Here is a 55,781-nt window from a genome sequence, read left to right as displayed (position 1 = left end):
TTACAAACATGACCTGATGGCCACTTACACGGACCTGAATCCGGCCCTCGATGCCCGTCCGCCCAGCGGCCATCCGGGCCATCTCGCGCCTATCCTGCCCATTCTTCAGGATGCAGAAAGACGCATCGGTGAAGCCGGCATCGCACAGATCTATATCTTCAATCCGACCGATCAGGCGTCCGTCATCACCATCACATCAGGCAACACGAATACCGTCAGCACGACATCCCACACCCTGAATTTTGATGGCACGAACGGCCATCTTCTCAGTGAGCATGTCGAAAAGCGGCCGCTCATTGGTGCTTACACATTCCTGTATGGTCTTCACGTCGCACGCTTTGCGCCGAGTGTGACACGGTGGCTTTATTTTGTGTGCGGACTGATGCTGACGGCCGTCATTGGAAGCGGAATGCGCCTCTGGACGATCAAACGCCTGAGAAGCAACCCTCATCTCGGACATGTGCTGACAGAACGCCTGAATGTGGGGGTTCTGGCCGGGCTTTCCCTGGCGTTTACATCCTATTTCCTTGCAAACCGCATCCTCCCGGCTGGCCTTCCGGGACGGGAAGATCATGAAATTCAGTGTGTTTTCATCATCTGGGCTCTCGCCCTGATTTTCGCCCTGTTCCGTAAATCAGAAGCAGCCTGGACCGAACTTCTGGCTGCCTGCGCTTTGGCATGTCTGGCCATTGCTGCACTGGGGGCGCCATGGCGTGATAGTGTCAGCGCCGCGACAAGTGTAACGGCCGCACTTTTTGCCGGGTCGTTCGCCTATGCCGCCATCAATACCTATCGCAAGAAAAGACTTTCCCCATGATGGGGGCGACGCTGCTGTGTGGGCAGATTTCCATTCTGTTGATGGCGGCGGGTTCTGCTCGTGGCAGCGGCATTTTCTTCAAAAAACACACGTCGGCGTCCTATCTGCTCGGCCTCAGACTGACAGGCTTTGCACTGCTGGGTTTAAGCCTGATGCTTCAGCTCCATGGATCGCAAACGCCCATCATTGATGTCATCACATGGCTTGGCCTGCTCAGCGTAGAAATGTTGCTGGCAGCCCTGCTCTGCACGACATTGAACGCCAAGAAAACCCCGCCCCGCCGGAAATAGCTTTAACGACTACAGACATCTCGCAGCGACTGTCCCTGCTCTTTCGAGAAAAGAGCCAGTTTGGGCGTCCCGATCCTTTGGGAAAGATAGATGCCGGTGTGGCCGGACACGAGATAGGCGATGAAACAACCAGTCGCGTAATAAATCACATCGGTCGCGCCGAAGAGCTCCACCGCCATGAATGTACAGGCGAGAGGTGTATTGGCTGCCCCGGCAAACACGGCCACAAACCCCACCCCTGCCAGAAGATCAACCGGCACACCCAACAGAGGAGACAATGCGTTGCCCAAGCCCGCCCCGATGAAAAAGAGGGGCGTCACTTCTCCGCCTTTGAAGCCGGTTGCCAAGGCGACAAGAGTAAACACCAATTTCCAGAGCCAGCTCCAGGGATAATATCCAGCCCCAAAGAAGTTCAGAATGCTCGCCCCGCCCTCCACATGTGAGACAGTGCCGAGGCCAAGGTAGTCCCGCGTTCCGAGCATCCAGACCAGCAGCAACGTCAGCACCCCACCAATCGCAGGCCGTATCCAGGCTGATGGGCAAAGTCGCTGGAAAACGCCTGCAAGGCGATGAACACCGTCCGCAAACGCCCGGCTTGCGAGACCGAAACACACGGCAGCAAAGCCGACCTTCACAAGCAAAATGGCGTTGACGTGAAACATCGAACCGTCTGCCGCGGCGATCCCCCGAAAGCCGACATGATAAACGGCATGATGGATACCCCATGCATGACACGTCCAGTCTGCGACAATCGAGGCCACCGCGACCGGGAGCAGAGCCGCATAATCAAGCCGGCCGAGCGTCAGAACTTCCAGTCCAAAAACAGCCCCTGCAACAGGCGTTCCGAAAACGGCACCAAAACCTGCGGCGATACCCGCCATGAGCAACAGGCGCATGTCCTGCACGTGCAGCCGGAACAGGCGCCCAATTGCGGCGGCGAAGCTTCCTCCGATCTGAACGGCCGTTCCTTCCCGACCAACAGATGCGCCGAAAAGATGACTGACAACCGTTCCAAACAACACCAAAGGCGCCATGCGGAAAGGGACGCCCCCACCCGGCTTATGAATTTCATCAATAATCAGGTTATTGCCTGCGGCTGATTTCCCGCCGAACCACTGATACAACAGCGCAACGCCCACTCCGGCCAGCGGAAGGCCAAAGATCAGCCAAGGGGCCTCAAACCGTATGTCCGTGGCCTGGTCCAACAACCAGAGAAACAGGGCACAAACAGATCCGACACTTCCGCCCAGCAGTAGAAGCAGAAAGCCCCATCGCAATGTCGTCACAGCCACGCGGGGGAAATTATGGAAAGCAGGCATCGGACGCAATTCTCCTGTCATGCTTCTAAAGAAGCGAGTTTGACAGGAATCATCAGCATCTCGCAGAGGAGAGCGGTTCGACCAGTACGGTCAGGCAGAATCCATTGCCGTTGTCGAAATGCTAGCGTTCAAAGCCAGCGCTGTCATCCTCGCAATACAAAAAAACGGCCCTCTCTGTTTCCAGGAAGAGCCGTCTTTCTCTCAAATGCGTATCGCCGCCAGATCAGAACCCGACAGAGATGTTCCCCGTCACGCTGAAGCGCGGATAAAGGTAATAGGTCGGCGTTCCGCTAGCACTGATCGTGCTGCCATAAACACCCTTGGCTGCCTTGGCATTGGACACGAGGCTGTAGGCGCCAGTCCGGACGAAATCGCCGCCCAGATTGCTGAAATTCAGCTGAAACTTCGGTGCCTTAAACCGGCCGTAGGAGTTGAAGCGATAACCCAGTGACAGATTATCTGTCAGATACCCTGGGATTTTCTCGTCGTTCATAAACGTCGAATACTGGGACGATACGTAGCTGACGCTGCCATTCGCAAAGAAATGGCCATCATCATATGTCAGGCCCGCACTCGCATGCACATGCGGAGACTGAACGGCCGTTTTACCCTTGGTCGGCAGCAGATCACTGACCGTCTGACCATTCAGGGTGCCCGTCGTGAGGATATTGGAATCCATCGTGGCGTTCAGATATTCGACGGAAACATACGGGCTGAGATGGTGCCACGGATGTGCCGAGATCATGAAGTCAACACCACGCGCGGTCTGGTTACCCGCGTTAATGGTGGAACTGATGGCCTGATTGTTGATGTAAACGCTCGTGGACAACAGACGGTTGGTAATGGAGTAGTTGAACAGCTCCAGATCCGTCATGAAGTAATCGTTATCAAAGCGCCAGCCGAGTTCTTCCTTGATCGAATACTGCGGCTTCGGGTTGTACGGATTACCGACATAGCCACCCGTCTGAGCATCATAAACCTGCCCCAGCGAGCCCGGATCTGGCATGCGGAAGTCGCCTTCGGCATTCACATAGATCAGGTTGTGCTGATCGATCCGGTAGCTGATGCCAACCTGCGGCAGAGGCACAACCTGGTTCTGCTCGGTGCGCGGCGTTGACGATGCGCCATTGACCGTCCAGCGATTGATCATGGCAACCTTGATGCCGCCATTCAGCGTCAGGCGATCATGCAGGAACTTGGCCGTATTCTGGAAGAACAGCGAATGGATCTTCCACCCGGCATCCCCCTGATACGGCATATAGCGCGTTCCATTCACATACAGCCCCTTGGAGGTGTTGTACGGGAAGTACTGGCTGCCATTGGTCTGCAACACGGAATACATGTTGTTGACCTGATTATCCTGATAATCGAACCAGTATCCCAGTTCCATATGATCCCAGCTGACCGGATCATAGTTCAGCTTCGCCACAGTCCCAGCGTGTGGACGATAAACGCTGTAGTAGGAGGCTGAGGGCACACTGCCAGAAATGGGCGTTCCACCCTGACCAATGGTCGCGTTGCGACCCGCTCCGCTGAAGAGGCTTCCGTTATAGGTATAGCCACCGTTGTAAACGTAATATGGCTTGAAATCGAAAGAGAATTTCGCCGGCAGATGAATGTGGACAGGCAGCGTTACAAAGACCTGATCCCACATATTGCCATTCAGCATCCCGTATTTTGACGGGTTCGACGGATCATAGCTGGACGAGTAATTATACGTCCCGATCCCGTCTTTCTTGTCATAGAACTGCTTTGCCGTCGGCTTAAGCGGCTCCATCGTGAACTGGTGGTTCCATGAGACAAATAGGTTAACGGAAGAGCCGTCCTCAAAGTCCTTCGCGGCACCGAAATCGAGATGGCGACGCTCGTTCGTTCCTGGTCCATTCCAGTTCCGGGCATGTGTATGAGAGAAGGACGCAAACGTGCGGATGCCGGAATTGCCGATGTCACCGCTCTCAACACGAAGGAACTCACGGGACATGTTGTTTGTGCCGTACGAGAAATCCATCAGGCCGCCGAACTTATGCGACGGCGTCATGGTCTGGGAGTCCATGATACCCGCGGCGGCGGATGTTACCGGCAGATCAATGGCAGACGATCCCGGCGTAACGGAGATCATGTTGACGTTTTCAGTATCAACGTTCTGATTCAGGTAATACGCGGTCGCGACAGGCACACCATTCAACAGAATGCCCATGTCTGAATCGGTCAGGCTTCGGCTGTTGATCTTGCCACCAAGAATACCAGAGCTATCGACAGTAGAAACCGTGACGCTGGGCAGGTTCTTGATCATGTCCAGCGCCGTACTGGCCGGGCTCTGCATCTCGATATACTGGCGCGTGACGGTCTGAACCGAGTGCGATGCCATTTCGTGGCGCATCATGCCACCGCCACCATTCAGCGCCTGACGAGACACACGGACAGAAATTGCTTCCGCGTCCTTGGCATCAACAGCCGTGCGATGATGAGCAGGTGCCACATGAGGATGAACTGGCGCAGCATGCTTACCCCGAGCCTGCGAGACCGCAGCATAGGCTGCTGCATCACAAAATACTCCGGCCAGCACAGTGGCTGTCAGCAGTGTGAGACGTCTGGCACCAAAATTCATCTTCACGCGATCCTAAGATGTGTCGTTTTGCGGCAGAAAATATTCAGAACGTCGACCAAAGCAAGTCGGGCTAAGAACTTACTGATCCTATATTTTGAATTTTATTATGGTTTTTTATCGTATGTGTCTTTTAAATCACACATATAGACAATATATATTTTGATATAATTTATTTATACAGCAGTAAATTCTCAAATATTCCAATATATACTTTAAAATATTACTGTACCTATAAATGGCATCAATCTGTTGCCTATAATAGAACACCTATCGGAGATGAATATTTCTTTTCGATATCTTTCCTGTATGGTGCCCTCATTATGAGAGCGGAACGACGGTAGAAATACATGAAACTTATCTCTTTTGTGCAACAAATCATGCCACCCGCCTTTTCCATGGGCTGCCTGGCAGCACTCGCACTCACAACAGCGTCGGCCAAAGCCAAAGAACAGCCTTGGGATATCCGCGCCGTCGTACTCACCACATACGAAATTGGTGAAGATACCGGAGACCGGGCAGGAGAATTCCAGCCCTGGATCGAAGGAGAGCATCTCACAGAGAAGGTTCCGTTCCCTCTCGGCATTCATCCGATCTACACGGATGCGCAACATCATCTGTTAGTCGTCGTAACGGGAACACCGATTGCCTCGGCAACGACATCCGTCATGGCCCTCGCAACGGATCCGAGATTCGATCTGCGCCATGCTTACTGGATGGTGGATGGTATTTCCGGCTTTGACCCCACCGTCGCGTCCGTCGGTTCAGTTTCAATCGCGGACTATGTGGTTGGAGACATCACGCGTTACATCGACAAACGGGAAGCTCCGAAAGAATGGCCATACGGCTATTTCATGATCACCGCTCAGAAGCCCAATCAATACGCTCTGTCGGGCGGGGATGCGCCCGATGGCAGCATTCAGCACAATAATGCATTCCAGCTAAATTCTTCTCTGGTGCACTGGGCTTATGACCTGACCCAGACCGTCACACTGTCTGATCCTCCGCAACTCGAAGCCCAGCGCAAGCTCTACAAACCAACCGACATCGCTGCTGGACGCCCAGCTGTCGTGACGGGCGGAGACTTCGGCTCGGATACCTTCTGGCATGGCAAGATTATGACCGGTTTTGCTCGGGACTGGGTACATCTTCTCACACAGGGCAAGAGCCATTTTGTGTCCAGTGACATGGAAGACTCTGGCATTCTCGAAGCCCTGACACGCCTTGGGCAGGCCGGTCGCGTGGACAGCAGCCGTGTTCTGGTTCTTCGCAGCGCCTCAAATTACACTGAGCAGCCTCACGGCATGACAGCCGTCCAATCCATGAACAGCGGCTATGACGGAGAAAAAGTAGCGCTGGATAACGGATACCGTGTGGGCTCCCGCATCATTCATGAACTCCTGCAACACTGGGACAAATTCGGCACCCGAACGCCCTGAGGAAGCCTCACCTTCTGTTGCCGGCATAATATTGCGAAGTCTTGCTGAAGGGTTCATACAGCATGTCAGACTCTCTTTTCCGTGAGAGAGCCTGACATGGAAGCGCCTATCCGCTTCAGCCGCCGACCGGACATGTTTATCGACTGATCGTGCCCCCTTCGACGGCTCCTGCAAGGTGCTTCGCGGCCAGACAGGGGATCACACATGAGCCGAGAAACCAGCGCCACTCTTTTCCTTGAAAAACAGGGCGTGCCTTTCAGTCTGCATGACTACGAATACAATCCGAATGGCGGCCTGATCGGTATGCAGGCGGCTGATGCCATCGGCGCTGATCCAGGCAGTGTGCTCAAAACCCTCGTTGTCGAAATCGACAAGAAACAGCCAGCCTGTGTCGTGGCTCCTGCTCATCAGAAGCTGAATTTGAAGAAGGTCGCAGCCTTATTCGGCGGCCGGAACGCAAGAATGATGAATCCGGAAAAGGCCCACGAACTGACAGGCTATCAATCCGGCGGCACAAGCCCCTTCGGCCAGAGTTCCCCCATTCCCGTTGTCCTGTCTCAGGACGCCATGGGACAGGAAGCAGTCTACATCAACGCTGGCCATCAAGGGTTCGTGGTGCGCATTTCCCCCGCGGACGCTCAGCGTATCACCGATGCCAAGGTGGCCGATGTTGCCGCAGACTGAGAAGCTCTCTTCAGCGCAAACAAACGCCGCCATCACAAAATTTTCCCTGTCGCGTCACTTGTCAGCTGAGCAGAAGGATCTTTTAAACGACGTCCTCTCGTTCTGCTCCGCGCATCTGTCAGATCAGAGCGCGCTCCTCATCATTGAAGGCGCTGTCGGCACAGGGAAGAGCGTTGTCCTCAATGCAATTTTCAACACAATTCAGACACGCGCACGCTCAAAGAACCCAGATGATCCCATGACGGGCACCCGCAACATGCTACTGGTCAATCATCCGGAAATGCTGAAGCTTTACCGTAATGTCGCTGCGGAGACGCCAACTCTTCGCAAGGCCGATTTCGACAGACCTACGACGTTCATCAACCGCCTGCACAAAACCAATCAGACGGCAGACATTGTTCTGGTCGATGAAGCCCATCTGCTTCTCACCCGAGCTGACCGATACAATCACTTTCAGCAACAAAACCATCTCGAAGAAATTCTGGCGTTGGCCCGCGTAGTCGTCGTGGTGTTTGACCCGTTACAGGTGCTGAAATTCAAGAGTCACTGGTCTGCGGATCTGCTCGACCGTTTCAAAACGGGTCGAGCAACCCAAACCCTGCACTTAACCACGCAATTTCGCGTCGAGGCGGGTCCAGAAGTTCGGCATTGGCTGGACCAACTTGCAGCGGGACACGTGGGAAAGCACCCTCAAGACCCAGACTTTGATCTGCGCGTTTATGACGACTGCGCCCAGCTTTACGATGACCTGAAAGAGCGGAATAACGAAGTCGGCCTATGCCGACTGCTCTCAACTTACGACTACTCTTATCGGCTGGATGGAGAAGACCACTTCATCGAGGAAGGACGTTTCCGCCTGCGATGGGATCGCTCCAAACCCGATGAAAAGCTTCCTTGGGCCGAACGCCCTGACACGATTGACGAAGTCGGCTCGGTCTACACAATTCAGGGCTTTGACCTGAACTACGCTGGCGTCATTCTAGGCCCTTCCCTGTTCTATGACGCTCAGACTGACAGTATCCGCGTCGATCCGGCCCGCTACGAAGACAGTGCTGCCTTTCAGGGACAGAGCGGAATTGTTGCTCCCCAGATGGCGAAAGAACGCATCATTCTGAATGCGCTGAATGTCCTGCTCACCCGCGGGATGAAAGGTCTTTACCTATACGCGCATGACCCTGCGCTTCGAGAGCGACTACGCAACAGCTAGGGCCAGCCTGCTGCATGATAACTTTCCAGCCTGAAACTTTAACGCTCAACTTAACTTGAATTGTTACCCGCACAGCGTTCTGATCCAGTGCGGCAAGGAGATTGGTTCATGACACTTCGCTATCCAGCCCTTCTTGCCGCACTCGTTGGCGCCCCATTAATTGCTTCCACTGCCCACGCTGCGGAAACCACAGACAAAGGTTTCACAGCGTCCGGAAACGTCGAAATCATCGGGCGCTTTACCGATGCGCAGCCCTCCGGCATTGCCGCACTGCCAGATGGTCGGCTCGTCCTTGGCTTTCCTCGGAGCGTCAAAGACCATTCCGGGCCACGTCTCGCCACATATGCTGACGGCCACCTGACGCCGTTCCCCAATGCCGAAACACAGCAGGATTTCGTGTCCCCTCTCGGCATGACCGTTGATGCAAAAGGGCACTTCTGGGTGCTCGATGAAGGGATGCTGGCAGGCAAAGGAACGATCACAGGCGCGCAAAAGCTGTTTGAAATCGATCCTACGACCAACAAGGTTTTGAACGTTCTTACCCTGTCGGCGCCAACTCTTTTGCCAGACAGTCACGTCAATGACGTTCGGATTGACCTGACACATGGAAAGTCTGGAACCGCGTTTATTACCGACACTTCAACGGGTACTCATCCGGCGCTGATCGTCGTGGATCTTGCTTCCGGGCACCAGCGCCGCATTCTGGCCAATACGAAACCCGTCATGCCCGAGAACGGTTTTGTCGCCGTCATGGATGGCAGAGCAGCCCGATACAATCCAACCAAAGCTGAAATGCCCCAGGGGGGCGCCAATGGTATTGGCCTCAGCCCAGACCAGCAAACGCTCTATTGGCAGCCCCAAACAAGCCGCCGCCTCTATGCGGCCCCCACGTCAGTTCTGTCGGACTGGAAAGCCACAGAAAAGCGCATCGAAGCCTCCGTCCTTGATAAAGGCGAAAGCGGGATGGGAGACGGCATGGCAACCGGACCTGACGGCTCTCTCTACATTACCGATGACGAACGCCACGCAATCCTGAAGCATGCTCCTGATGGCACATTATCAGTCGCGGCCCATGATCCGCGTATGATTGAACCAGATGGCCTGACCTACGGAAAAGACGGCCTGTACTGCACGATCGGACAATGGGCGCGGTTGCCAGACTTCCACAATGGAAAAGACATGCAGGAATTACCGTATATTGTCGTAAAAATTACTTTGCCTAAGTAACTCTTAATCCCGGGGCCGCATCCAAATGAAACACTGGGCTCTGCAGCACCGGCCTACTCGTTTTTTGGCAGCATGATTGGCTGGGATAGAGTTTATATTTGAGCAGTAGATGGAACAGCTATTCGCCTTTCCATCGCCACTTCCATCCGCCTTCCGTTTTAGCCGAACAAATCCAAAGCAGTCCGACGACCGACACAAGGTCCACGATAAGGGAAATAATAAACAACGGAAACGCTCTTGGCCCACATCATGACCATATTGCTCAGAAGGATTGTGCCAATAGACACGAGAATGGTCACACGTCCTTCCCATGTTATTGCGCGCCCTGCTCCATAACCATATTGCTTCGCCGCAAACCAAGGTCTTTCCATGAGTGGTGCCCCCCCTAAAAGAATATCTGGTAAAAAATTGGGGGGGGGCGCGCAGCGGCACACGTCAAGGCGAATGGCCCGTGTCACACAAATTTCGCAAGATCGCAGGAAATACTCGCAAACAATACCGGCAGAAGAAACCGACCGATGCGGACTTTGAAGTCCGATATGCAGGTTCAAACCAGCGGCGCTCAAAAAAAACTTAATAACGCGCCACTGAATGTTGCCCACAGCGCCTAACCGGACGTCTGGATTTTATCGTCATGATGAAATGTGCAGTTGAGCGATTCAATGTGCGGTCTTTCGCACAGATCAACCCTCGACGAAGCTATACCGCCGTCAGACCCTACGCACAGCGAGAACTGAGTGGTGTCCACGCTGCAAAATAACTGATTTTCTTGGAAGAAAAGACCTGGTGGAGAGAGTTGCCACCGACTTATTGTTTCATACTGTCCACACCTGCCTTATTATCTATATGATTCCAAGGGATTTTATAGAAAAATCATCCCCGTTTGTGTCACGCAGAACCCCATTATCAAGATCTTTAACATGGGTCTTAACGTGGGTTTTCGTGATTGATCAGATATTCTCTGCTATAATTTGAGGTATGCCGAAAATCGTAATGAATCGTCTGACCATCCGTACAATGAATTCCCTTAGAGATGGCGTGTATGGCGATGGCGGAAACCTTTGGCTCACTATTAAAGGGAATACCAGAGCATGGTCTGTTCGCTTTAAAAGCCCACTAACGGGAAAGACCCGTGAAATGGGAATTGGATCAGTGCGGCATGTTAGCTTGGCAGATGCTCGCCGTTTGGCGGCTGAAGCTCGACAGATGATTTTTGATGGGTGCGATCCAATAGAGGAAAGAAAATCTCAGAAAGCTACCTTTAAGCAGGAACGCAGCTTAAAATTCGATGATATCGCTTCCCGCTATATTCAGGAACAAAGCCCTGCCTGGAGAGATCCACGACAAGCACCTATTTGGACTACGTCTCTACAGCGCTATGTCTTCCCAGTTTTCGGCGACAAACCAGTTGCAACAATTACAACAGAAGACGTTTTAAATGTCCTGCGCCCAATCTGGACAACCAAGACCGAGACAGCAGGCCGAGTACGTGGACGAATTGAACGTATTCTGGATTACGCCAAGACCCATGGCTGGAGAGAAGGAGAAAATCCAGCCCAGTGGCGTGGCCATCTTTCCAATATTCTTCCAGCCCCAACAAAAATTACAAAAGTAGAACACCATGCCGCTGTGGACCGAATGGTCATGCCGTGCGTAATGAAGTGCTTAATCACGTCAAATGGGCTGGCTGCAAAAGCCGTACAATTTCTTTGCCTTACAGCAGCCCGTTCCGGTGAAGTACGCTCAGCCACATGGAATGAAATTGATTTGAACGCGAAAATTTGGACCGTACCAGGAGAGCGTATGAAAGCAGGCCGCGAACATCGCGTTCCCTTATGCGACGGCGTATTAGAGATACTAGAAGCTGTTTTACCTCTCCGTGATACCCAGAATGGCGACTATATCTTTCCGGGCCAAAAGATTGGGAAAAACCTCTCGGACGTCGCGCTATCCAAAGCCCTTCACACTGCGGCTGGCACCAAAAATGTTACTGTGCATGGTCTGCGCTCTACTTTTCGGGATTGGGCTGCTGAAGAAACCGACTTTCCAAGAGAAGTGGCCGAAATGGCATTAGCGCATACCATCGGTGATAAGGTCGAAGCCGCTTATCGACGCGGCGACCTTTTCGAAAAGCGGCGGCTGTTAATGCAAGAATGGTGTCAGTACGTCACCCGATCCGAACTCCAAAAATAATTCATTCAAGATTCTTGCTTTTCGAAAAACAGATACCCCAGACTAAATTCGTGGCCACAACTTCGGTGCGCCCAACATGGAGAACAAATAATGAACACCGTCGCAGCCTTTCCAGAATATGCCAGCATTCCTCTGATTTCTCAGCGCTTCAACATCAGTCGGTCAACAATTTATCGCATGTTGGGTCAAGGAGACATTCAAGCGGTAAAAGTTGGTCGAATTACAAGGATCGTGACCCATTCTGTTGAAGCACATTTCTCAACACTACCTCGCCTCAAAGCGGCGGCCTGAACGAAGAAAATTCTTATCCCAAATCATCCCAGCGTTCCCTGAAAACATCTTTCAGATACCGAGGCGGATCCAACCAATAGAGCGGGCCGCTCGGATCCTTCTTGCGGAGTTCGAAAACCTCCAGGCTATTTAATAAAAAGGATATTGGCTCAGAGGACATTACATTTGTCGTTATAATCATCCAGTCGAACGCCAAAGCATCCGGATTTATAATATTTACCCCCAGCCTGACCGCATTTTTACTGCTGAAGGCGCGTGATTGTACGCGCAACAGCCTGTCGCCTACCCCTTTTTGGATCTCGACCCCAGTTGATCGTGAAGAACCGATCGTAGAGGAACGCACGTTCCATCCCCGTCGAGACAGTTGCCACGTGACATAAGCGCGACCAGCGCTTGCTACACAAGTTTTGCTTATCACGCTTCGTGCTTTTTCAGCCGAACGCCTGCACCGCCGCCATTTTCCGGTACAAACTCAATTCCCGCTGCTTCTAAAACGTACCGTATAGCCTGAATGGTACGTGGGTAGAGAGCTTCTCCCCGCTCAAGGCGAGTGATGGTAGTAGGCGACACGTTTGCAGCCTCCGCCAACTCCCGTACGCCCATTTGTAAAGCTGCTCGAGCCATTCGGCACTGTACGGCGTCCACTGTGTTACCCTGTGACAAAGTTGTTGACTTTCTCACCGAGAATGGCACTTTGAGCCAACCTTGTCACCTTGTAGCAAGGTGATCAGACAAGAGGGGTAGGAGCCTCTGGCCTGATCTAACCACAAACCGAGAGGACACTCGGCAATGGCTAACCGCGCCTATATCATATCCACATCCTTGCGGGCAGCAGTTCCCAAACTGCACGCCCTTTGTGACTTTGCCTCAGGCCTGGCAAATGCCACTCTGTGCCTGATTGCCATCGTCAGCCTGCTCTCTACAGATCCTTGTGCACTTCCTTCATTTCCTATGCTGGAGGGCCAGCAATGAGCGCTCTGACACTGGAAGAGATCCAGGCCGCACGCCTACGCGTGTCTGCTTTGTGGAATGAGGTTTCCCGGCAGAGACAGAAACTGACAGAACGCATTGGGCCACGTGGCCTGATGATCGGGATTTTCGTCTCGACAGCGGCCGAAGTCACACCGCTGCATGTCAACAGCCCGAAGGAATTCATCAGACTCTGGCGTGCCCTGCCAGAGTCCGTGCGCGAAGATCGTCATGACAAACTCCGCGATCTGCGGAGTGCCTGTGCGCGCTGGGATGCAGAGGCCAGACGGAGTGGCCTCCTCGACCTTGAACGAGAAGCATCCCTCGAAACCGAGCACTTCAAACGCCTGATGAAAAACTGGTCTGACGCAGATCTGCTCGACACACCGTCCTAAAGGATCTGTGCGGAAACAGTCCCGTCATCGGGCTGTTTCCGCGTTGCCGCTTTCATTCAAACACCTATCGGCGCGATCAGGGTCCTCTGCCCTCTGGGCGGCCCTGATTTCGCCGACACTATAAAAGCATTGCTGACATGACGTTTTCTTCGTCTTCCTGCGACCGGGCTGCATCGGCGCGGTCGGTCGACTGCGCCCGCATTAATCATGCAGCCTTGAGCGTTCTTCCCCTTCTGCTTCAACGCTGGCTTCCGGATGGTAGGAAAGAAGGGCGTGAATGGGTCACTCTGAACCCCTGCCGGATAGATCGCCATCCGGGCAGCTTCAAAATCAACCTGCATACAGGGCGATGGTCAGATTTTGCCACTGAGCACCGAGGGGGAGATCCTGTCTCTCTGGCCGCTTACCTGTTCGGACTTTCGTACCACGACGCTGCCCGAAAAATCGCGGTCATGCTGGGATTAGAGGACATCCCATGAGCGATACCATGACGCATACAAAGGCCTTCGCCCCTTTGTCCGAGGCTGAAAAGAAGCCTCGTAGTGGAGAGGACAGCCACGAGGTGTGGGAACCTGCTTCTCCGGCGCCCGCAGACCCCACCCTGCCACACGGCGCCTCAGCACTCTGGATCTATCGCAATGCTGCCGGGCAGCCGCTCTGCGCGCGTTTCCGCAAAGATACAGGAGACGGCCGCAAGACCGTGCTCCCCTATGCCTATGGGCGCAGGATCTGGACCGACAGCCGCGGCACAAGGCAGGACATTACGGGTTGGCACATCAAGGAAGGCGTGAAGCCACTTCCGCTTTACGGCCTCGACCGTCTGGCGGGGCACCCGGAAGAAACCGTGCTCCTGGTCGAAGGAGAAAAGACAGCTGAGGCCGCCAGCATCCTGTTCCCTGCCTATGTGGCAATGACCTCTCAGGGAGGAAGCAAGTCCGCAAACCGCAATGACTGGCGACCACTGGCCGGGCGCAGGGTTGTCCTCTGGCCTGATGCTGATGAAGCCGGTCAATCCTGGGCGGATGCCGTGATCCGGTCTCTGCGCGATGTGGGCGCGCACATCGTCCGGCAGGTCGTCCTTCCCTCGGGTCTGCCGTCTGGATGGGATCTGGCAGATGATCTGCCACCAGAAATGACCAACGGGAGCGGTTTGGCAGATCTGGACATCCTGCGCCCCTGCCTGGAAAGCGCCCCTCTTGCGGCCCCCAATGTTGAAATGCCGCCTGGTTACGTCATGTCAGGTGGAGGCCTGTATTTTCAGTCTGAAGGCTCAGGCGATATCGTGCCGCCTCCCGTCTGGATTGCGGCCCCCTTCGATGTCATTGCCGAGACCAATGACGGTGGCGGCTTTGGCTGGGGTCTGCTGATCCGCTGGCAGGACCGGGACAGCCGCGTACATGAATGGTCCATTCCCAAAAAAATGGTTCATGGAGAAGGCAGAGACATAGCGGGAGAGTTGGAGGACGCAGGTCTGAACTGCTCGATCTCCGGCACGCGCTATCTCCGGCAATTCATCGCATCCGTTCACACCAAGCTCAGACTGCGATGCGTAGATCGTGCGGGCTGGCATCCCACCCAGAGCAGTCATTCCTTTATTCTGCCGGGCGGCCAGACCATCGGAACAGGCGCACGCTCTGTCGTATTCCAGTCTTCCCGCGCTACGACCGGACGCGAGTTTGCAACGGCAGGATCTCTTGGAGACTGGCAGCGGGAGATCGCGGCCTATGCGGTTGGCAACAGTCGTCTTGCACTCTTCATCAGTGCAGCCTTTGCCGGACCTCTTCTCGATATAGCCGCAGAGCAGTCAGGAGGTCTGCACCTGGTGGGCAAATCACAATCCGGCAAAAGCACGTCTGCTTTCATCGCGGGAAGCGTCTGGGGACGTGGCGATCGCGAAGGACAAATCAGGGCGTGGCGCGGGACAGCCAACGGTCTGGAAGGCGTGGCAGCCGAGACCTCCGATACCGTGCTCATTCTTGATGAAATGGGACAGGCCGACGCCCGTGAGGTAGGTGAGATCGCTTATATGCTCGCCAACAATACCGGCAAGCAGCGGGCGAGCCGCAATGGTGACGCACGACAGCGCAAAACATGGCGCGTCCTGTTCCTTTCAACTGGCGAAATCACACTGGCAGCCAAAATGGGAGAAGCTGGAAAGCAGGTCATGGCCGGTCAGGAAGTCCGCCTGGTCAATATTCCTGCGGATGCCGGTGCAGGAATGGGCGCTTTCGAGACCCTTCATGGCATAAGTTCAGCCGGCGATCTGGCAGATCACCTGAGGACTGCTTCGCGCACGTATTACGGCACGGCCTCCCGCGTCTTTCTGAGCCATTTGGTTCAGGATCGGGCCAGCAAAGCCGAGGACCTGGAGCAGGCCATCAAAGCAATTCGCAAGCGCTTTGAGGCTGCTTTTGTACCAGCGGGCGCAGATGGACAGGTCCGAAGTGTCGCTGGCCGTTTTGCGCTCATCGCAGCAGCGGGGGAACTGGCTCAAGGTTATGGCGTGCTGCCCTGGAAGCACGGCGAGGCTTTGGACGCCGCGGGCATCTGCTTCAAGGCATGGCTGACAGAACGCGGCAGTGTGGGGGCCAGCGAAGATACCAGAGCTATCAAACAGGTCCGGGCTTTCATCGAGCAGCACGGCGAGAGCCGATTCAGTAACATAGCGCACATGAAAAGCACTCTGGCGGGAGGTCCTGCCGAGACCAGAACCATCAATCGTGCCGGATTCAAGCGAAAGATTGGCACGGCGGACGGCGAAAGCTGGGAATACCTTTTCCTGCCTGAAACCTGGAAGGCGGAGGTCTGCAAGGGACTGGATGCGACACGCGCTGCCAAGGCCGTTCGGGATGCGGCCTATCTGATCCCGGCGGATGCAAAAAATCTGACCACGCCAATCCGCGTTCCGGGTGAAGGACGCCCTCGTGTCTATGTTGTGAGGAGTGACATCATGGATGATGACCATGCCTGACACTGCAGCCCGCAGGTCGACGGTATTCTTTTCTGGTCGTGACAACCGGTCCGGTCGTGCCAGCTTCGATCAAACCCTGGCTTTCTGCCGCTGACAGCGTCCCGCCGGTAGTCACGACTTTACTTTCTGCAATCGTGCCTGTCGTACCACCACCATCCATCTGCCTCCCTTTGACACGACTGGTACGACAACCACGAAGCACAGGCCGTGCCGGATTTCTCGGCAGAGAGTGGCAGTTTTCAAAGACATTCAGGCAGTCGGCACGACCCGGAACGACTGTCACGACGCCTTTCCACGAGTGGAAAGCTCGGCGGCCTCGACATCAACCGCTCCCTTTCCAGTCTAGAAATCATCACAAATCTCGACAGTTGTTGGCCGGACAGATTTTGGCAGCAGGGAGAGAATGTCTTTGACCCGATGGCGTTCCAGATAAAGCGCGTTGAGATCCTGATGCAGCAAAGGAACACCGACAATGTACGCCGCTTCGAACACGACGCCGATGCTGCATGTGAGATCCCCACGCTCAATCCTCTGCAAGAGAGATCGGGAAATGCCAACTCGCTCGGCCAGTTCCTCCATCGTCATTCGGTTGCGGATCCGTTGCTCGCGAATCATGCTGCCGAATACTGACATCGCAATGCGCGTGTACCGCGCATAGGCACGAGTCTTGGGTTTAACCATCGTCTTTCTCAGCCTTCCGTGATGTTCATTCTGCTGACTATGGATCATTAGTAATCCATAAAGCGCTTCCGGGATCATTAATAAGACAGGCTGGGTATCTTCTGGTTCTTCGCGCCCACAATCAAATGATGGGCAACGATAAGGATCGTGTTATCCCAGAGCCGCTGAGGCCCGGAGCGATCTCGAGTTTTTCGACATCCTGAAAGCCTGTGTCAGACCTCCTGCTCACAGGGTTTGACGTCTCTTCATCCCCCGACCGGATCAGGCAAGTGCGCGCCTATACATTGGTCTCTCTTGCAAGTGCCGAAGTTACGATTTCGGCATGGCTCTCTATCACCTGCACGCAAAGATCCTCAGCCGCTCCCATGGGCGCAATGCCCTTGCATCGGCAGCTTATCGCTCAGCATCCCGGCTGCACGATAGCCTCCGCACCAGGCGACATGCCTTCACGAAAAAAACAGGGGTCATCCACTCCCAGATCCTGCTCCCCACAGGTGCGTCAGAGGTTTTTCTGGACCGGAGCACACTCTGGAACGAAGTCGAGCGTGTCGAAAAACGCAAAGATGCCCAACTGGCCCGGGAGGTGGAATTTGCTCTGCCGTGCGAGCTCAAGCCTGTTCAGGCCATTGGGCTGGCACGGGATTTTGTCCGCCAGCAATTTGTCAGCCGAGGCATGATCGCCGATCTGAATGTGCACTGGGATATCGCCAGGAATGGACAGAAGAAGCCTCATGCGCACGTGATGCTGACCATGCGCCATGTAGACCACAGCGTCTTTGGTCAGAAAAACCGGGCGTGGAATGCAAAGTCTCTTTTACTCTTCTGGCGCCAGGCCTGGGCAGATCTGGCCAACGAGCGTCTGGCGACTTTTGGCATTGATCGCCGCATCGATCATCGCTCCTATGCCGCACGCTGCATCCCTTTGGAGCCGCAAAGCAAAATTGGTCCGGTTGATGGCCCATTCCGTGCGTCCCGCAGGCAGCGTCAGATCAAAGCCCATCAGGCCATCGCAGACCGGAACGGACGCCGACTTCTCCAGAATCCGCATCTCGTAAGAAAGGTCCTGAGCCAGGAACAGCAGCGGGTGACACGGCAGGATCTGGCACGCTTCGTCTCCCGCCACACAAACGGTGCCGAGCAGTTCGGACAGGTTTTTGGCGTACTGGAGGTTACTTTGGGAGCTCCGCCGACCACGCCTGACGCCCATCGTCTGGTCCACGTTATGGACGCCTATGCTCGTGCCTGGGTAGAGGCAGCGGCCTATGCCGCACACGGTGCCCCCGTCCCTCTCCGGCAGGCTGATCATTTGCGCCATCAAGGAAAAGCACTGGAAAACCTCTGGCCCAACGCTCGGCAGACGCTTGATCGAGCGATGGGAGCCAACCCGGATCTCATGGACAAGATGCAACAGACACGGGGAACGGACCGCGCCCTAATCCTGCTCAGGGCGATCGCCTTACAGCGGCAGAAGGATCCGTTCGGAGTCCAGAAATCCTCACACCCTCAGCACAACCACCCTGAAGAAACCGATCCAGATCTCCCGCCTCCAGAAGGCGAAAATTCATGGCACCTGTGAACGTTTTTCGACCTGAGCCCCCCAATGTGAAGAGTTTTCGACCACTGTGAAAGAAATTCGACCGCTCGCCGCATCGCGCAGGATAAGTACAAAGGGATTTTTCAACTAAGCGCTTCAGTTGGCGGTTCACTAATAGTGATCAATCCGGACGAAATGGCTGCTTTTGAGAGTAAGTAGAGTGTCAGCTGTTAGGCAAGAGAATTAGACAATTAACTACTCGTGCGACCGATATTGATGACGGATTTCGCTCATTCCGGTCATTCCGGTCATTCTTGGAGCCAAGGCGGTTTTCCAGAAGCGAACATAAGCAGCATTTCGGGGTTAATTGATCCAGTAACCGCTAGTATCGAATGCGCCTTTACGGTCCAACAATTAGACCACAAAGGCTGATGATGGATTGTCATGCAAGTCTCGGCTTCGGAATATATTCAGAGACGAGAATATCGTGGGAGTTGGATGCTACCTAGGAAAATTTCTTTTCAGCTCTGACTTCCCACGCGCCAAGAAAGACGGCAAAATCTTCCATAGTATTCTGCTTCGACTATCAGAAGGATTAGGCCTTCTGTCAGGTGATGTCCAAGCATTATAGACAACAAAAGTGAATTATGATGATACGCTCTATCTGGTTTCAACGGTTCACATCTCTCATTCAACCGAGTCTTGTAGCAATCTACACTTCACATAGTCGCAGGCCGACAGAACCAATGCAGGTAGGTACTGGCTTCCTAGTGGCCCACCGGTCCAGACCTGTGCTTGTTACAGCCAAGCATGTTCTGCGAGGAAACAATTGGAAAGAAAGCCCCGGAGATAAAGCCGTTCACATAGGGGGTTCTTGGGTCTATATCGGTCAGAATAACGAATCTCTTTTCAGCGCAAAAAATCATGACCTTGCAGCGATTTATATGGACGAGTTTCCACTGAAGAGGTGCTTGCCTTCTGCCAATTTGGCCTTGCGGCCATTAGATGCAAGGGTTGTCACTATTGGAGGCTACCTTGCCCGTGATTTTAAAAGAGCAGGGAATGTACTACGTCCTGCCCCCCATATTTATAGCAATCGTAGGCTTGGCATGCGCCCTGGACTTGTCGGGTTACATTATCCGAAACGACGAAACATTTACACAGCGACAGGTGAACCGGCCGTAACTTCCATACCGTCCGGCTTATCAGGATGTCCCATGATGGATACCATTAAACTTGTCAGTAATCAGATAAGCATCTTAGGGGTTTTCACCAGTCAAGACGACGGAAAGGCGTGGGGAGTGGAATCAAACATTTTGCGGGCGTTGCTGGCCGCGTTTTGATATCCATACATTAATAGTCCGCTCAGCACGATTTGCCGGTTTCGAATTAAGCCTAATGGGCCATCTGGAGGGTTCGAAAAACCCCTTGGCTCTGAACTGTTGGCTGTGATTCCCTACCTTGTGTGATGATTGGGGGGATGGCTCATGAAGCAGCTGGGTTTCTTTGATGTGACGAGCGGCTTGCCCGGTTAAGCGGCCTCGGCGACCAACTCGAAGCTTTTTCCCGGACTGTAGATTTTGATGCGTTCCGCCCCGATCTGGAGAAGGCTCTGGCCTATTCAGATAGGAGCAAAGGCGGCCGTCGCCCGTTCGATCCGATGCTGATGTTCAAGATCCTGATCATCCAGACGCTGAACAATCTCTCCGACGAGCGAACGGAATATCTGATCAACGACCGCCTGTCCTTCATGCGTTTCCTCGGTTTGGGACTGTCGGACCGGGTGCCCGATGCCAAAACGGTCTGACTGTTTCGCAAGCGTCTGACCGAGGCAGTCGCCATCCAGAAGCTGTTCGGGCGCTTTAACGCCACCCTGCGTAACGCTGGTATCTGCCGATGTCCGACCAGATCCTGGATGCCACGCCGGTGGCAGCGCCAAAGCAGCGCAATACCAACGGGGAGAAAGCCGATCTTCGGGAAGGCCGGATCCGGGAAGACAAGCCGGTGTGCCTGTCCCACAAGGACAGGCACGCCGCTGGACGCTGAAGTTCACGAAGGCAAAGCTGCAGGAGGACGGGACGCTCCCGGCCACGGACCTCGCCATTCCGTTCTTTGGCTACAAATCGCATGTTTCCATCGATCGAAATTTTCGACTGATCCGGAAATGGAAGACAACGAATGCCGCTGCCAGTGATGGCGCCAGACTGCGCGAGGGCGTGCTGGATAAAACCAATACGGCCTCAACCATTTGGGCCGACACCGCATATCGCTCGAAAGCCAATGAGGACTTCATGGACAAAGAGGGTTTCGTCTCGAAGGTCCTCAGGAAAACGCCGCATCTCAAGTCCATGCTCCGCCATATCCAGCGGTCCAATGCAGGGAAGTTGGTGATCCTATCGCGCGTCGAGCATGTCTTTGCCGATCAGACATCGCAGACGGGTCTGTTCGTCTGAACCGTGGATATTACCCGGGCCACCATACGGATCGGCCTGGACAATATTGTCTACAACATGCGCCGCTTCCTCTTCCTCGAGAGGTTGAACGCGAGCGCGTTGCCATCCCGGTGGCGATACTCCCCCGTCAGTTCAAAACGCAGATCGAAAGCCACCCCGGGAACCTTCAATCAGCACGCCACAACCCTGAAATCACGAGCCAAGCGCATCAACCAACGATTCTTCGATCCCTCCACCTGCCTTTGCCCACCATCATAGATGAACATAGGCGAGCATAACGTCAGACAAACAAGCCAGGCCGACCGATGCGCGGGTTCTTAGTAAACTGAAAATTCGAGTATGGTTCGACGACGTCCTGATCGGATTTATGATTTTCAATGATAATGAATTGGGCTTGGTCGGCCATTCCTTGCAGATACTGATAAAAGTGCGTTGCGACATCGGCCTTTCGCAATTCCAACTCATCGTCAGCGAGATCTTCGAAACGTTCCTCTTCGGCAGGACGATAGGCGAAGAGGGGAGAGTCCAAAATGACGAAACCTGGATGAGGCCGCCCCTTCTCGATACAATATACGAGCACACCGATCTTGAAGGCTGCGTGCAGAAGCGCTCGAACTCCAGCGCCGTTGTCGCGGCGGCACTTGCCATCTACGACGATGTCTTGGTCACTTTTCTCGAAATGTAATGCTTCGGCACCGGGGTAGTTCCAAGCCTTCAGAACCTGTTTCACTACGGTCGAAAGTTCATGCGCTTCGCTGTCCGAAAGGTTGAGATTGACGTCGATGCCATCCGCGCGTTGTCGTGACCGCGTAGTTGTTGCCTTGATACGCGCGATATGCAACTCCAGTTCGACTATTCGACGCCGGTTGTCCAAGTCGGTTTCAAGGTTCTCACACCGTTCGGTGGCGCTGAGAAAAATGGATCGTGCTGATACCTCGCTTTGCGTGGCTTCTACTCGGACAAGGCTCGCTCGGTTCAGTTTGTCGCCTGCCACGTCGGTGAGCCGTTCGACTTCCCGGATTTCAGCATCGGCATCGTTGATCGCCGCAGCAAGTTCGTTGGCTTCAAGACGGATTTTCTCGATTTCCAACTCGACGGCGTGACGTTGCTCTTCAATGCCGCCAAGACCATGATCGTGTTTTTGATGGTCGGGAGAAGCCCCACACAGCGGGCAATTGATCGTGGCAAAACGTTGTAGGAGAAAGCCGCCCTCCTCTAGTCCGTTAAGGCGGTCGATGTCCGAGGCGTAGACGCGTGCAAGCTCATCAAACCGCACCTTCAGAGCATTCAATTCGGCAATTCGAGCATAATAACTTTGAATATCGTCCGAGAGGCGGCGCTCTTCGAGCACCAATGCATCAAGCGTGCTCTGGCGCTCTCCCACTACGCCGAGAAGGTCTGCCATTTCCCTCTCGGCTGCCCTCAAATCGGCAACGACTGAAGCTGTTTCAACGGTATCGTCGATCACTTCTCGCAGTTGCTCGGCCATCTGAGAAAGGAGTTCGATCTGCCCCTCCTTTGCTGCTTTGAGTTGCTCGCCGGATCGCACCTGCGCGATAGACGAGCCATCCACGCCGGTGAGCAGGAACTTGAGCAGCCCCTTGTCCTCCGAAGTGACTTGCTGATTGTGCGCGAGCAGCAGGCTCTTTTCATCGATCATCCTCGTCTCGTCGATGAGGAGATAACGCATGACGACGCGCAACGAGAACGGAGTTTTTTCTGCCCGTTCATTCTTTAACAGCTGTGCTTCGCGGTAGCCGACGCTGGAGAGGAGAAAGCGAGAAACGTTGGGCGAAGTGACGTGCTTTCGTGAAAACGCCTCATATCCCGGCGATCCCTGATCAACGGTCTGTAGATGCCCTTCGGCCTTGTAGATGTCGCCACCGGAAGCAGACGACCGCAACGTAATTTTTTGATCACCAGGGAGAGTGAGCCAAAGAAAAAAATTGTCTATCCCCTTGCCCTCAGGAGGTAAAGTCGGACGTTCCCCACCTAAGAGGTAGTCGATCGACTTGCGTATAAAAGATTTTCCGGTGTTCGACGCACCCCAGATAATATTCACACCAGACTTGAATTGAACCGACACCGGATCTCGTTCAGGTCCGTTAAACATGAGTTGATCGATAACGATCCTGCGCCGATCAGACATGATCAGTTTCTCTTCCAACAATCTCGTAAGACCAGCATTCGAGCCCGTTCTTCAGATGCTGGATGAACAGGTCCATGCCTTGGTTAGTGGCCTGATGCTCCAACCACTGAGCCGCCTCCGCAAGGCGGCGATTATAGGCGCTTCCCAACAGGTCGATCATCGCCGTTGCCGTTTCGTGTGCCCGAAACGCGATGCCGCTACCCGTAAACACCTGTTCTACAAGCGATGCGCGGGCCATCAGCGCCAAGCCCTCCTCGATCACATGCCGGCGCACGAAATACTCCCCCGTGCGCGCGTTGATTTCAGGGTGGAGGCTCGGCGGACCACCAGCATCGCCGGTGTGAACGATGTAATAGTCCAGCAGCGACATTGTTGCGAGGTCGAGGGTCTGAGGCGCAAAAGCATCGAGAATGAGCAGCGCCCGCATGCCGGCTTCGAGCGGGGTATTGAATAGTTGTGGCTGGGCAATTGACGTACTCAGGCCCATGGCATGCGTCCGACATTCGCGAAGTGGTGACACGCTCCTTGTTTGACGCTTGGGGTCACGCGATTGTGCCGTCCCAATGCGCCGGTAACCTGAACAATGGAGGCGACCTCCATTATTTGTGTGAGCCTCTCATAAAGTGGGGCGGCACCGAGAGCGTAGTATCGATCAATTACGGTCTCGTGCACATCCTCATCCACGTTGTCGATCTGGCTGACAGGCAGATTGTCCCGAAAATAGCGTCGAAAAGCCTGACGTTCGAGATACCGTCGACGAGCATTAACAATTTGGGGGCCGTAGATCGCATTGGCCACGACCTCTGCGTAACCTGTGAAAGGTATGCCGCTCGCGGCGGCGAATACCTCTACCAACTGGCTTACATAAGCGCATTCTTCGGCAGCAATATCTTCGGGCACGTCAGCAGCTTTCACCCGCGGTGCCTCGCCCGGGTCAATTTCGAGATGCTCGTGCAGGACGGCCCGCATCTGGGGTTTTTCTACTAGTTCACTAGCTTTCCAGAGTTCTACATTTTCGAACGCATAGGCACGGATCTCAGTAGTGAGAGCCGCGGTTAGCGGGCATGGCGTCGTCGATATGCCATTCAGGCAATATGCATCCCAATTGTCGATCAGGAAATTTGCAATGAGCGACGGTCTGTCGATCACTTTCTTGACGTCCCGGACCGCCGAATTGGGACAAACGAAAATGTAACTGGTAGGTAGCGTGAATTCGCCTCGGCCTGCATAATAAAAAATCTTCCCGAGTTCGGCGACGAACTCGGCCTTACCCAAGGGCGCTTTGAGATGTTTGCACTGGTAGTTGTGCCAGTCTCCGTCGTACCGACGCGCCGAGAGAAAGCCTACAGCATCGCGCCCCATGTCTGCCGATGCAGTTGGGCGCTCGAATCCGACATAAGTATCCGCAAGCTTCGCGAGCCACTTCTTGATCAGGTCTTCAAGTTCGCTATCAGTAAGGTTCAGGACCTGGCGATCCTCGTTGAATGCCATCGTACGCTATTTTCTCTCCGCATTAGTCAAAGATTTGACGCAAATTCCTTTCTTTATCAAGGCAATTGACCCCAACCCTGCCATTACGTTTATGGTCAAACCAGACTGCGTTAAGATAAACTGATTATGCCTGCTATCCGGCACGCTGTTTCCGGGTGGTGGGCATGGGAGACGCGGTCTCTCGCAACCTAGTTTAGGTGAGAAGCAGTTTTTCATTCCCGTCGGGAGCAGCCAATCTCTCGGCCGATCAATGGAATGCAGTGATCGGATAATGACAACGCAAAGATATCGTGGGATATTATTGACTGCTGTATAGTAGGCTGATTGGCGATACTGGGCAGCTATGGAATACGTTACTCCATGTTAATCGCCTGAACAGGAATCCCTTGGGAGGGGAATACATGTTCAAGATCACGGGTCTCGATAAGTTCACCAGAGAGATGGACCAACTCGCCAAGTTCGCCAAAGAAGTTGACGGAGAATTGGCGAGCGTATCCTTCGATCCCAGCGATCCAGGCAGCATCGAACTGGCTATCAGCGAGATGGAAGCTGCCATCCATCAGAAAGCGATTTCATACGAGTACAACGACATGGCGGTCAACTTGGTGGCACAGATAAAAGCGAATCTACGCGAACAAATACTTATGAAGGCTGCAGCCGCCCGTCTAGAAGGCGACGCTCAATGACTTTGAAGTCTGCTTTCGCTGAACTGAACAACGCCATACTCGATCTGCAACAGGCCGACTACAACACCTATGAACGCCCTTTGAAAAAGCTGGCTGGGGCTCTGAAAGCGGAGGAGCTGCGCACCACTAGCGAGGGGTTGAGCACCAAGGTCGACTTCGAGCGGTTCCTCGCTGAAAGCAATCAGGGTGGCAGCATGCAGGGCAGCGCGAGCCTCAAGTGGCCCGACGATAAGGAGCAGGAGCTTGGTCTCACCATCGCTCTCATCGAGCGCGGCGCCGCCAATCCGGACTGGTTCATGAACTTCGGCCACCACTGGTTCCACAACGGCAGCAAGCTCATCTCGGGTATCCATAAAATGACAAGGGCGGTCATCGTGCCGTTCGGTCGGGACTTCAAGACGTTCGTCGAGCAATCGGCTCCATCCACACAGGATGCCCCACCGACCGCCATAGACATGAACAAAATATTCGTCGTTCATGGCCGCGACAACGGAACCAAGGAAACCGTGGCTCGCTTCCTCGAACAGCAAGGGTTGCAGCCAGTCATTCTGCACGAACAGCCCAGCAGGGGGATGACCATCCCGGAGAAACTTATCGCGAACAGCAATGTAGGTTTCGCAGTGGTCCTCCTGACCCCGGACGATGTCGGCAGGGCGAAGACCGATACCCACGACAAGCCACGCGTCAGGCAGAACGTAATGTTAGAGTTAGGCTACTTCGTCGGCCGCCTCGGGCGGGATAAGGTCTGCGCGCTGCTCAAGGAGAAGGTCGAACTGCCGTCCGACTACGTCGGCGTCTTGTACGTTTCATGGGACGATGCCGGCGCCTGGAAAATGGAGCTCGCCAAGGAGATGCATGCTGCTGGCTACGACGTTGACTTCAACAAAGTCATCAAGGGCCGCTGACTTCCTCGCTCTGCCTGTTGGTTTCGAAAATTGAGCAGACGGGCAGCACTCGCCTTACCGCAAGCATACAGCCTCTCAGATCGCTTTCCGAATAACGGACATGACCAGCGCGAACTCTCGCTGGCATTTTTGGCCGGAAGCGGGGGGTCTGCTTTTGGAAAGAAATGCGAGAAAGTCGACACGTAGTCTTAGGTTTTCGTGTGTTCTAATCCATAGGCGCCTTGGAGAACCCCGCTAAATTGATGAAAAACCCAACAATAAAAACACCACATTGGGTTATGATCGAGAAAATTATTTTTCTACAATAATTTCACGAAGTTTATTTGCAAGACTTGGCCTGCCAGCTCGCTCCACACCGTCAATAACGCACTCGAGTAAATTGCATTTGGAAATTAGGTAATTGATGTGGGAACCATACGTTTGAATAGCAAACTGTGATTTTGTATAGTGCAACACAGTATCATATTGTTCTCCAAACTTTAAATCTCTCCCAAGATAATAAAGAGCACAGAGGTCTGAAAATTCATCCAGTGTTAACGAAGACGATATGAAATCATTTAAATCCTTCCTCTTTTTATAATAATCCTCAAACTGATTAAGGTCAGGACACTCAAATAGGTCGCCCTCTAACTTTTTCCGCTGAGATGAACTAAATTCGCCCCACTTTTGAAGGATTATTTCCATTTTATTATCACTGAGATGCGCCAGATTTTTCTCTATGCCAATAAGTGCGCTCAACTCGCGAGACGATTTAATCTTGTCGATTGCTTTTGATAATTGCCGTCCACTTAAACGAAAGCGCTCACGTGCTTCGTTTTTCCGTTCTGTAAAGCTTTTATCGGTCCATGTTGCGTATTCTCCCAAAATGCCCATTATATCTAGCAAGTCTTTGCGTGAACATTCTTGTGTAAATGTCTCGGTATACCTCTCATGTACGTACTCTTCTACGCGCTCCCGAAGGCGTGCAAGAATTTTACGCAGCACCAAAAGATTCTCTTTCACAAGAAGAAGATCAATGGTCGCGATACTTTCTAAGCTAACTTTACCATCAAGAGTTTTCGCATAGCGTAACTGCTGCCCATCGTTATCGATAGCGGAGAGACTATCGACGAAAGGGCGGAGAGCGCCAATGACACTTTGAATTGTTTTATCTCCGACACTCGCATCGTGCAGATGCTTCCAATAGGCAAAGATATCGTGATCAGTCTTTGGTCGATCGGCAATCGCCTTGATTTCACTCAATCGAGCAATGACGAATTTTAAAGATAACTCAAGAGCATGCCTCCCATTGAAAAGAATCGGCATAGCAAGAGTGTCGAGACTTTCGGGATGGTTATTGTCGACCACCGCAGAAACTAGAGTAATAGCGGCTTCTATATACCCATCTACATAAGCCTCTTCGCTACCTTGTGACCCAACGCACGCGTTCCACTCACTGTGCGGTGACGACTCAAAAAAAGGATCAGTCATGTGCGTACGCCGAAGTGTCTGTGCACTGATCATTACATCCTGGAGAAGAGATTGAAGGATCTGGAACCAATCGATAAAATTATCTTACGGCAAAAACAGACAATCCACCAAAGGTGGGAGTGAACCGTGGGTTTCAAAGGCATGTCGGCTTTAACGCCATATTTGAGCTTCTAGTGGCTTTTGAGCTGGCCGCGCACCAGTCATCACACACAGCTGAAAGAGCGGTAGAAAATATTGTCTGTGCGCTCCAAATCGGACCGGCCACTCTCTCCCCTATAATGGACAGCCCATAAAGGCATACTGAGATCCACACCCTGCGAACGTGAATAGAGATTTTGAGAAAGCTGATATCATTGAGAAATGTCTGATTTCGAAGTTTTGCTTGATCTGGAAGAACGCCAGTATCCAGCCGGTCTCCTGCGATGCAGTTCGACAAGGGGCAGCGAAAGCGTCCTGTTCGAATATGATGAAAGATGGCTTGACCACCCCGCCAGATTTCCTCTGGAGCCCGGATTACCCTTACAGTCTGGCATTTTCGCTCCACCCTCAGGACAGAATATTTTCGGATCCATAGGAGATTCCAGCCCAGACAGCTGGGGTCGACGACTGTTGCAACGCGCAGAGCATCATCATGCAATCCGTCAGTGTCTGGCGGCTCGGATATTGTCAGGAACTGACTTCCTGATGGCCGTAGCAGACGATGCGAGGCTTGGCGCCCTACGTTTTCGTCCCATCACAGAAAAAGAGTTTCTCTCTCCTTCTGGTGGTTACGCACCGTTCAAAGAACTCCGTCACCTGATGGAAATCGCAGATCGCTTTTTTAGCGCCGAAGAGACCGAAGACGAACTGCAGTCACTTCTTCCGGTCGCCACGTGTCTGGGGGGAGCCAGGCCCAAGATCTCCGTTCGAGATCAGGACGGACATCCGGCCATCGCCAAATTTCCAAAGGAAACCGACGATTATTGCATCGAGACCTGGGAAGCGATTGCCCTCAGGCTTGCAGATCAGGCTGGAATCCCTACCGCCCCACACCGACTGATTGAAGTCTCAGGACAACGTGTCCTTCTGACGCAACGCTTTGATCGGACAAGAGAGCGGCGCATTCCCTTCCTGTCTGCCATGGCGATGCTGGGCCGTCAGGATGGCGAAAGCGCCAGTTACCCTGAAATCGCAGAGATCCTTTTTCTTCAGGGCTCCCAAGGCAAAGCAGAAGCTCAGGCGCTCTATCGACGCATGGTCTTCAATGTCCTGATTTCGAATGTGGATGACCATCTGCGCAATCACGGCTTCCTGTGGTCCGAAGACACGGGCTGGCATCTCTCTCCAGCTTATGACCTCAACCCTGTCCCTTCCGACATCAAGGCACGGGTTCTGAGCACCCATATCGATCTGGACGACGGCACCTGCTCCCTGGATCTTCTGGAAGCCGCCTCTGGCTATTTTGAACTGTCTTTAGAGCGCGCGCGCACCATCATCCGGGACGTGGCCACGGTCACTTCCAGCTGGCGTAACGTGGCCAAAGCCGCAGGTGCGCGAGGAAGCGAAATCAATCGAATGGCCAGTGCTTTTGAGCATACGGAGCTCAGGCGGGCCCTTCGACTATAAGAAATCTCTATGCTTCATCCCTTGAAACCATAGAGGTTGTTTTACGCCATTAACCATCTGATCCTAAATGGGATCAAAGCTATTCTGGCGATTACCAAGGCGATTTGAGAAAGAGAAAATAGATTTTTGCCTAACAATCTGGGAATGGGAATTTTCTGCGACAAAACGGTCGATTGTTCCCAGACGTACCCATACATCTCTCTAAAACCCAGCCTTTAACGTGGGTTTCAACATGGGTCAGATCGAAGCTCTAACCATTAAATAATTGATTTTTATGAGAAAAATGAGGAGACCTGGTGGAGAGAGTTGGATTCGAACCAACGTAGGCGTACGCCAGCGGATTTACAGTCCGCCCCCTTTAGCCACTCGGGCACCTCTCCGGGTCGGCGGTTGGAATATGGCGGATGAACGGCTATGTCAATCGCCTATCGTCGATTATATGATTTTTTCATGTCCAGACGACCAAACTCCCGATCCGCCGCCCCGTCCCACTCTGGGGACAGAGGCCCTCAACGTTCCGGCAATGCCGAGCGCTCCTCCCGTTCAGGCAAACCTGCCTCCGGATACTGGATCTATGGCCACCATGCCGTAGAAGCCGCACTCAACAATCCTGACCGAACCATTCTCGAGTTTCTCGCAACCCGGGAAGCCGCATCCTCATTCAGTCAGTCTCTCCGTGCCCAACCCCAGATCGTTGACCGCGAACGACTGGATCGCCTGTGTGAGCGTGACGCCGTTCATCAGGGCGTCTGCCTGCGGGTCGAAGCCCTCGAACCGCCAACCATTCATGAAGCACTTGAACGGCCCGGCCCAATTCTTGTGCTGGATCAGGTGACAGATCCTCGGAACATCGGCGCCATCTTACGCTCCGCTGCCGCATTCGGCGCCTGTGCGTTGCTTGTTCAGGATCGTAATACCCCGCAGGAAAGCGGTGCCATGGCCAAGGCGGCGTCAGGCGCACTGGATCTTGTTCCCATTATCCGGGAAGTGAACCTGTCGCGCGCGCTCGCAACCCTACAGTCGAAGGACGTCTGGGTTGTCGGACTGGACGCCGGCGGATCAAGGCTCGACGGAAGCAGCTTTGGTACACGCCGTGTTGCTCTGGTTCTTGGTGCAGAAGGTGCAGGGCTACGCAGACTGACTCGGGAAACCTGTGACGAGATTTCCAGCGTTTATATGCCTGGGAATATGGAAAGCCTGAACGTGTCCAATGCAGCAGCTGTTGCTCTGTATGAACTGGCACGTCCTCAGAACTAACAGGACCATTCCGGAAATAACCTATAAAAATCAATCAGTAAGAGATCATCGCCATCCTTACTGATTGATCGGGCCAAAGATAATATTTGTTTCCTAATTAATAACGAATAATGTATTTTAACGAATTTAGCCACTTTCTAATCACGATCCTGTGAAAATGCCCCATTATCGTCAAATTTCATCACATTAAGGTTTGCATTAATAAATTTCTAACTGCTAGCTTGCGCATGTATCGAAAGCGACGACTATTATGTCGATAGCTAATGTTTGCTCATGGAAATCATGAAACAAGCAGGAGAAGAAACATGGCCAGCGCTCAAGTTTATAAAACAAGTTCTGGAGTAACTTATACAGTTACAAATACTTCCTTACTTCCCTCTGTATATAACTCATATGATGTTACCATTACAGCGCCAGACGGCACAGAATTACTGAACGCAACTGATATTAACCGCGGCGTAAACGTTCTTGGGCTTGTCCAGCTTCTTGCTTCAGGAGATGTCATCACCGGCTCATCAGATTCCAGCGTTCTCTTGAATCTTCTCAGTGTCGGAACATACGTCAGCGTACCGGGAGCAACGGGCGACTTCATTATTGGCGTGGGTGCCGCGACAGCAAATACTTATTACATTGGCGGCACAACATCTATATCCGGCTTGGCCAATCTCGTCACGGGATCAACCATTAACGTTGCTGGCGGTACCGCCACACTTACAGGAAGCAGCGGAAGTGCACTTGTTGGCGCTTTGAATGGCTCCACTGTCAATATTGAGTATGGTGGTACATTCAATACTGGGGCCGCACTGGCGAGTGCTTTGGAAGGATCGACCGTTTCATTTGGGACTGGCGGCGGAACACTTATTCTAAACGGTGGCAAAACGGCTATCAGCCTGTTGGCTTCAGGATCGCTGGCAGCGACAACAATCCAGAACTACGACCCATCCAAAGACACAATTGAGCTTCAGGATACCGTAGCCGCTATAACAAAGTATACAATTTCTGGAGATTCAACAAAAACTATAACATTGTATGGAAGCGATGGAACAGAAGTTGCTGAATATAGTGTTTCCTTAGCATCAGGCATCACCCTCGCTAACGGTACATACAATTCCGTTAATTCAACCGAAAATAACCCGCTTTCTGTTACCTACGATAGCGGAAATACTTATGTCGGCGTCTGCTTCCTTGCAGATTCCATGATTGCAACACCGTCCGGCGATAAAGCCGTTCAGGATATTAACGTTGGCGATGTCGTATTGGCCTATAACGGTCAATCACAAAAAACCGTTAAAGTTATCTGGGCAGGTCATACTCACGTTAATACGAAAGCCGATCTTCCAGACGATCAAGCAGGATATCCTGTCCGTATTCTGAAAGATGCCATTGCAGAAGGTGTTCCCTACAAGGATCTTCTCATAACGCCAGAGCACTGTCTGTTCTTTAACGGTAACTTTGTGCCTGCCCGCATGCTGGTTAACGGACGATCCATTTTCTACGGCCGCAGCATCACCAGCTACACCTATTTCCACATAGAGACTGAAGACCACTCAGTCATCATGGCTGATGGCATGCTGACTGAGAGTTATCTGGACACCGGAAATCGCCGTCATTTCCGCCAGAATGGAAACGTGACTGTTATTTCAGGCCGAACGAAATCGGATCAACCCAAAAACTGGGTTAACGATGCAGCAGCCTCTCTAACGGTGGCACGCGGTTTCGTGCAGCCGCTCTTTGAGAGAATTCTACAGCGAGCGAAACAGCTCCGCATTCCAGGTCAAACACCACCTGTTGCCATGACGATGAACTCAAATTTTCATCTCGTTTCGGACACCGGCCTGCTCATTCATCAAACCCGCATCACGGGTGGCCGTGTTCTGTTCATGATCCCTTCTGCCGTAACATCGGTACGACTGGTGTCACGCTCCAGCCGCCCTTGCGATACAGTCGGTCCATTCGTTGACGATCGGCGACAGCTCGGCGTTTGCGTTGGCGATGTCACCTTCTATGACTCCGGCAAATCAATCTGCCTATCCGCCAAGAAGTCCGAAAGTGATCTTGCAGGTTGGTATCCTGTCGAAGAGGGCAACATCCGCTGGACGAATGGTAACGCTGTTCTTCCCTTGGGAGAACGTTCAGCCAATAGCCTTGGGATGCTGGCCATCGAAGTCCTGGCAGGAGGACCGTATCTGCTGGAAGACCAGAACCAGCAGCGCGCTGAATCGCTCTTCGCCTAAGACACTCATCCATTTCTACCAAGATAGCCGGGACGACATGTCGTCCCGGCTTCTTCAGGATTACTCAGCGAACGAGTAATCCGTATATCCATGCTCCCCGCGGCTGTACCACGTCGCCATATCATCGGCCTGAAGCGGCAGACCTTGTGCAAAGCGCGTCGGCAGGTCCGGGTTTGAAATAAATTTGCGTCCAAAGGCAATGGCATCGGCCCGCCCCTCACGGACAGCATCCTGAGCGCTTTCAAACGTGTAATCCTGGTTCAACACCAGCGGACGTCGGAACACCTTCCGAATTTGCGGAGAAACCGGCGGTTGATCCGTCTTGCCAAACGTTCCGTTCGGTCCAGGTTCACGCAGTTCAAGCCACGCCACACCCAGACGCTCCAGCTCGGCAGCCGCTGGCACGAAGACGGTTTCCGGTGCGGAATCAAGGCATCCCTGCGTGTCTCCGTTCGGAGAAAGCCTGACCCCAGTTCTCTCTCCACCAATGGTCGAGATGATCCGTTCCGTTATTTGGGAGAGAAGCCGGATTCTATTTTCGGGCGATCCGCCGTACTCATCTGTCCGATGATTGGTTCCATCTTTCAGGAATTCGTCAATCAGATAGCCATTGGCCGCGTGAAGCTGAATGCCATCAAAGCCGGCCTTGATCGCATTTTGAGATGCACGCTCATATTCCGCCAGAATACGGGGAATTTCGTCCAGTCGCAGCGCGCGCGCCTCTTCATAAGGCTGCTTGCCATCATAGGTGTGAGACTGACCGGGCGCAGTGGTGGGCGAAGGTGCGACCGGCTGCAGGCCCGTGACGGATGAATGTACCATCCGGCCCATATGCCAGAGCTGGCAGACAATCCGCCCACCCCTGTCATGGACAGCCTTCGTGATAGGCTTCCACGCCTCAACCTGCTCGTCTGACCAGATGCCCGGCGCGTAGGGCCAGCCCAGCCCTTCGCGGGAGATGCCTGTTGCCTCTGTGATGATGAGACCGGCTTCCGCTCTCTGCGCGTAATACTTTGCCATGATCGCTGTCGGAACAGCGTCCCGGCCCGCACGCGCTCTCGTGAGGGGAGACATGAAAATGCGGTTTTTTGCCGAAAATCCACCAAGTTCAATGGGATCAAAAAGATCGGGCATGAAAGGGTACTCCCTGATCGAAACTTCTATAGTTCGATAACGACCGAACTATAGAAGTGTTGCGTCAATTCTTCAAGGAAGGGATAAGACGCCGTATGCCGTGCCATGACTCGCCCGATCTGAAAAAGCTCGATCTGATTACGGTCCTCAGGGCTCTGGCTGATCCCGTGCGTCTGGACATTGTTCAGCGTCTATATGTTCTGGGCGAGGCGAATTGTGCCGCCCTGATCGGGGCGCGCCCAAAGTCCAGCATGTCCCATCATTTTCAGGTTTTGAGAGAAAGCGGTGTTCTGCACACCCGAATTGAAGGCGTGCAGCACCATAATTCCCTCCGCCTTCAGGAACTTGAGGAACGCTTTCCCGGGCTGATGCAATCAATCCTCGGTGGGGCAGACGCCACTCAGTTGCGGCGCCAGACTTCTTCCTGAACAAACACCGCGAACGTCAGCCACACGAAAAACGGTATCTGAAGCTTAGCGGCGGACGGATCAGCTTTTTTTGCCGTCCAGATCGACGCGCCTGACGTCACGACCAGACCAATGCAGATCGCCAATCCCGCATCCAGACGCCGTTTACGGAAAACTGCGAACGGAAAGCCGGCTACGCCAGCAACGCAGATAGCCCAAAGCCAAAGTGCTGCGGTCCGTGCGCAGGAACGTTCAGCTCGCAGAAGACGATACCCAGACCATGCCAGCAGGCCGTCCAGAAGGGTCCAGACCACGGCATACACAGGTGCTGGCGGCGAGAATTCTGGCTTGTTCAGATGGTGATACCACCGCCGGGTTGAGCCATCTTCGGCCGGGCTGATCTCCCGGCCGAGATATTGAGCTCCGAAAACCGTTCCAGCAGCCAGAGCGGCGTCAATAATGCGTCCCATGATGTCTGTCCTGATATGATCTTGTCAGTAACAACGCATCAGAAACTGGAATGTTCAGCCGGAAGACCTTACGGGGCGCTGGGAGGCACGCCGAAATCGAGTTCTGCCATAACGCGACCTGCCTCAGGGCTCCACAAGAGAACGCGCTCAGCGCCCGGGCGCCCTAATGTTACAGCCATCATGCCGTCTGGCCGTGCGGTGACAGCCGTAATGTGTTCCCCCTCTCCCAAGGGCAACGCAAGGCGCGTCGAAGACCCGGATGGCGGCGCGGAAATACTGACATCATGATGCGGATGCATAACGCGATGGGCGATCACACCAATCATGACCGCCACGCCGGCGACGATCATAACTCCCATGATAATGACGGCGCCGAGCAACGCTTTCGGTGTGCCTGACTCGCTGCCCGCTTGATCCTCGGCTAAACCCTGATTCATGTCAGATCCTGAAACCCCGTTCCGTCTTGTTGTTGATGCCAGCCTGGCCGGCCAACGCGTTGATCGCGCCCTTGCTGACGCCATCGGCACGATTTCCCGCTCCCGGGTCAAGACTTTGATCGAAGAGGGTCATCTGACCCGCAACGGCCAGATCGTCAATGAGCCCGCCGATACACTCCGTGACGGGATGGAGCTTGTGCTTTCGTTCCCGACTCCACTTCCGGCTCGCCCCCTGGCGGAAAATCTGCCCCTGACGATCTTATATGAAGACCGGGACCTGATCGTTCTGGATAAGCAGGCCGGTCTCGTAACCCATCCTGCGCCCGGCAATGAAACCGGCACTCTGGTCAATGCCCTTCTCGGACATTGCGGCGAAGGGTTTGAAGGCATTGGCGGTGAGAAACGCCCCGGAATCGTACACCGGCTCGATAAGGACACATCAGGCCTGATGGTCGTGGCCAAGAATGCCATGGCTCATAACGCCCTGTCTGAAGCGTTCGCTGCACGCGATATCGATCGCGCCTACATGGCCCTTGCCTGGGGTCTACTGCCCTCATCCGGCGAATTTGACGGTGCCATCGGGCGGGACAAGAAAGATCGCAAGCGCATGGCGGTCGTTCAGTCAGGCGGAAAAACCGCTCTCACGCGCTTCAAGCTTCTGGAGCCGATCCATGCAAGCGTCTCTTTGATCGAATGCAAACTGGCCACTGGGCGAACCCACCAGATTCGTGTTCATCTCTCACAGGCAGGACACCCTCTGCTCGGAGACCCCGTGTATCTGCGTCGTATTCCGGCCGCAGCCCGCGGTTTACCTCAGGATGCGAAAGAAGCGGCCCTCGATTTCCCACGTCAGGCTCTCCATGCCGCCCGACTCGGCTTCATTCATCCTCGGACAAAAAAGCCACTTTCTTTCGAAACTGCGCCTCCTGAAGACTTCCAGACCTTGAAAATGCGCCTAACAGGCTCAACCTCTGAAAGTTCTTGACCTTTTCGGTTCCACCTGTCATAAGCGCACTTATCCGACGAGCTGACGCGCCGCCGGAACGGATCGTACCACCGTGCACTGCCCAGTCTGGGGGTAAGCGGCTGGGGACGTGATAGTCCTTCCCAATGCGTCACCTGGGTGTGAGGAACTTTGCCTCTGCCAGTTCGTATGAGTCTACTCCTCATCGAGCCAGGCACACCCCCGGGCGAAAGGAATCGAAGACCATGGCATCTCCAGCTGTCATCTCCGTGGGTCCTGAAAACAACCTGACCCGTTATCTCCAGGAAATCCGCAAATTCCCCCTTCTGACGCCGCAGGAAGAGCTCGATCTTTCCCGTGCATGGCGCAAGAATGAAGACACCAGTGCGGCACACCGCCTGGTGACGTCTCACCTTCGTCTCGTGGCCAAGATTGCCATGGGCTATCGCGGCTATGGCCTCCCGGTGAATGAGCTCATCAGTGAGGGCAACATCGGTATGATGCAGGCTGTCCGCCGCTTCGACCCGGAGCGTGGCTTCCGCCTTGCAACCTACGCCATGTGGTGGATCCGTGCCGCCATGCAGGAGTATATCCTGCACAGCTGGTCACTGGTTAAAATCGGTACGACAGCTTCGCAGAAAAAGCTGTTCTTCAATCTCCGTCGCCTGAAAGGGCAAATGCAGGCGATTGATGATGGTGATCTGAAGCCCGAGCAGGTGAATTCCATTGCCACCACGCTCGGCGTTCCGGAACAGGACGTGGTGTCCATGAACCAGCGTCTCGCCGCCCCGGACCATAGCCTGAATGCGCCCCTGCGCATTGATGGCGAAGGCGAGTGGCAGGATTGGCTGGTGGACGACAACGAAAACCAGGAGCAGACTTACGCGGCGTCCGAAGAGTTCAGCGGTCGTAAAGCTCTTCTCGATCAGGCCATGATGACCCTGAATGAGCGCGAACGTCACATTCTGGCCGAGCGTCGCCTCAAGGAAGAGCCATCTACGCTGGAAGATCTTTCTCACCACTACAACGTGTCACGTGAGCGGATCCGTCAGATTGAAGCACGCGCCATGGAGAAACTTCAGAAGGCCATGTCGGCCGAAGTTGAGCTTCGTCGTCGGGAGAATGGCCTTCAGGCCTGAATAGACAAAATACTCTTCAGAAAAGCTGCCAGATATGTTTCTGGCAGCTTTTTTTGTGTCGGCTCTTTGAGAGATTAATCAAAAATAGAAATAACTAATTTATTACAATAAAATACACAATTAACCTGTAATGGAATGAAGTCTTATAAAAATATAACCAGAAAATTTTCCTGTGACCAAAAATCGAAACGAATTTTTATTAAATGTAAGTTTATTGGTTTTTATCATCCTCTGCAGAACGCAGACGTTCGGAAATCCTCTCATTTATTCCGACGAGGAATTTTATCTCTTCGGAGGCGGTAGAATTCTTCATGGAGATCTTCCCTACCTTCAATTCTGGGATAGAAAACCGGTTGGAATATTTCTACTTTACGCATTTTTCCACCTTTTCGGCCCTTACAGAATTTTCGCCTATCAGTTCGGCGCGGTGATTGCCGTCTGGGGTACGGCCTGGCTGCTGTTTCGCATGGGAAAAACCATCGCTTCCACGAAAGCTGCTTTCCTTTCAGCCTTGCTCTATCCTGCCCTCCTCAATCTCTCACGGGGAGAAGGAGGTCAGACCCCGATTTTCTATAATTTCCTTGTAACAGCCGCCATCGCTCTTGTTTTGCATGATCTTCTGCAGCCCGACGGCAAAATTCGAAGAAAAACAGTCCTTTCCGCCGTATTTCTGTTCGGCCTCGCCATGCAGATAAAATACACTGTCGTCTTTGAAGGGGCGTTCGTTGGAATTTACTATGTCGTCAGGCAGTATCTAGCCTCCCGTTCCATCCCCGATGCCTTGAAAGACACTGGTCTTCTGGCCCTTATCGGCCTTCTTCCTACATTTCTTGCTTTTTGCTTCTATCTCACGATCGGGCATCCAGGAGCGTGGATTTTCGCCAACCTGGATTCCATTTTCCTGCGCGGTCATTTTCCAGACGGAGAAGCGCACTACCTAGAAATTCGAATGCTGAAAGCGGCCCTTCCTCTCCTGCCGGGGCTGATAGCCACGATAATGATTGCTCGTGCAAAATCATGGCCTGCCCGTTATGTCCTTCTCACACTCTGGGCCGGAGCCGCCTGCTTGGGGATCATCGCTTTTGGGGGATGGTATCCTCATTACATTTTACCGCTTTATGCCCCGCTAGCACTTGCCTGCGTATCGCTCTGGACCTGGAAAGCCGGTCGGATATGGCTCGTTGGTCTTCTTTGCATCGTCTCAATTATCGGGCAGCTTAGTCTGCACAGACACCGCATAAACGACGGCGATCAGCAAAATTTTCAGGCCATGCTGGATGTCTTCCAACAAAAACCGGGCTGTGTTTTTGTTTATCAGGGGCCGCCTGCCCTCTATGACACACCTTATTGGTGCACTTTAACCAACCATCCTTTCCCGGGCCATTTCAACACAGCAGTTGAAGCCCATGCGACCGGGATGAATGTTCTTCAGGAACTCGATAGAGTTCTTGCCCGAAAACCTGAATATATCGTCACGGAAGATGCCTCTCCCTTACGGGAAAATATTGCGGCACGGCGTGAGGTCTTTAAGGCTATCAAAGCAGACTACACGCCAGTGTATCGCTTCACGAGCGTGAGTGACTCACTCTACATTTACCGACACAAGTGACTTGTTACTGGGAGAGAGGCACGGCCAAAGCTAGCCCGCCCGCCATTGCGCCGCCGCCTTTACGATGCTGGTCGGGATGATTTTCCGCAGCGGCGTCGTTGATTTCGCCCACTTTATTGGAAAAGAAATCGGGCTTCACATAGGCGTCAGGCTGCGCTGAATCCTGAGGGCCTTCAATATTCTCATCGGGGACTGGAGCCGCACCGAAGCCCGAGGTCATTTGCTGAGCCACGACTTCTGCCCGATGATGGTCCAGACCGCGCATCAGCGCCGCCCCTTGCCGCGGGTCAGCCGATACTTCCTGGGACAGCGAGGCGTTAAAAGGATGCGTAAACGCTGAGAATGGCTTTTTTGGCGCCGGAACTGGCTGCACAGGCTCTGCAGCCAATGCACTACATGTCCCTACTGCCAGAACGAGCAGTGGAAAAGACTTCATCAGCATAGGCAGAAGGCGCATCAGGCGGATTCCAGCACGACAGGGAGCTGAAAGCAGTGTGGTGGGTCAAAGCCTCAAATTACAATTGAAAAAGTTAGAAAGTTTCGTGACGTCACAAAACGTGATCCGCACAGGCGTCTGAAATGAGCATTTTGTAAAGCTCACTTGACATTGAAGCCAGAAAAGTAAAGCCTACTTTACAGTAGGAGGGCTTAGACATGTTGTATGGTCGTCAATATCTCATCGAACTCGGTAGCGCGCTCGCGCTGTATCTTGTGCTGCTGTTCGGGGCCAATTATCTGCAACTGGCACTCCACCCGGCACCTTTAACAAGAATAATACTGGCACTCACACCCATGGTGGGAGCGGTGACAGCGGCATGGGTCATCATGCGTGCAATCTGGCGAATGGATGAATTACAACGTCGGATTCAATTGGATGCCATTGCAATATCATTTTTGGGAACCGCTCTACTGACCTTTGGCTGGGGCTTTGCGGAAAGTGCAGGGTTACCAAAGCTCAGAGCTTTTGCAGTCTGGCCGATCATGGGAGCCCTCTGGTGGATCGGTGGCCTTGTCGCTCAAAGGCGCTATAGATGAATAACTGCCTCAAGGAACTTCGGGCAGAACGAAGCTGGAGCCAAGCCGATCTGGCAGCAGAGCTGGCGGTTTCAAGGCAGACAGTCAATGCCATCGAAAAGGGGCGTTACGACCCGAGCCTGCCATTAGCGTTCACAATTTCACAGCTTTTCCGCCGCAGTATTGAGGAAATTTTCTTCCCGTAACCCGACCATAAAAAAGCGGGGAGATTGCCCTCCCCGCTTTTTCAGAACTCAGTCCAGACCAAGCTGGTGTCCGGTTGTGCGAAGCACCTCGATGCCTGGAAGGATTTTTCCTTCCAGCCATTCCAGAAATGCACCACCCGCCGTGGAAACGTAGCTCATCTGGCCAGCAACCCCGGCGTGACGCAGCGCGGAAACGGTGTCTCCACCGCCTGCCACAGTACGAAGCTTGCCTTCCTGCGTCAGGCGAGCAGCTTCCTGTGCAACCTCAACCGTTGCACGATCAAACGGCTCGATCTCAAACGCCCCAAGTGGGCCGTTCCAGACAAGCGTTTTCAACGTAGCCAGACGCTCGTTGATCAGCGCCACAGTGCGCGGACCAGCATCAAGAATCATGGCGTCAGCAGGCACTTCGCCAATCAGGCAGGTTTCGGTTTCTGCACCGGCCTTGAACTCGCGCGCCACAACGGCATCCACTGGCAGAATGATTTCACAGCCCTTTTCCTGCGCCAGATGCGCAATCTTGCGAGCTGTTTCGTGCATGTCCGCTTCCTGAAGGGACTTGCCGACATTCATGCCTTCTGCCGCCAGGAACGTGTTGGCCATGGCACCCGTGATGAACAGTGTGTCCACCTTAGCGATGACATTGCCAATCAGATCCAGCTTCGTGGAGATCTTGGAACCGCCGATGATGGCACCGACCGGACGCTCCGGATTCTCCAGCGCAGCCGACAGAGCCGATAGCTCAGCCTGCATCAACCGCCCGGCGAAAGACGGAAGATCATGCGCCACACCTTCGGTAGAGGCATGGGCGCGATGCGCTGCCGAAAAGGCATCATTGACGAAAATGTCGCCATTCTGCGCAATCGCTTTAGCAAATTCCGGATCGTTGGCTTCTTCACCCGCATGGAAACGCGTGTTTTCCAGAACCAGCACTTCCCCATCATTGAGAGCCGCAACAGCAGCTTCAACAGTCGGGCCTACGCATTCCGGAACGAAACCAACCGGCTTGCCCAGAACTTCCCCAAGCTTTTCAGCAATCGGACGCAGGGACATGCCAGGAACGACCTTGCCCTTCGGGCGGTCGAAATGGCTGAGGACCACAACGCGCGCGCCCTTACCGGCAAGCTCATTGATGGTCGGGGCAACGCGCTCGATGCGCGTGGCGTCAGTGATGACGCCGTCATGCATCGGCACGTTCAGATCAGCCCGGACGAGCACGCGCTTGCCGCGTGCCTCCAGGGTGTCGAGCGTGCGGAAAACCATGGGTCAGAGGCTCCCGAAAGCAGCAGCCGTGTCGGCCATGCGGTTGGAGAAACCCCACTCATTGTCATACCAAGCGCAGATGCGAACGAGCTGGCCGCCATCGACCAGTGCCGTCTGTGTTGCATCAAACGTGGAAGACGCAGGGGAGTGGTTGAAATCCGTGCTGACCAGCGGCGCCGTGTTGTACTCCAAAACGCCCTTGAGCTTGCCTTCGGACGCAACGCGGATTGCTTCGTTCACGGCTTCAGCAGAAGCAGGAACGGTCTTCGGCACGAAGTCGAGCGAGACAAGAGAGACGTTCGGCGTCGGAACGCGGATCGCCGTGCCATCCAGCTTGCCCTTCAGGTGCGGCAGAACCAGGCCAACAGCCTTGGCAGCACCCGTGGACGTCGGGATCATGTTCAGAGCCGCAGCGCGGGCACGACGGGGATCCTTGTGCAGGGTGTCCACCGTGCGCTGGTCACCGGTGTAGGAGTGAATCGTGACCATGTAGCCGCGCTCGATGCCGAACGCTTCGTCCAGAACGTAAGCGACAGGAGCAAGGCAGTTCGTGGTGCAGGATGCGTTGGAAATGACCTTCATGTCCGGCGTCAGAACGTCGTCGTTCACACCGAAAACGATGGTGGCATCCACATCCGTTGCAGGAGCGGAGACGATCACGCGCTTTGCGCCAGCTTCCAGCAGGGCAGCGGCCTTTTCACGCGTGGTGAAGAGACCCGTACATTCCATGGCAACATCGATGCCTTCGAATGGAACTTTGGACGGATCACGCTCGGCAGAAACGGTAATCGGACCGTAGGTACGGCCGTTTGCTTCAATGATGAGCGTATTGCCTTCAGCGCGGACCTTGCCCGGCAGGCGGCCATGCACGCTGTCATAGGCCAGAAGGTGTGCGTTTGCTTCGACCGAACCAAGATCGTTGATGGCTACGACCTCAACGTCCGTACGACCGCTCTCAATGATGCCGCGCAGAACGAGACGTCCGATACGTCCGAAACCGTTGATTGCGATTTTTACCGCCATGCCTGCCTACTCCGCTATTCTGACGAAAGGGCTTCTTCCATAGCACCGCCACAGCGAAGCAACAGGGGGTTGGCATAGTTTTTCATGAACTTGATGCGCTTAATCTTGCCGAAACCCTCCGTTCCTGCGACGGTCCCGCGCAATATGGCTGCATTTGTCCGACATTTTCGTTCGCCCCGAGGCATCATGGCTCCACGCGCTCTCTCTCTGGCAGGCTGCATCCTGCTGGCTACGCCCCTGCTTGCGGGCTGCAAACTGGTTGATCAGCGCACGTTCAACCCGCAGGCAGGCAAACCGCCTCAGCCGTATATCCCGCCACCGCCCCCGGCCCCGAAAGCGAAACCGCCATTCCTGCAAATCGAAGGCGGGACTCCGGAATCCGAATACGGCCCTGTCGTGGATCAGGCTGTTAAGTCAGCGTTGGCCCGCAAGGAAAATGTCCTCTTTATCGTCAGGCTTCTGGTCCCGCCTCAGTCTGATCCGGCCGCACAAACCAAAGCCATGACAGAGGCTACACAAACGGATCTGGAGCCTGTTGCTCACAGGATCAGCGCGGCCGGTGCCCAGCCTATCCAGATCGAGATGCATGCTCTCACTGATCCATCGGTCCAGCGTCCGCTGATCCGCGTGGATGTTCGCTAAAACCAGACACCACGGAAACATCACTTTATGCCAAGTGCAGCCTGTGTCGTCCTGACCCATAATGCCGCTCCTCTTCTAAAGGAGTGGCTGCTGTGGCATCTGGCACTCGGTTTCGAGCGTATTCTCGTTCTCGATGCAGGGTCCACAGACGAGACGCAGGCTGTTGCACTCGCAGCAGAACATATTGGCCCGGTTGAACTTCATGAGTTCATCAGTGGCGATGAGCTCTCTCCTGAAGAGCTCCGCAAGACTTTAACGGCGGAAGCGGCTCGTCTGGTGGGTCAGGAACAGGATTGGCTCCTGGTTTTGGACGTTGATGAATTTCTCGACCCGGAGACAACGCTGGAGAACCTGCTGGCGACAGCGGGAGACGCTGACGCCATCGCCATCAACTGGTGCATCTACGGAAAGCCCCTCAAGCCTGTTCCGGCCCCTTCTGTCATTCAGGCATCACCCTATCGGAGTGCCGTCACTTTCCCTGACAACCGGATGGCCCGTCTGCTTGTCCGGACGAAAAAACTCCCAACTTCGATAGACGTCCTGTCTTTGGACCTATCCCCTGAACGCATCGTCCATCCGGATGGCACGCCAGTCGATCGGATCGGCCCTGGTGTCGCCGTCTCATGGAAAGGCGCGCGCATTCTTCATTATGTCTGGGCAGGAGATCCAGATATGCCTCATCATCTTGCAGATCATTATTTCTGCCGGGATGAGGAAGATCTATCCCCAAGACGACGACTGCCTGACGTCTCCATGATCCGGCACGATCTCATGGATACGCAGGCCTATCGGGGATTGGAAAATCTTCTTCAAAGCCTGACGCAAGAACCTGCCCTGGCACTCCCTGAACTGCCGGATGCAGGAAGCTCCATGCCGGACCATCGTCAGCATGAGCAGTTTTCCTTCCATCGTATCCGGCCCTCCGCCGAAGAGCGGCTGCTTTTAACGCCTCAGAGTGCTCCTCTGCCAACGCGCACACGGGCCTGTTTCATTCAGGATGTAACAGGCGATTTTCTGGTCGTAGGGACAGATGGATCTCCCCGCTTTTCCAGCGATCCGAATATAAAAACGACAGACAAACTGGTCGGCATTTATCAGGATAGCCATCCTGAAATTGTGATGCTCTCGTCTCTCAATGGACATCCTGTTCAACTGGCGAACCAGTCTCTTCTGCGGCCTGTTCTAACAATACGCTGGATTGAGGCCGACACATTCATTTTCGCGGATGATAGCGGGTTTGGTGACACCCTGTTCCAGTTCGTACCGACCGAGGAGGCAATTTCTCTGGATCTGCCGGCCCTTCCAGCCCCCGACACAGCGGCAGGTCTGTCTTTCAAAGGGTTCTGCGCGTGGTTTATTCGCCACCCTCACTGCGCATTGAGAGATGTAGCGCGCGTGATAGTTCTGCTTTCTGAAATGGGACGGAAAGATCTGGGAAACGCTGTACCAGAATTGCAAACGTTCCTCTGACTTTCAGAGAATACGTGACAGTATCAGGCCCGCCAGCGTTCCGACGACCAACAAGATCAGGCCATTCCGCAGACGGGCGCCAAATGGTGCTCCCGCCGGGAGCGCTGCCATAGACGTTGCGCTCTCACGCAGTGCAACAATTTCTTCCTGTTGCGCACGCTCTTCCTCCTGCCGCTGCCAGACACGACCGCTCATTCTGCGAATGTAATGGCCCGCATCAGCGGGCGTCGTTGCGGAATGATCCACCAGCCGTTCCGCCAACGTCCGATTGGCAGTATGCCCAACGCCCAGAACACGATGTGCCACACAGTTGGAGAGCGCTTCCAGCACCAGCGGATGCTCAAACACTGTAAAGTCGGAAACATCTCCGCCGCCACGGATCAGAACGATAATATCTTCCCGGCACGTGCCTATGGCGTCCGCAATACGGTGCGGATCGGTCATGGCTACGGGAAGTGCGCGGATACGCTCTGAACGCCAGCCGCCCCCCAGCGCCTGAAGGAAGTCTTCCGAGACTAGTGCGCTGGAGGACGCAGAATGAATGAGAAGCAGTCGGGCGTCCCGGCGGTCAGGGTAAGGCTGAAACTGCCAGCTCAATCCTCTCAGAACATCCAGCAGAGATCGCTCTGCCCGGTCCACTTTCTGACGGCCGGGATCATGTGGTTCAACGGTAAGCACTTCAAACCGGAGGGCAACCTGTCCCCGCAGATGGCGGGCTCGCAGACACCCTGTCACACGGACATGATCTCCGGCACGCACATCTGCTGCCGCCAGAACCAGCTTGGTCGCTTCCAGCGAAATGGACGTCCCAAGCTGCGGATCGACCAAGGGCAGCTGATAATATTTCTTGTATGCGTTAGGCGCGACGTCACCCAGTTGCCCCTCAACCGCAAGCGGGAAACCCCACTCTTCGAAGTGAGCACAAATCTCATCCAGCCTGGCCGTGAACAGATCCTGAACCTGAAGCGGTGACAGGACTGGCATGGCAGCCATATCACTGGCTGAAGAATCAGTTCGGGTGCGTCTCGGAAAAGCGTCCATGCCGCACCATATGGAGTAAGAACAGATGTTCTCACAGAGGGTGCAGCAGCCCTCACAGCATTTTTTTATGTATTTTCAGAAGGTTGGTCCGTCTTGACCGGTTCTGCTCCTCAGGATCTTCTCCTCCGACTTCAAAAGTCCAGTTTTCGGGCACGGTTTCATCTGGATGAACAGGCACGCCTCTACCTGGAAAGTCGCGGCCTGAATGCTGTCATGGAACATGGTGCTGCCTTCATCCGGGATCGCCTGGCACCTGCATGGCCAGCACAGGACGGAAAGCAGACGCCGATGCGAGGGCATCCGGTCTTCATCGCACAGCATGCCACGGGCTCATGTTGCCGGGGATGTCTCGCGAAATGGCATGGTATTGCCGCAGGACAGCCTCTGACCGGCGAAGATCAGGAGGCAATTCTTGCCGTGTTACGAGCCTGGATTCTGAAGGACATGGGGACAGATGTTCCCAGTACGCCAGCTCAAGGTGTGTTATTCTGAATTTTCTTACCTCGTGGCAGAAATCGCTCCGCCAGCAGAATAACAACAATCGCAAAAGCGCCCATTTCGATTTGCGAACGGGTTTCCGCCTGAATCATCATGGCAATGATCGCAAGGGCGATCAGCGCAAGCGCCACGTATGCTCCAGCAGCCTTCTGGGGCATGAGCTTTAACCGTCCCAGAACAAGCAGGGCGTTATTAAAAAGCATAAATCCGCCCGTCAGGCTGACAAGAACAGCAAAAATGACGCCCGGCGAGAGAACGGCCGTTACCGCAACCAGAATGGCACTTCCAACACTGGCGAGAAGCGCGCGACGGGGAAGCTGCGTTTTAGGCTCAACCGCCAGAAAGACCGCAGGAGCATCTCCTTGTTCAGCCAGTTCGAACAGGATGCGCGAGGTGACGTAAATCCCGGAATTCAGGCTGGAAAGGGCCGCTACGAGGATGACAATGCCCATTGCCAACCCGGCGAAAGGCACATGAAACCGGTTCAGAACCAACAAAAATGGTGACTGTCCCGGTACGATGTCACTCCACGGCATCAGGCACAGAATCATCGAGATGGTCACAAGGTAGAAGCCACCAATACGAAGAGGGATGGTCCGTGTTGCGCGGGCAATGTTCACTTCCGTGTTGTCGGACTCAACTGCGGCCACCGTTGCAATCTCACTGCCACCCATTGAGAACAGCACTGTCGGAATGACAGCAAGAAGTGCCATCAATCCGTGGGGCATGACACCGCCATGCGCAAACAGGTTTTCCTGCACGGGGATGGAATGTGCCCCGAATGCCCAGATACCAATTCCGATGAAAAGTACGATAGCGGCCACTTTGATGGCCGAAAACCAGTACTCGAACTCGCCATACCCTTTGACGGACAGGAGATTAATGGCGGTCATCACGCCCAGAACGAGAAGTTCCAGAACTGCGTAAGGAACTGGAATGTAGGGCGTGAGCATGGATGTTACGGCAATGGCTTCAACGCCAATGACCGTCACCCAGGTCAGCCAGTAGGTCCAGCCCGCGACGAAACCGAAGCGATCCCCGAGAGCATGGCGGATCTGTCCGAGAAATGACGCACGCCCGGGTGTCTGTGAAGCAAGGTCTCGCATCATGCCATTCACAAGCCAGACCAGAAGTCCCGCCAGAACGTATGACACGATGACGGCCGGTCCACCCATCGACAGAGCAGCCGAGCAGCCGATGAAAAACCCAGCACCAATCACCCCGCCCAAGGCAATCATGACAACATGTCTCGTCCTGAGACTTTGGGCGAGTTGATCTGTCTGGGTCATGAAGTGTCCTTGTCCGTGGTCTGTGTCAGACTGGAAGATCCCTGTTATCTGCCAGGGTTTCCATGGTCATGTATGAGGTGATGGCATCCAGCTCGACCTTGCTGATGATCTGCTGATAGACACGATCGAAATCGTTCATGTCGCATGCCACGACCTTGAGAAGATAATCATACTCACCGGCAATCCGGTAAAAATCAACGATGTTTGGGATCGAAACGACCACTTTGCGGAACGTTTCAAACCATTCGTGTGAATGATGACGCGTCCTCATCAGCACAAAGACCGTCAATGTCAGGCCAAGCGCCTGAGCATTGAGACGGACGGTATCGTGGCTGATGATCCCACTTTCCCGCAGGGCGTTCAGGCGCCTCCAGCAGGCATTCTGGGAAAGGCCGACCTGTTCGGCCAGTTCACGCTGGGACGGCGTCCCCTGCTTCTGGAGAATGCGAAGGATGGCACGGTCCGTTTGATCGATGATTCTGCTCATAATGATGTAAATGACAACAAAAAACCGGTTTTCGTCTACAAGAAAGAGACAGTTTCCTATCCGCCATTGAGATATTTTCCTCTGACGAGATCAGGTAAGAGGACAGGGCATCATGGAAACGATCGGCAGTCTCGACAACAGTGCAACAGCGCTTGAGCAATTTGAGAAAATGCTCCGTGCAGGTGGTCGCGATGCCCTCCGTAAGGGCGTCCTCGGAGACGGCACGAAGTTCATGAGCCCCTTTGGTGTTCAGTCGCTTCTTTATGCAGACTATGTCGCTTCAGGCCGTGCGCTTGTTCAGGTCGAAACATTCGTCATGAACGAAGTTCTTCCCTACTACGCGAACAGCCACACTGAAGCGTCTTTGTGCGGGGCATACATGACGCGGATGCGGAATGCGGCGCGTGATGCGATTGCTCGCCTTTGCCATGCCCCCAAGGATCGTTTCACGACCATTTTCATGGGCAACGGCGCGACAGCAGGCCTGAACCGTCTCGTACATCTGCTGGAAATCCCTGCCCGCTGTGCTGCTGGAAATCGCCCGATCATTTTCATTGGCCCGTACGAGCATCACTCCAACATCCTCCCCTGGCGGGAAAGTGGCGCCGAGATCATCGAGATCCCGGAAGCCGAGAATGGTGGTCCAGATCTTGCCATTCTTGAACAGGCATTGACCGCCTGCGACGAAGGGCGCCTGAAAGTCGGCTCTTTCTCGGCAGCATCAAACGTCACCGGCATCATGACGGATGTAGATGCCGTAACGGAACTTCTGAAAAAGCACGGTGCTCTGGCGATCTGGGATTATGCGGGTGCCGCTCCGTATCTTCCCATCGACATGAAGCCTGGCACGCCTTTCGAAAAAGATGCCGTGGCGGTGTCCTGTCACAAGTTTATCGGTGGCCCGGCAGCCTCAGGCGTTCTGATCGTCCGCAATGACGTCGTGACGCGATGCGGCCCGGTTCTCCCAGGCGGAGGAACAGTACGGTTCGTTTCCCCCTGGAACCATGACTACACCACGAGCCTCGCAGCTCTCGAAGAGAGTGGAACACCAGATGTGGTGGGGGACATCCGCGCGGCACTGGCCTTTATCGTCAAGGACGTCATTGGCCAGACTTTCATGAGCGACCGCAATGCGGAGCTGCGCGCCCGCGCCGTTGCGCGTTGGAGCAAAAACCCGAATATCCGCATTCTTGGTCACGCCACAGCTGAAGCCCTGCCCATCTTCTCCTTCCAGGTCCGGGACGAAAGCATAGGTGGCTTCATCCACCAGCAGCTTTTCACGCGCATGCTGTCGGACCGCTACGGCATTCAGGTGCGTGGCGGATGCGCTTGTGCAGGACCGTATGCACATCGCCTGCTCGACATTGACGAAGCGGCCTCGGATGCAATTCGTCAGGCCATTCTGTCTGGGCAGGAAATCGAGAAGCCCGGCTGGACACGCCTGAATTTCAGCGTGCTGATGGATGATGCCAAAATCGAACGCATTCTCGATGCTGTCGATGACCTGGCGCTCGACCCTCATTCGGTCGCAGCCGCTTACGAATGCGATATCTCGACAGCACGGTTCCGTCCAAAAGCGGCTGCTTAACCCAGACAGGAACGCTCTCTCGCCGTCCCTTCATCTTCAAGCCAAAACGGGGCATCTTCCGGACAACAGCAGGAAGATGCTCCATGAAGACTTTGACCGCCGCCGAAACGCGAAAACTGCTTCCCTTTCCCGCTCTCGTGGAAACACTTCGGAGAGCAGCTCAGGACTATCATGCTGGACAGATTTCCTGCCCTGAACGCATGGTTGTGCCAACGCTTGATCGCTCCGGAACGGTCATGTCGATGGTTGCGTGTGCGCCTGATATTCTCACGACAAAGCTTCTAACCCTTTATTCTGGCAACTCCGCACGCAGTCTTCCTGCTATTCAGGGGCAAGTCATGTGCATGGATGCTGTCGATGGTCAGTTTCTGTTCGCATTGGATGGCGTTGCGACAACAGAGCGACGGACCGCTGCCATCTCCATGCTGGGATTGGACTGCTTTCGCTCAGGCACTCTGGAAACGGTTCTTCTCATTGGTACCGGCGTACAGGCCAAAGCTCATCTGGAAGCGCTGAATGTGCTTTATCCGGGCCTCACGGTTTACATTCGTGGCCGCTCCCGTGAGAGCGTAGCCGCCCTGACAGGAAGCAACGCATACCCTGCCCTGAGGCTTCGCAATGATGACGAAACCTGCGACCCGGATGTGGTGATCACCGTGACCAGCAGCCAAAGCGTTCTGTACGACGCGCCGCCAAAGTCTACGCGACTGATTATTGGTGTGGGGGCTTATCGACCGGAAATGATTGAAATTGGTCCGGCCATCGTCAACGGAAGTACCTGTATCGTGGATGATCCCGTTGGTGCACCGTTAGAGGCGGGAGACATCATTCAGGCAGGGAAAGACTGGGAAGAGGTCCAACCTCTGGCCGCTTACCTATCCGGCAGAGAAAAACCGGAAGGTCCGGTATTTTTCAAGAGTGTCGGCTGTGCTGCGTGGGATCTGGCAGCGTGTCGCCTTGCCCGGCAAACACTAGGCATCTAGGAGGCGGCACCCCGTCCGAGAATACTGCTCAGACGGGATAAGCCATCTTTACCAGAGATAGACAAGCTTCATGTAATACGCATTCGTCTCAGGCACGTTTCTGCCATCGACAGAATGAGAATACCGCCCGGTTAATGAGACGCGCTTGGAAATATTGACCATGGCGCCCACACCCAGTGCGACTTCACGCCCACTGGATTCACTGACCCAACTGTTAGCAGTGTTGTCCCGCATTCCGGCCGTGTTCTGCCAGTCGAATGCAAAGAACGGCTCAACAATCTTGCTCGCTTTCCAGCTGAAACGCAGGTTGGAATGAAAGACCGTCCCTGGCGAGTAGCTGTGCTCGCCTGTCTTGTGCTTCGTGGATGCTACAATTGCACCCAGATCCCCATCGAAGCTGAAATGCTTCCATTCATAATCGAACATGAAGCTGGACAGGTTTGACCAGTAGCTCGGGGACAACGCATCCCGTGTGCCAACCGGGGTTTGCATGAAGGTCTGGATACCGAAGGTGCTGTGAGCATTCGGCTTGAACCAGACGGCAGGGCCCACGATTGTCGGACCGAGGCCACCGTAATCCTTGCCCTGTGCCAGAACGAAGCTTTCCGACTGAATGACTTCAAACGCAAAACCGACATGCGGCAGAGCGTCAAAGCTGCGGAAATGCACGTACTTCGTCATACCCGCCCAGGTGTGGCTTCCCCCAGTGGGCTGACGCCGGCCACCACTGTCATAAGTGTTCCCCGCAACATTCCCATCTCCGTACTGCACGAGCACGTTGAACGGTTTGAAGTCCACCGGCAGGTCGTATTCATGCGGGCCAATGATGGCCAGAGGAATATCAGCAGCATGTGCCGCAAGGGCTGGCAGGAGGGAGGAAGCGGGCAATAGAATGCTCAGGGCCCGGAGACACCCTCCGGACCAGATTTTGCGAACCATGACTTTTATTTCCGTAGAAGAAGAAACTGGAGCGCCTCCAGTAAAGAAAGCGCTCCAGCAGTAATAAGACCAGATCAGTGCGCGGCTGCGCCCTGCTGTCCGTCAATCGTGTAAGCGATGATATAGTCACCGCTGCGGGTGCCAAGGCCCCCATGACCGCCAGCGGCGATCAAAACATACTGCTTCTCGCCGATTTGATAGGACATCGGGGTTGCCTGTCCGCCAGCCGGCAGACGGTCACGCCAGATGACCTTACCGGTCGAGACATCAAAGGCACGCAGGTAATCGTCAGCTGTCGCACCCATGAAGGATACGCCACCCTTTGTGATGACACTGCCACCGATGTTGTACATGCCGGTCGGAAGCGGAAGGTTGTTATGCGTCCGGAAAGGACCGGTGTCGCGCGTCGTACCAACCGGGTGCTGCCAGACAATCTTCTTTGTCACCAGATCGATAGCGGTGATCGTACCCCAGACTGGTCCCTTGCAGGGGATCTGAAGCGGATTTAGCCACGGGCTGGTGTAAGCGATGTAAGGTGTACCGTAGTCAGGAGAGACACTAAGCGCATCGCCCTTGGCTTCCGGCTTGTCACCCTTGCCATCCCACTTCGGCAGGATACCACTGGTTTCAGCGTGGTTACGCTTCTCCAGACGGATCCGGAATGGCAGGTAGCTGGCGTTGGCGATCAGCAGCTTGCGCTGCGGGTCGATGGACGCACCCTGCCAGTCAACCACACCATAGAATGCCGGATAGACGATCGTCGTCTTGCCAACATGCGGCGGCGTGAACTGACCTTCATAAGCGGACTGACGGAACTGGATGCGGCAGATCATCTGATCCAGCAGCGTCGCGCCCCACATGTCGCTTTCCTTCAGGTCAGGCGGCGTCAGAGACGGCAGACCAACAGCAAACGGCTGCGTCGGAGACACATGGTCGTCTGCAGCAACGCCAGCAGTTGGAACCGGACGTTCCTCAACCGGGTAACCCGGAACAGGCTTGCCTGTGCGACGGTCCAGAACGAAGAACTCACCGCGCTTCGTGGTCTGGATCAGAGCCGGGACGGTTTCACCGTTCGGGCCTGGCAGATCAACCATCGACGGGCCAATGGCCAGATCCATGTCCCACAGATCGTGATGCACGGTCTGGAAGGTCCAGCGACGCTCACCAGTTTCGATATCGAGAGCAATCGTTGCACTGGAGGTTGCATCGTCGAACGGACGGCGTGAACCACCCCAGTTATCCGGCGGGGAGTTACCCATCGGCAGGTAAAGCAGGCCGAGGTTCTCGTCTGCCGTGTAAACGCCCCACGCATTCGGGGTGTCACGCGTCAGCTCGTCGTTCGGGCCGGGCTTCCAGTTTTCCGGGTTGTGACCGGCATCCCAAGCCCACTCGATTTCACCGGAAATCGGGTTGAACGCACGGATTGCACCGGACGGCTCGAAGTTCGCCTGGTTATCAAATATCCAGCCACCAAGAACCACACGATCCTTCACCACCAGCGGCGGAGACGTCACGAAGTGGAAGCCATGCGGCACATGACCAAGATACTGGCGCAGGGAGATAAAGCCGTGCTCGCCGAAGTCTTCGCAGGGCTTGCCTGTTTCAGCATCGACAGCAAGAAGACGAACGTCACCAACCGGGGAGAAGATACGCTTCTGGCAGGCCTTGGAGCCATCAGGAGCGGTATAGTCGTCCGGAGCCTTGTAATAGGAGACGCCGCGGCATGCGAGATAGACGTTGGCAGCCAGATCTTCAGCAGCAGGCTTCGGATCGAACTTCCACTTCACCTTACCCGTTGCGGCATCAAGGGCCATGACCCAGTTATGCGGCGTGCAAAGGTAGAGCGTGTCATCAACCTTGATCGGGGTAACCTCGAGGTTGAACTCGTGGCCTTGATCCGGACCGGCCACAACACCTTCGTCAGCCTTCTGGACGTCACCCGTCTGGGTAACCCAGGCGCGCTTCAGGTTGCTGATGTTGGCAGGCGTGATCTGACCCAGCGGGCTGTAACGATCACCGCCGACCGTACGGCCATAAGCAGGCCAGTCAGCTGCGGGCGTGCCCTTGCCGGTTTCGTCAACCTGGCCAGATGCAGCCATACGCTCGGCCGGAAGCGTGCCATTGATGGAATAGGAGGTAAAGCAGCTTGCAACGATCGCCACAACGGCGATGGCAGCAGAACCAGCCAGTTCGCGCTTGTCCGCAGCCCAGGACGCATTGGAGCGCCAGACCCACGGCAGAAGCATCCAGCAGGCAATGCCCACCAGAGTGAACAGACGAACTTCCAGCCCCCAGATGTTGAAGCCGACTTCAACAACAGACCAGATCGTGGCAACCAGCAGCAGACCTGCATAAATACGGCCTGCCTGAGACGGGTTCTTCAGGCTGACGGCAGCCGCCGCAAGCATGACGAGACCAGCCAGCGCATAGAACCAGGACCCACCGAGCACGAGCAGATAACCGCCCCCACCCAGCAGGAACAGCCCAACAAGCGCGAGCAGGATAGAGGTTACTGGAGACAGCACCCTCTGGAGAGAAGAAGACATGACACCTCGTTTTTCAAAAATATGGAAAACCACTTTTTCTGAAATATTTTGTCTCTCTTAATCGCTTAAGGAGCAGGATATGATCCGTCCCCCATATGACTGTGCGAGGGCAGAAAACTGCTGCGCAGGTCTGTCCCTGCCGGCCGGATGATTGTCTTGAAAAGCTTGTTTCTCATCCATGCATCCAACCCCTCGCCAAGAGCGTTACAACAGAAAGGTGAGAGCTACCGGTGGACGAAACTTTCGTCTGAAAGATACGGGCACCAGTCAGTCACGCACTCTGACTGCCTTGTTCCTTCCACAACCCGCGCGACGCTATCCATGATCGAAGCTCTTTCACCCGATTGTGACTACATCGTCGCCACCTGTCGCAGTTCTGAGACACATCTGAAAATCGAGAGACACTCATGACCGGCATTACGCCACAAACCGGTCTGTCCGAGTCATGGATCCGGTGCTCCACCAGCTATAATCTTGATCCGGCAGAGCGGTGGGAAACACGTCTTCTGAGCCAGCCGGAGTTGCGTTTTATCAGCAACCGCACGCGTCTCCTGATCCAGCATGCCCTGCCAGAAATGGAGCGCCTGCATACGATGGTGATGGCGCTCGGCTTTACCGTGATGCTGGCTGATGCAAACGGCGTTGTACTGTCACGCCAGACCAGCCGTGACGATCTGACAGGATGCCGTCGGTGGGGTTTTCAGGCTGGTGCACTCTGGGACGAAGCGAATGCGGGCACCAACAGTATCGGAACATGCCTTCAGGAAAAGAAGCCTGTCATGGTGCTTCAAAGCCAGCACTGGCGACTATGCTTCCGGGGCCTGACCGGCATTGCGGCCCCTCTTTATAATGCTAGTGGAAAACTGGCAGGTGTTCTGAACATCTGTTCCTTTGCGGGGAACGATATCCTCCCATTTGCAGGTCTGCTGATGGAGACCATGACGACCACAGCTCGTAAGATCGAAGAAAGGCTGTTCCGGGAATTTTTCCCCAACGAGACGATCATTACGCTGGGTCTGGCGACAGCGAGTTCAACACCGCTGGTTGCGCTGAATACTGATGGACATGTGCAAGGCGCCACGCATGCGAGCCGGGAACGCATGCACTGGCCGGAAGGCGAACTGGAGCACCTGCCTGCTCTGATGAACTTTCTGGACTCAGAAGATGAGCTGAGTTTCCGAAAAGCCGAGGTCCACGTCATCCGCTCAGCCCTAGCCACCACGCAGGGCAATGTCAGCGCAGCAGCTCGGACGCTTGGCATCAGCCGCTCTACGCTTCACCGCAAAATCAAGATGCTAAACCTCATGCCTTAAGCATGGAGTTTAGCTCGCAAATAGCTCTTCGTACTCGGCAGGCTTGAAACCTACACACACGATCTTGCCCTCACGTTCCAGAACAGGTCGTTTGATCATGGAAGGTTGAGCAAGCATCAAGGTAATAGCTTTCGCCTGGGTCATATCTTCCTTCTGCTCTGGTGGCAGCTTGCGAAACGTCGTGCCCGCTTTGTTGAGCAATATCTCCCAACCGACCTGACCGACCCAACCGTCAAGAACCGCCCTTGAGATCGCATTCTTCTTGTAGTCATGGAATGCGTAATCAATACCGTGATCAGTCAACCAAGCTTGGGCTCTTTTCATAGAGTCACAGGCTTTGATTCCATACAATATGATTAGATTATCCATCCTGTTTTCCTCACAATCTTTCTGCCCCTTACACTACCATGAGTTTCGGGTGCACTTGTGCATCAACAAAGTGATTAA

Annotated in this window: 53 protein-coding genes, 1 tRNA gene, 1 pseudogene and 1 riboswitch (1 of these 56 running past the window's edge); of the genes and pseudogenes, 31 read left to right on the top strand and 24 right to left on the bottom strand. The window is 54.3% G+C overall.

Annotated elements, in window-relative coordinates; all coding sequences use genetic code 11:
- Nucleotides 1-817 carry the 3' portion of a PepSY-associated TM helix domain-containing protein gene (locus tag GCE01_RS12070; protein ID WP_099213269.1) on the top strand. It extends 647 nt beyond the left edge of the window, so the window shows 817 of its 1,464 coding nt (coding positions 648-1,464); its start codon lies off the left edge, out of view; its stop codon occupies nucleotides 815-817.
- Nucleotides 814-1,107: a hypothetical protein gene (locus GCE01_RS12065; protein ID WP_244591211.1), complete on the top strand. Its 294-nt coding sequence runs from the start codon at nucleotides 814-816 to the stop codon at nucleotides 1,105-1,107. Before GCE01_RS12070 ends, GCE01_RS12065 begins: the two co-directional genes overlap by 4 nt.
- 2 nt (nucleotides 1,108-1,109) lie before the next feature.
- On the opposite strand, the gene GCE01_RS12060 is transcribed toward GCE01_RS12065, so the two are convergent.
- Both GCE01_RS12060 and GCE01_RS12055 read right to left on the bottom strand, forming a co-directional pair.
- Nucleotides 1,110-2,426, bottom strand: coding sequence for a voltage-gated chloride channel family protein (locus GCE01_RS12060; RefSeq protein ID WP_244591210.1), 1,317 nt, complete (start codon nucleotides 2,424-2,426; stop codon nucleotides 1,110-1,112).
- Nucleotides 2,427-2,462: 36 nt separating this feature from the next.
- Nucleotides 2,463-2,544, bottom strand: a riboswitch (Fluoride riboswitch).
- Nucleotides 2,545-2,649: 105 nt separating this feature from the next.
- Complete coding sequence (locus tag GCE01_RS12055; RefSeq protein WP_064275127.1) at nucleotides 2,650-5,034, bottom strand: TonB-dependent receptor; 2,385 nt, start codon at nucleotides 5,032-5,034, stop codon at nucleotides 2,650-2,652.
- A 377-nt stretch (nucleotides 5,035-5,411) separates the two neighbouring features.
- Between GCE01_RS12055 and GCE01_RS12050 the strand changes: the two genes are divergently transcribed.
- The 4 genes from GCE01_RS12050 (at nucleotide 5,412) to GCE01_RS12035 (ending at nucleotide 9,588) form a co-directional block, all read left to right on the top strand.
- Nucleotides 5,412-6,470, top strand: coding sequence for a purine-nucleoside phosphorylase (locus GCE01_RS12050; protein WP_211516779.1), 1,059 nt, complete (start codon nucleotides 5,412-5,414; stop codon nucleotides 6,468-6,470).
- A 204-nt stretch (nucleotides 6,471-6,674) separates the two neighbouring features.
- On the top strand, nucleotides 6,675-7,154 hold the full coding sequence (ybaK, locus tag GCE01_RS12045; RefSeq protein ID WP_064275129.1) for a Cys-tRNA(Pro) deacylase: 480 nt from the start codon (nucleotides 6,675-6,677) through the stop codon (nucleotides 7,152-7,154).
- Entirely contained in the window at nucleotides 7,138-8,361 is a 1,224-nt protein-coding gene (locus tag GCE01_RS12040) for a DUF2075 domain-containing protein (RefSeq protein ID WP_099213093.1), read from the top strand. Before ybaK ends, GCE01_RS12040 begins: the two co-directional genes overlap by 17 nt.
- A gap of 108 nt (nucleotides 8,362-8,469) precedes the next feature.
- Nucleotides 8,470-9,588: an SMP-30/gluconolactonase/LRE family protein gene (locus tag GCE01_RS12035; RefSeq protein WP_099213092.1), complete on the top strand. Its 1,119-nt coding sequence runs from the start codon at nucleotides 8,470-8,472 to the stop codon at nucleotides 9,586-9,588.
- A gap of 158 nt (nucleotides 9,589-9,746) precedes the next feature.
- On the opposite strand, the gene GCE01_RS16885 is transcribed toward GCE01_RS12035, so the two are convergent.
- Complete coding sequence (locus tag GCE01_RS16885) at nucleotides 9,747-9,959, bottom strand: hypothetical protein (RefSeq protein WP_167386165.1); 213 nt, start codon at nucleotides 9,957-9,959, stop codon at nucleotides 9,747-9,749.
- Nucleotides 9,960-10,566: 607 nt separating this feature from the next.
- On the opposite strand from GCE01_RS16885, the gene GCE01_RS12030 reads away from it, so the two are divergent.
- Nucleotides 10,567-11,781, top strand: coding sequence for a tyrosine-type recombinase/integrase (locus tag GCE01_RS12030; protein ID WP_099213091.1), 1,215 nt, complete (start codon nucleotides 10,567-10,569; stop codon nucleotides 11,779-11,781).
- Nucleotides 11,782-11,871: 90 nt separating this feature from the next.
- Complete coding sequence (locus tag GCE01_RS12025) at nucleotides 11,872-12,072, top strand: helix-turn-helix domain-containing protein (RefSeq protein ID WP_099213090.1); 201 nt, start codon at nucleotides 11,872-11,874, stop codon at nucleotides 12,070-12,072.
- Between the two features lie 13 nt (nucleotides 12,073-12,085).
- On the opposite strand, the gene GCE01_RS16690 is transcribed toward GCE01_RS12025, so the two are convergent.
- Nucleotides 12,086-12,415 carry a hypothetical protein gene (locus GCE01_RS16690; protein WP_145995796.1) on the bottom strand — a complete coding sequence of 110 codons (330 nt, stop codon included), beginning with the start codon at nucleotides 12,413-12,415 and terminating at the stop codon, nucleotides 12,086-12,088.
- A gap of 71 nt (nucleotides 12,416-12,486) precedes the next feature.
- Nucleotides 12,487-12,696: a helix-turn-helix domain-containing protein gene (locus GCE01_RS12020; protein WP_099213089.1), complete on the bottom strand. Its 210-nt coding sequence runs from the start codon at nucleotides 12,694-12,696 to the stop codon at nucleotides 12,487-12,489.
- Between the two features lie 165 nt (nucleotides 12,697-12,861).
- Here GCE01_RS12020 and GCE01_RS12015 point away from each other — a divergent pair, with 165 nt between their 5' ends.
- The 4 genes from GCE01_RS12015 (at nucleotide 12,862) to GCE01_RS12000 (ending at nucleotide 16,407) form a co-directional block, all read left to right on the top strand.
- Nucleotides 12,862-13,044: a hypothetical protein gene (locus tag GCE01_RS12015; protein WP_099213088.1), complete on the top strand. Its 183-nt coding sequence runs from the start codon at nucleotides 12,862-12,864 to the stop codon at nucleotides 13,042-13,044.
- Nucleotides 13,041-13,436, top strand: a complete 396-nt coding sequence (locus tag GCE01_RS12010) for a hypothetical protein (RefSeq protein ID WP_099213087.1) — start codon at nucleotides 13,041-13,043, stop codon at nucleotides 13,434-13,436. Before GCE01_RS12015 ends, GCE01_RS12010 begins: the two co-directional genes overlap by 4 nt.
- A 137-nt stretch (nucleotides 13,437-13,573) precedes the next feature.
- Complete coding sequence (locus GCE01_RS12005; protein ID WP_099213086.1) at nucleotides 13,574-13,915, top strand: hypothetical protein; 342 nt, start codon at nucleotides 13,574-13,576, stop codon at nucleotides 13,913-13,915.
- Nucleotides 13,912-16,407: a DUF927 domain-containing protein gene (locus GCE01_RS12000; protein WP_099213085.1), complete on the top strand. Its 2,496-nt coding sequence runs from the start codon at nucleotides 13,912-13,914 to the stop codon at nucleotides 16,405-16,407. Before GCE01_RS12005 ends, GCE01_RS12000 begins: the two co-directional genes overlap by 4 nt.
- Here the strand turns inward: GCE01_RS12000 and GCE01_RS11995 are convergent.
- Entirely contained in the window at nucleotides 16,385-16,690 is a 306-nt protein-coding gene (locus GCE01_RS11995; protein ID WP_099213084.1) for a hypothetical protein, read from the bottom strand. The two genes, GCE01_RS12000 and GCE01_RS11995, sit on opposite strands and share 23 nt — an antisense overlap.
- Before the next feature lie 59 nt (nucleotides 16,691-16,749).
- The gene (locus tag GCE01_RS11990; RefSeq protein ID WP_046901019.1) at nucleotides 16,750-17,088 is read right to left on the bottom strand and encodes a helix-turn-helix domain-containing protein; all 339 of its coding nucleotides are present in this window, start codon (nucleotides 17,086-17,088) and stop codon (nucleotides 16,750-16,752) included.
- 322 nt (nucleotides 17,089-17,410) lie between these two features.
- On the opposite strand from GCE01_RS11990, the gene mobQ reads away from it, so the two are divergent.
- Together mobQ and GCE01_RS11980 are read left to right on the top strand one after the other, a co-directional pair.
- Nucleotides 17,411-18,664: a MobQ family relaxase gene (mobQ, locus tag GCE01_RS11985; protein WP_099213083.1), complete on the top strand. Its 1,254-nt coding sequence runs from the start codon at nucleotides 17,411-17,413 to the stop codon at nucleotides 18,662-18,664.
- Nucleotides 18,665-20,109: 1,445 nt separating this feature from the next.
- Nucleotides 20,110-21,171 (top strand): annotated as a pseudogene (locus tag GCE01_RS11980) (IS5 family transposase); the annotation flags it as partial.
- A gap of 184 nt (nucleotides 21,172-21,355) precedes the next feature.
- Here the strand turns inward: GCE01_RS11980 and GCE01_RS11975 are convergent.
- The 3 genes from GCE01_RS11975 to GCE01_RS11965 are packed head-to-tail and all read right to left on the bottom strand — an operon-like array spanning nucleotide 21,356 to nucleotide 24,715.
- A complete protein-coding gene (locus tag GCE01_RS11975; RefSeq protein WP_099213082.1) occupies nucleotides 21,356-23,224 on the bottom strand; it encodes a coiled-coil domain-containing protein in 1,869 nt (622 codons plus the stop codon).
- Nucleotides 23,217-23,711 (bottom strand): ABC-three component system middle component 2, encoded by a 495-nt coding sequence (locus GCE01_RS11970; protein WP_099213081.1) that lies wholly within the window; start codon nucleotides 23,709-23,711, stop codon nucleotides 23,217-23,219. The genes GCE01_RS11975 and GCE01_RS11970 overlap by 8 nt, the downstream gene beginning before the upstream one ends.
- Nucleotides 23,702-24,715, bottom strand: a complete 1,014-nt coding sequence (locus tag GCE01_RS11965; RefSeq protein WP_099213080.1) for an ABC-three component system protein — start codon at nucleotides 24,713-24,715, stop codon at nucleotides 23,702-23,704. The genes GCE01_RS11970 and GCE01_RS11965 overlap by 10 nt, the downstream gene beginning before the upstream one ends.
- Nucleotides 24,716-25,116: 401 nt before the next feature.
- Here GCE01_RS11965 and GCE01_RS11960 point away from each other — a divergent pair, with 401 nt between their 5' ends.
- Nucleotides 25,117-25,401, top strand: coding sequence for a hypothetical protein (locus GCE01_RS11960; protein ID WP_099213079.1), 285 nt, complete (start codon nucleotides 25,117-25,119; stop codon nucleotides 25,399-25,401).
- Entirely contained in the window at nucleotides 25,398-26,306 is a 909-nt protein-coding gene (locus tag GCE01_RS11955) for a TIR domain-containing protein (RefSeq protein ID WP_099213078.1), read from the top strand. The genes GCE01_RS11960 and GCE01_RS11955 overlap by 4 nt, the downstream gene beginning before the upstream one ends.
- Nucleotides 26,307-26,597: 291 nt before the next feature.
- Here the strand turns inward: GCE01_RS11955 and GCE01_RS11950 are convergent, their stop codons facing one another.
- Nucleotides 26,598-27,776, bottom strand: coding sequence for a hypothetical protein (locus tag GCE01_RS11950; protein ID WP_145995795.1), 1,179 nt, complete (start codon nucleotides 27,774-27,776; stop codon nucleotides 26,598-26,600).
- Between the two features lie 360 nt (nucleotides 27,777-28,136).
- Here GCE01_RS11950 and GCE01_RS11945 point away from each other — a divergent pair, with 360 nt between their 5' ends.
- On the top strand, nucleotides 28,137-29,381 hold the full coding sequence (locus GCE01_RS11945) for a type II toxin-antitoxin system HipA family toxin (RefSeq protein ID WP_099213076.1): 1,245 nt from the start codon (nucleotides 28,137-28,139) through the stop codon (nucleotides 29,379-29,381).
- A gap of 294 nt (nucleotides 29,382-29,675) precedes the next feature.
- Here GCE01_RS11945 and GCE01_RS11940 read toward each other — a convergent pair.
- Nucleotides 29,676-29,761 (bottom strand) — tRNA-Tyr (locus GCE01_RS11940).
- Nucleotides 29,762-29,831: 70 nt separating this feature from the next.
- Between GCE01_RS11940 and rlmB the strand changes: the two genes are divergently transcribed.
- On the top strand, nucleotides 29,832-30,638 hold the full coding sequence (gene rlmB, locus GCE01_RS11930) for a 23S rRNA (guanosine(2251)-2'-O)-methyltransferase RlmB (RefSeq protein ID WP_244591209.1): 807 nt from the start codon (nucleotides 29,832-29,834) through the stop codon (nucleotides 30,636-30,638).
- 305 nt (nucleotides 30,639-30,943) lie between these two features.
- Nucleotides 30,944-32,872, top strand: coding sequence for a Hint domain-containing protein (locus GCE01_RS11925; protein WP_099213075.1), 1,929 nt, complete (start codon nucleotides 30,944-30,946; stop codon nucleotides 32,870-32,872).
- 60 nt (nucleotides 32,873-32,932) lie between these two features.
- On the opposite strand, the gene GCE01_RS11920 is transcribed toward GCE01_RS11925, so the two are convergent.
- Entirely contained in the window at nucleotides 32,933-34,006 is a 1,074-nt protein-coding gene (locus tag GCE01_RS11920; protein ID WP_099213074.1) for an alkene reductase, read from the bottom strand.
- A 95-nt stretch (nucleotides 34,007-34,101) separates the two neighbouring features.
- Between GCE01_RS11920 and GCE01_RS11915 the strand changes: the two genes are divergently transcribed.
- Nucleotides 34,102-34,434, top strand: coding sequence for an ArsR/SmtB family transcription factor (locus GCE01_RS11915; protein ID WP_046900860.1), 333 nt, complete (start codon nucleotides 34,102-34,104; stop codon nucleotides 34,432-34,434).
- Here GCE01_RS11915 and GCE01_RS11910 read toward each other — a convergent pair.
- Together GCE01_RS11910 and GCE01_RS11905 are read right to left on the bottom strand one after the other, a co-directional pair.
- Complete coding sequence (locus tag GCE01_RS11910) at nucleotides 34,407-34,883, bottom strand: TspO/MBR family protein (RefSeq protein WP_099213073.1); 477 nt, start codon at nucleotides 34,881-34,883, stop codon at nucleotides 34,407-34,409. The two genes, GCE01_RS11915 and GCE01_RS11910, sit on opposite strands and share 28 nt — an antisense overlap.
- Nucleotides 34,884-34,951: 68 nt before the next feature.
- On the bottom strand, nucleotides 34,952-35,320 hold the full coding sequence (locus GCE01_RS11905; protein WP_174694841.1) for a DUF6476 family protein: 369 nt from the start codon (nucleotides 35,318-35,320) through the stop codon (nucleotides 34,952-34,954).
- Between GCE01_RS11905 and GCE01_RS11900 the strand changes: the two genes are divergently transcribed.
- From GCE01_RS11900 to GCE01_RS11890, 3 genes are all read left to right on the top strand, one after another.
- Nucleotides 35,319-36,305, top strand: coding sequence for an RluA family pseudouridine synthase (locus tag GCE01_RS11900; RefSeq protein WP_046900858.1), 987 nt, complete (start codon nucleotides 35,319-35,321; stop codon nucleotides 36,303-36,305). The two genes, GCE01_RS11905 and GCE01_RS11900, sit on opposite strands and share 2 nt — an antisense overlap.
- 224 nt (nucleotides 36,306-36,529) lie before the next feature.
- Nucleotides 36,530-37,423, top strand: a complete 894-nt coding sequence (rpoH, locus tag GCE01_RS11895) for an RNA polymerase sigma factor RpoH (protein ID WP_046900857.1) — start codon at nucleotides 36,530-36,532, stop codon at nucleotides 37,421-37,423.
- Between the two features lie 172 nt (nucleotides 37,424-37,595).
- Nucleotides 37,596-39,032 carry an ArnT family glycosyltransferase gene (locus GCE01_RS11890; protein ID WP_099213072.1) on the top strand — a complete coding sequence of 479 codons (1,437 nt, stop codon included), beginning with the start codon at nucleotides 37,596-37,598 and terminating at the stop codon, nucleotides 39,030-39,032.
- 4 nt (nucleotides 39,033-39,036) lie between these two features.
- Here the strand turns inward: GCE01_RS11890 and GCE01_RS11885 are convergent, their stop codons facing one another.
- Entirely contained in the window at nucleotides 39,037-39,489 is a 453-nt protein-coding gene (locus tag GCE01_RS11885) for a hypothetical protein (RefSeq protein ID WP_099213071.1), read from the bottom strand.
- A 197-nt stretch (nucleotides 39,490-39,686) separates the two neighbouring features.
- Here GCE01_RS11885 and GCE01_RS11880 point away from each other — a divergent pair, with 197 nt between their 5' ends.
- Both GCE01_RS11880 and GCE01_RS11875 read left to right on the top strand, forming a co-directional pair.
- Nucleotides 39,687-40,067 (top strand): hypothetical protein, encoded by a 381-nt coding sequence (locus GCE01_RS11880; protein WP_099213070.1) that lies wholly within the window; start codon nucleotides 39,687-39,689, stop codon nucleotides 40,065-40,067.
- A complete protein-coding gene (locus GCE01_RS11875; RefSeq protein ID WP_099213069.1) occupies nucleotides 40,064-40,252 on the top strand; it encodes a helix-turn-helix transcriptional regulator in 189 nt (62 codons plus the stop codon). Before GCE01_RS11880 ends, GCE01_RS11875 begins: the two co-directional genes overlap by 4 nt.
- A 48-nt stretch (nucleotides 40,253-40,300) precedes the next feature.
- On the opposite strand, the gene GCE01_RS11870 is transcribed toward GCE01_RS11875, so the two are convergent.
- Together GCE01_RS11870 and gap are read right to left on the bottom strand one after the other, a co-directional pair.
- A complete protein-coding gene (locus GCE01_RS11870; protein WP_046900852.1) occupies nucleotides 40,301-41,515 on the bottom strand; it encodes a phosphoglycerate kinase in 1,215 nt (404 codons plus the stop codon).
- A 3-nt stretch (nucleotides 41,516-41,518) separates the two neighbouring features.
- Nucleotides 41,519-42,538 carry a type I glyceraldehyde-3-phosphate dehydrogenase gene (gene gap / locus GCE01_RS11865; RefSeq protein ID WP_086633965.1) on the bottom strand — a complete coding sequence of 340 codons (1,020 nt, stop codon included), beginning with the start codon at nucleotides 42,536-42,538 and terminating at the stop codon, nucleotides 41,519-41,521.
- 186 nt (nucleotides 42,539-42,724) lie between these two features.
- Here gap and GCE01_RS11860 point away from each other — a divergent pair, with 186 nt between their 5' ends.
- Together GCE01_RS11860 and GCE01_RS11855 are read left to right on the top strand one after the other, a co-directional pair.
- On the top strand, nucleotides 42,725-43,180 hold the full coding sequence (locus tag GCE01_RS11860; protein WP_244591208.1) for a hypothetical protein: 456 nt from the start codon (nucleotides 42,725-42,727) through the stop codon (nucleotides 43,178-43,180).
- Nucleotides 43,181-43,207: 27 nt separating this feature from the next.
- The gene (locus tag GCE01_RS11855; RefSeq protein ID WP_099213067.1) at nucleotides 43,208-44,650 is read left to right on the top strand and encodes a glycosyltransferase family 2 protein; all 1,443 of its coding nucleotides are present in this window, start codon (nucleotides 43,208-43,210) and stop codon (nucleotides 44,648-44,650) included.
- A 3-nt stretch (nucleotides 44,651-44,653) separates the two neighbouring features.
- On the opposite strand, the gene GCE01_RS11850 is transcribed toward GCE01_RS11855, so the two are convergent.
- Nucleotides 44,654-45,634, bottom strand: a complete 981-nt coding sequence (locus tag GCE01_RS11850) for an exodeoxyribonuclease VII large subunit (protein ID WP_244591207.1) — start codon at nucleotides 45,632-45,634, stop codon at nucleotides 44,654-44,656.
- A gap of 150 nt (nucleotides 45,635-45,784) precedes the next feature.
- On the opposite strand from GCE01_RS11850, the gene GCE01_RS11845 reads away from it, so the two are divergent.
- Nucleotides 45,785-46,183 carry a DUF4186 domain-containing protein gene (locus GCE01_RS11845; protein WP_099213065.1) on the top strand — a complete coding sequence of 133 codons (399 nt, stop codon included), beginning with the start codon at nucleotides 45,785-45,787 and terminating at the stop codon, nucleotides 46,181-46,183.
- Here the strand turns inward: GCE01_RS11845 and GCE01_RS11840 are convergent.
- Together GCE01_RS11840 and GCE01_RS11835 are read right to left on the bottom strand one after the other, a co-directional pair.
- On the bottom strand, nucleotides 46,165-47,478 hold the full coding sequence (locus tag GCE01_RS11840) for an amino acid permease (protein ID WP_099213064.1): 1,314 nt from the start codon (nucleotides 47,476-47,478) through the stop codon (nucleotides 46,165-46,167). The genes GCE01_RS11845 and GCE01_RS11840 overlap by 19 nt on opposite strands.
- 25 nt (nucleotides 47,479-47,503) lie before the next feature.
- Nucleotides 47,504-47,965, bottom strand: coding sequence for an Lrp/AsnC family transcriptional regulator (locus tag GCE01_RS11835; RefSeq protein WP_046900845.1), 462 nt, complete (start codon nucleotides 47,963-47,965; stop codon nucleotides 47,504-47,506).
- A 112-nt stretch (nucleotides 47,966-48,077) separates the two neighbouring features.
- On the opposite strand from GCE01_RS11835, the gene GCE01_RS11830 reads away from it, so the two are divergent.
- The gene (locus tag GCE01_RS11830) at nucleotides 48,078-49,553 is read left to right on the top strand and encodes an aminotransferase class V-fold PLP-dependent enzyme (protein ID WP_099213063.1); all 1,476 of its coding nucleotides are present in this window, start codon (nucleotides 48,078-48,080) and stop codon (nucleotides 49,551-49,553) included.
- 83 nt (nucleotides 49,554-49,636) lie between these two features.
- Entirely contained in the window at nucleotides 49,637-50,536 is a 900-nt protein-coding gene (locus GCE01_RS11825) for a delta(1)-pyrroline-2-carboxylate reductase family protein (protein ID WP_099213062.1), read from the top strand.
- Nucleotides 50,537-50,584: 48 nt separating this feature from the next.
- Here the strand turns inward: GCE01_RS11825 and GCE01_RS11820 are convergent, their stop codons facing one another.
- Entirely contained in the window at nucleotides 50,585-51,475 is an 891-nt protein-coding gene (locus GCE01_RS11820; protein WP_086633956.1) for a transporter, read from the bottom strand.
- A gap of 74 nt (nucleotides 51,476-51,549) precedes the next feature.
- On the bottom strand, nucleotides 51,550-54,021 hold the full coding sequence (locus tag GCE01_RS11815; RefSeq protein WP_099213264.1) for a membrane-bound PQQ-dependent dehydrogenase, glucose/quinate/shikimate family: 2,472 nt from the start codon (nucleotides 54,019-54,021) through the stop codon (nucleotides 51,550-51,552).
- Nucleotides 54,022-54,428: 407 nt separating this feature from the next.
- Here GCE01_RS11815 and GCE01_RS11810 point away from each other — a divergent pair, with 407 nt between their 5' ends.
- Nucleotides 54,429-55,334, top strand: a complete 906-nt coding sequence (locus GCE01_RS11810) for a helix-turn-helix domain-containing protein (protein ID WP_046900841.1) — start codon at nucleotides 54,429-54,431, stop codon at nucleotides 55,332-55,334.
- Between the two features lie 9 nt (nucleotides 55,335-55,343).
- Here GCE01_RS11810 and GCE01_RS11805 read toward each other — a convergent pair whose 3' ends face one another.
- Nucleotides 55,344-55,703 (bottom strand): ArsC family reductase, encoded by a 360-nt coding sequence (locus GCE01_RS11805; protein WP_099213061.1) that lies wholly within the window; start codon nucleotides 55,701-55,703, stop codon nucleotides 55,344-55,346.
- Between the last annotated feature and the right edge of the window lie 78 nt (nucleotides 55,704-55,781).

The organism is Gluconobacter cerinus (genome assembly GCF_002723935.1).
Classification (GTDB): Bacteria; Pseudomonadota; Alphaproteobacteria; order Acetobacterales; family Acetobacteraceae; genus Gluconobacter; species Gluconobacter cerinus.
This window is presented reverse-complemented; position numbering and strand designations above follow the sequence as displayed.

What these genes read in the sequence shown, in the direction of transcription:
- GCE01_RS12065 (WP_244591211.1), top strand. Translation starts at nt 814, where the DNA reads ATGATGGGGGCGACGCTGCTGTGTGGGCAGATTTCCATTCTGTTGATG.
- GCE01_RS12060 (WP_244591210.1), bottom strand. Translation starts at nt 2,426, where the DNA reads ATGCCTGCTTTCCATAATTTCCCCCGCGTGGCTGTGACGACATTGCGA.
- GCE01_RS12055 (WP_064275127.1), bottom strand. Translation starts at nt 5,034, where the DNA reads ATGAATTTTGGTGCCAGACGTCTCACACTGCTGACAGCCACTGTGCTG.
- GCE01_RS12050 (WP_211516779.1), top strand. Translation starts at nt 5,412, where the DNA reads ATGCCACCCGCCTTTTCCATGGGCTGCCTGGCAGCACTCGCACTCACA.
- ybaK (WP_064275129.1), top strand. Translation starts at nt 6,675, where the DNA reads ATGAGCCGAGAAACCAGCGCCACTCTTTTCCTTGAAAAACAGGGCGTG.
- GCE01_RS12040 (WP_099213093.1), top strand. Translation starts at nt 7,138, where the DNA reads ATGTTGCCGCAGACTGAGAAGCTCTCTTCAGCGCAAACAAACGCCGCC.
- GCE01_RS12035 (WP_099213092.1), top strand. Translation starts at nt 8,470, where the DNA reads ATGACACTTCGCTATCCAGCCCTTCTTGCCGCACTCGTTGGCGCCCCA.
- GCE01_RS16885 (WP_167386165.1), bottom strand. Translation starts at nt 9,959, where the DNA reads ATGGAAAGACCTTGGTTTGCGGCGAAGCAATATGGTTATGGAGCAGGG.
- GCE01_RS12030 (WP_099213091.1), top strand. Translation starts at nt 10,567, where the DNA reads ATGCCGAAAATCGTAATGAATCGTCTGACCATCCGTACAATGAATTCC.
- GCE01_RS12025 (WP_099213090.1), top strand. Translation starts at nt 11,872, where the DNA reads ATGAACACCGTCGCAGCCTTTCCAGAATATGCCAGCATTCCTCTGATT.
- GCE01_RS12020 (WP_099213089.1), bottom strand. Translation starts at nt 12,696, where the DNA reads ATGGCTCGAGCAGCTTTACAAATGGGCGTACGGGAGTTGGCGGAGGCT.
- GCE01_RS12015 (WP_099213088.1), top strand. Translation starts at nt 12,862, where the DNA reads ATGGCTAACCGCGCCTATATCATATCCACATCCTTGCGGGCAGCAGTT.
- GCE01_RS12010 (WP_099213087.1), top strand. Translation starts at nt 13,041, where the DNA reads ATGAGCGCTCTGACACTGGAAGAGATCCAGGCCGCACGCCTACGCGTG.
- GCE01_RS12005 (WP_099213086.1), top strand. Translation starts at nt 13,574, where the DNA reads ATGACGTTTTCTTCGTCTTCCTGCGACCGGGCTGCATCGGCGCGGTCG.
- GCE01_RS12000 (WP_099213085.1), top strand. Translation starts at nt 13,912, where the DNA reads ATGAGCGATACCATGACGCATACAAAGGCCTTCGCCCCTTTGTCCGAG.
- GCE01_RS11990 (WP_046901019.1), bottom strand. Translation starts at nt 17,088, where the DNA reads ATGGTTAAACCCAAGACTCGTGCCTATGCGCGGTACACGCGCATTGCG.
- mobQ (WP_099213083.1), top strand. Translation starts at nt 17,411, where the DNA reads ATGGCTCTCTATCACCTGCACGCAAAGATCCTCAGCCGCTCCCATGGG.
- GCE01_RS11975 (WP_099213082.1), bottom strand. Translation starts at nt 23,224, where the DNA reads ATGTCTGATCGGCGCAGGATCGTTATCGATCAACTCATGTTTAACGGA.
- GCE01_RS11970 (WP_099213081.1), bottom strand. Translation starts at nt 23,711, where the DNA reads ATGGGCCTGAGTACGTCAATTGCCCAGCCACAACTATTCAATACCCCG.
- GCE01_RS11965 (WP_099213080.1), bottom strand. Translation starts at nt 24,715, where the DNA reads ATGGCATTCAACGAGGATCGCCAGGTCCTGAACCTTACTGATAGCGAA.
- GCE01_RS11960 (WP_099213079.1), top strand. Translation starts at nt 25,117, where the DNA reads ATGTTCAAGATCACGGGTCTCGATAAGTTCACCAGAGAGATGGACCAA.
- GCE01_RS11955 (WP_099213078.1), top strand. Translation starts at nt 25,398, where the DNA reads ATGACTTTGAAGTCTGCTTTCGCTGAACTGAACAACGCCATACTCGAT.
- GCE01_RS11950 (WP_145995795.1), bottom strand. Translation starts at nt 27,776, where the DNA reads ATGACTGATCCTTTTTTTGAGTCGTCACCGCACAGTGAGTGGAACGCG.
- GCE01_RS11945 (WP_099213076.1), top strand. Translation starts at nt 28,137, where the DNA reads ATGTCTGATTTCGAAGTTTTGCTTGATCTGGAAGAACGCCAGTATCCA.
- rlmB (WP_244591209.1), top strand. Translation starts at nt 29,832, where the DNA reads ATGTCCAGACGACCAAACTCCCGATCCGCCGCCCCGTCCCACTCTGGG.
- GCE01_RS11925 (WP_099213075.1), top strand. Translation starts at nt 30,944, where the DNA reads ATGGCCAGCGCTCAAGTTTATAAAACAAGTTCTGGAGTAACTTATACA.
- GCE01_RS11920 (WP_099213074.1), bottom strand. Translation starts at nt 34,006, where the DNA reads ATGCCCGATCTTTTTGATCCCATTGAACTTGGTGGATTTTCGGCAAAA.
- GCE01_RS11915 (WP_046900860.1), top strand. Translation starts at nt 34,102, where the DNA reads ATGCCGTGCCATGACTCGCCCGATCTGAAAAAGCTCGATCTGATTACG.
- GCE01_RS11910 (WP_099213073.1), bottom strand. Translation starts at nt 34,883, where the DNA reads ATGGGACGCATTATTGACGCCGCTCTGGCTGCTGGAACGGTTTTCGGA.
- GCE01_RS11900 (WP_046900858.1), top strand. Translation starts at nt 35,319, where the DNA reads ATGTCAGATCCTGAAACCCCGTTCCGTCTTGTTGTTGATGCCAGCCTG.
- GCE01_RS11905 (WP_174694841.1), bottom strand. Translation starts at nt 35,320, where the DNA reads ATGAATCAGGGTTTAGCCGAGGATCAAGCGGGCAGCGAGTCAGGCACA.
- rpoH (WP_046900857.1), top strand. Translation starts at nt 36,530, where the DNA reads ATGGCATCTCCAGCTGTCATCTCCGTGGGTCCTGAAAACAACCTGACC.
- GCE01_RS11885 (WP_099213071.1), bottom strand. Translation starts at nt 39,489, where the DNA reads ATGCGCCTTCTGCCTATGCTGATGAAGTCTTTTCCACTGCTCGTTCTG.
- GCE01_RS11880 (WP_099213070.1), top strand. Translation starts at nt 39,687, where the DNA reads ATGTTGTATGGTCGTCAATATCTCATCGAACTCGGTAGCGCGCTCGCG.
- GCE01_RS11875 (WP_099213069.1), top strand. Translation starts at nt 40,064, where the DNA reads ATGAATAACTGCCTCAAGGAACTTCGGGCAGAACGAAGCTGGAGCCAA.
- GCE01_RS11870 (WP_046900852.1), bottom strand. Translation starts at nt 41,515, where the DNA reads ATGGTTTTCCGCACGCTCGACACCCTGGAGGCACGCGGCAAGCGCGTG.
- gap (WP_086633965.1), bottom strand. Translation starts at nt 42,538, where the DNA reads ATGGCGGTAAAAATCGCAATCAACGGTTTCGGACGTATCGGACGTCTC.
- GCE01_RS11860 (WP_244591208.1), top strand. Translation starts at nt 42,725, where the DNA reads ATGGCTCCACGCGCTCTCTCTCTGGCAGGCTGCATCCTGCTGGCTACG.
- GCE01_RS11855 (WP_099213067.1), top strand. Translation starts at nt 43,208, where the DNA reads ATGCCAAGTGCAGCCTGTGTCGTCCTGACCCATAATGCCGCTCCTCTT.
- GCE01_RS11850 (WP_244591207.1), bottom strand. Translation starts at nt 45,634, where the DNA reads ATGCCAGTCCTGTCACCGCTTCAGGTTCAGGATCTGTTCACGGCCAGG.
- GCE01_RS11840 (WP_099213064.1), bottom strand. Translation starts at nt 47,478, where the DNA reads ATGACCCAGACAGATCAACTCGCCCAAAGTCTCAGGACGAGACATGTT.
- GCE01_RS11835 (WP_046900845.1), bottom strand. Translation starts at nt 47,965, where the DNA reads ATGAGCAGAATCATCGATCAAACGGACCGTGCCATCCTTCGCATTCTC.
- GCE01_RS11830 (WP_099213063.1), top strand. Translation starts at nt 48,078, where the DNA reads ATGGAAACGATCGGCAGTCTCGACAACAGTGCAACAGCGCTTGAGCAA.
- GCE01_RS11825 (WP_099213062.1), top strand. Translation starts at nt 49,637, where the DNA reads ATGAAGACTTTGACCGCCGCCGAAACGCGAAAACTGCTTCCCTTTCCC.
- GCE01_RS11820 (WP_086633956.1), bottom strand. Translation starts at nt 51,475, where the DNA reads ATGGTTCGCAAAATCTGGTCCGGAGGGTGTCTCCGGGCCCTGAGCATT.
- GCE01_RS11815 (WP_099213264.1), bottom strand. Translation starts at nt 54,021, where the DNA reads ATGTCTTCTTCTCTCCAGAGGGTGCTGTCTCCAGTAACCTCTATCCTG.
- GCE01_RS11810 (WP_046900841.1), top strand. Translation starts at nt 54,429, where the DNA reads ATGACCGGCATTACGCCACAAACCGGTCTGTCCGAGTCATGGATCCGG.
- GCE01_RS11805 (WP_099213061.1), bottom strand. Translation starts at nt 55,703, where the DNA reads ATGGATAATCTAATCATATTGTATGGAATCAAAGCCTGTGACTCTATG.